Origin of the sequence: Pseudomonas sp. 5P_5.1_Bac1 (assembly GCF_025466015.1) — a bacterium.
GTDB lineage: Bacteria > Pseudomonadota > Gammaproteobacteria > Pseudomonadales > Pseudomonadaceae > Aquipseudomonas.
The window spans coordinates 1-57,029 of sequence record NZ_JANLNX010000050.1 but is presented as its reverse complement, the minus strand read 5'-3'; the positions used below and the strand labels follow the sequence as shown (position 1 = coordinate 57,029).

Annotated in this window: 54 protein-coding genes, 1 tRNA gene and 2 CRISPR repeat arrays (1 of these 57 running past the window's edge); of the genes, 16 read left to right on the top strand and 39 right to left on the bottom strand. The window is 62.2% G+C overall.

The features are described 5' to 3' along the window. Both NTD82_RS10000 and NTD82_RS09995 read right to left on the bottom strand, forming a co-directional pair. Positions 1–653: the 5' portion of a FecR family protein gene (locus NTD82_RS10000; RefSeq protein WP_410017039.1), read on the bottom strand. It extends 334 nt beyond the left edge of the window; only the first 653 of its 987 coding nucleotides appear in the window; it begins with the start codon at positions 651–653; its stop codon lies beyond the left edge, outside the window. Then, positions 650–1,138, bottom strand: a complete 489-nt coding sequence (locus tag NTD82_RS09995; RefSeq protein ID WP_095159558.1) for a sigma-70 family RNA polymerase sigma factor — start codon at positions 1,136–1,138, stop codon at positions 650–652. The genes NTD82_RS10000 and NTD82_RS09995 overlap by 4 nt, the downstream gene beginning before the upstream one ends. A 662-nt stretch (positions 1,139–1,800) precedes the next feature. Here NTD82_RS09995 and NTD82_RS09990 point away from each other — a divergent pair. Then, positions 1,801–2,964 carry a type III PLP-dependent enzyme gene (locus NTD82_RS09990; protein WP_095159557.1) on the top strand — a complete coding sequence of 388 codons (1,164 nt, stop codon included), beginning with the start codon at positions 1,801–1,803 and terminating at the stop codon, positions 2,962–2,964. Positions 2,965–3,012: 48 nt separating this feature from the next. Here NTD82_RS09990 and NTD82_RS09985 read toward each other — a convergent pair whose 3' ends face one another. Together NTD82_RS09985 and NTD82_RS09980 are read right to left on the bottom strand one after the other, a co-directional pair. After that, the gene (locus tag NTD82_RS09985; protein ID WP_262128650.1) at positions 3,013–3,762 is read right to left on the bottom strand and encodes a tetratricopeptide repeat protein; all 750 of its coding nucleotides are present in this window, start codon (positions 3,760–3,762) and stop codon (positions 3,013–3,015) included. Position 3,763: 1 nt separating this feature from the next. Next, a complete protein-coding gene (locus tag NTD82_RS09980) occupies positions 3,764–4,444 on the bottom strand; it encodes a Fe2+-dependent dioxygenase (RefSeq protein ID WP_262128649.1) in 681 nt (226 codons plus the stop codon). Between the two features lie 209 nt (positions 4,445–4,653). Here NTD82_RS09980 and NTD82_RS09975 point away from each other — a divergent pair, with 209 nt between their 5' ends. Continuing rightward, positions 4,654–6,963: a TonB-dependent receptor gene (locus NTD82_RS09975; RefSeq protein ID WP_262128648.1), complete on the top strand. Its 2,310-nt coding sequence runs from the start codon at positions 4,654–4,656 to the stop codon at positions 6,961–6,963. A 105-nt stretch (positions 6,964–7,068) separates the two neighbouring features. Continuing rightward, positions 7,069–9,636, top strand: coding sequence for a sulfite reductase flavoprotein subunit alpha (locus NTD82_RS09970; protein ID WP_262128647.1), 2,568 nt, complete (start codon positions 7,069–7,071; stop codon positions 9,634–9,636). A 36-nt stretch (positions 9,637–9,672) separates the two neighbouring features. On the opposite strand, the gene NTD82_RS09965 is transcribed toward NTD82_RS09970, so the two are convergent. The 21 genes from NTD82_RS09965 to trmJ all read right to left on the bottom strand — a co-directional run bounded on the left by NTD82_RS09965 (position 9,673) and on the right by trmJ (position 28,289). Then, entirely contained in the window at positions 9,673–10,464 is a 792-nt protein-coding gene (locus tag NTD82_RS09965; protein ID WP_262128646.1) for an amidohydrolase, read from the bottom strand. Further along, entirely contained in the window at positions 10,452–11,600 is a 1,149-nt protein-coding gene (locus NTD82_RS09960; protein WP_262128645.1) for a pyridoxal phosphate-dependent aminotransferase, read from the bottom strand. The genes NTD82_RS09965 and NTD82_RS09960 overlap by 13 nt, the downstream gene beginning before the upstream one ends. Positions 11,601–11,773: 173 nt before the next feature. After that, positions 11,774–13,240, bottom strand: coding sequence for a ribosome biogenesis GTPase Der (der, locus tag NTD82_RS09955; RefSeq protein ID WP_095159550.1), 1,467 nt, complete (start codon positions 13,238–13,240; stop codon positions 11,774–11,776). Positions 13,241–13,358: 118 nt separating this feature from the next. Then, a complete protein-coding gene (bamB, locus tag NTD82_RS09950) occupies positions 13,359–14,510 on the bottom strand; it encodes an outer membrane protein assembly factor BamB (RefSeq protein ID WP_095159549.1) in 1,152 nt (383 codons plus the stop codon). Continuing rightward, on the bottom strand, positions 14,503–15,144 hold the full coding sequence (locus NTD82_RS09945) for a YfgM family protein (RefSeq protein WP_095159548.1): 642 nt from the start codon (positions 15,142–15,144) through the stop codon (positions 14,503–14,505). Before NTD82_RS09945 ends, bamB begins: the two co-directional genes overlap by 8 nt. Before the next feature lie 38 nt (positions 15,145–15,182). Then, positions 15,183–16,472, bottom strand: a complete 1,290-nt coding sequence (gene hisS / locus NTD82_RS09940) for a histidine--tRNA ligase (protein ID WP_095159547.1) — start codon at positions 16,470–16,472, stop codon at positions 15,183–15,185. A 28-nt stretch (positions 16,473–16,500) separates the two neighbouring features. Then, positions 16,501–17,610, bottom strand: coding sequence for a flavodoxin-dependent (E)-4-hydroxy-3-methylbut-2-enyl-diphosphate synthase (ispG, locus tag NTD82_RS09935; protein ID WP_110968051.1), 1,110 nt, complete (start codon positions 17,608–17,610; stop codon positions 16,501–16,503). Positions 17,611–17,613: 3 nt separating this feature from the next. Continuing rightward, the gene (locus tag NTD82_RS09930; RefSeq protein ID WP_262128643.1) at positions 17,614–18,612 is read right to left on the bottom strand and encodes a helix-turn-helix domain-containing protein; all 999 of its coding nucleotides are present in this window, start codon (positions 18,610–18,612) and stop codon (positions 17,614–17,616) included. Next, positions 18,612–19,349 carry a type IV pilus biogenesis/stability protein PilW gene (pilW, locus tag NTD82_RS09925; protein WP_095159544.1) on the bottom strand — a complete coding sequence of 246 codons (738 nt, stop codon included), beginning with the start codon at positions 19,347–19,349 and terminating at the stop codon, positions 18,612–18,614. Before pilW ends, NTD82_RS09930 begins: the two co-directional genes overlap by 1 nt. 13 nt (positions 19,350–19,362) lie before the next feature. Beyond that, on the bottom strand, positions 19,363–20,505 hold the full coding sequence (rlmN, locus tag NTD82_RS09920; RefSeq protein ID WP_095159543.1) for a 23S rRNA (adenine(2503)-C(2))-methyltransferase RlmN: 1,143 nt from the start codon (positions 20,503–20,505) through the stop codon (positions 19,363–19,365). Between the two features lie 28 nt (positions 20,506–20,533). Further along, the gene (gene ndk, locus NTD82_RS09915) at positions 20,534–20,959 is read right to left on the bottom strand and encodes a nucleoside-diphosphate kinase (RefSeq protein ID WP_095159542.1); all 426 of its coding nucleotides are present in this window, start codon (positions 20,957–20,959) and stop codon (positions 20,534–20,536) included. 91 nt (positions 20,960–21,050) lie between these two features. Continuing rightward, the gene (gene iscX, locus NTD82_RS09910) at positions 21,051–21,251 is read right to left on the bottom strand and encodes a Fe-S cluster assembly protein IscX (protein WP_095159541.1); all 201 of its coding nucleotides are present in this window, start codon (positions 21,249–21,251) and stop codon (positions 21,051–21,053) included. A 13-nt stretch (positions 21,252–21,264) separates the two neighbouring features. Beyond that, on the bottom strand, positions 21,265–21,606 hold the full coding sequence (fdx, locus tag NTD82_RS09905) for an ISC system 2Fe-2S type ferredoxin (RefSeq protein ID WP_095159540.1): 342 nt from the start codon (positions 21,604–21,606) through the stop codon (positions 21,265–21,267). Next, a complete protein-coding gene (gene hscA, locus NTD82_RS09900; protein WP_110968047.1) occupies positions 21,606–23,471 on the bottom strand; it encodes a Fe-S protein assembly chaperone HscA in 1,866 nt (621 codons plus the stop codon). Before hscA ends, fdx begins: the two co-directional genes overlap by 1 nt. Before the next feature lie 42 nt (positions 23,472–23,513). Beyond that, a complete protein-coding gene (gene hscB, locus NTD82_RS09895) occupies positions 23,514–24,035 on the bottom strand; it encodes a co-chaperone HscB (RefSeq protein WP_095159538.1) in 522 nt (173 codons plus the stop codon). Positions 24,036–24,043: 8 nt separating this feature from the next. Beyond that, positions 24,044–24,367 (bottom strand): iron-sulfur cluster assembly protein IscA, encoded by a 324-nt coding sequence (gene iscA / locus NTD82_RS09890; protein ID WP_095159537.1) that lies wholly within the window; start codon positions 24,365–24,367, stop codon positions 24,044–24,046. Positions 24,368–24,396: 29 nt separating this feature from the next. Then, on the bottom strand, positions 24,397–24,783 hold the full coding sequence (gene iscU / locus NTD82_RS09885) for a Fe-S cluster assembly scaffold IscU (RefSeq protein WP_003248539.1): 387 nt from the start codon (positions 24,781–24,783) through the stop codon (positions 24,397–24,399). A gap of 46 nt (positions 24,784–24,829) precedes the next feature. Then, a complete protein-coding gene (locus tag NTD82_RS09880) occupies positions 24,830–26,044 on the bottom strand; it encodes an IscS subfamily cysteine desulfurase (RefSeq protein WP_095159536.1) in 1,215 nt (404 codons plus the stop codon). A 43-nt stretch (positions 26,045–26,087) separates the two neighbouring features. After that, positions 26,088–26,579: a Fe-S cluster assembly transcriptional regulator IscR gene (iscR, locus tag NTD82_RS09875; protein ID WP_095159535.1), complete on the bottom strand. Its 492-nt coding sequence runs from the start codon at positions 26,577–26,579 to the stop codon at positions 26,088–26,090. Positions 26,580–26,745: 166 nt separating this feature from the next. Next, positions 26,746–27,528, bottom strand: coding sequence for a serine O-acetyltransferase (gene cysE / locus NTD82_RS09870; RefSeq protein WP_095159534.1), 783 nt, complete (start codon positions 27,526–27,528; stop codon positions 26,746–26,748). Continuing rightward, positions 27,528–28,289 carry a tRNA (cytosine(32)/uridine(32)-2'-O)-methyltransferase TrmJ gene (gene trmJ / locus NTD82_RS09865; protein WP_095159533.1) on the bottom strand — a complete coding sequence of 254 codons (762 nt, stop codon included), beginning with the start codon at positions 28,287–28,289 and terminating at the stop codon, positions 27,528–27,530. Before trmJ ends, cysE begins: the two co-directional genes overlap by 1 nt. A gap of 145 nt (positions 28,290–28,434) precedes the next feature. Between trmJ and suhB the strand changes: the two genes are divergently transcribed. After that, positions 28,435–29,250, top strand: coding sequence for an inositol-phosphate phosphatase (suhB, locus tag NTD82_RS09860; protein ID WP_042120846.1), 816 nt, complete (start codon positions 28,435–28,437; stop codon positions 29,248–29,250). A 67-nt stretch (positions 29,251–29,317) separates the two neighbouring features. On the opposite strand, the gene NTD82_RS09855 is transcribed toward suhB, so the two are convergent. The 6 genes from NTD82_RS09855 to queA form a co-directional block, all read right to left on the bottom strand. After that, positions 29,318–29,866 (bottom strand): glycine zipper 2TM domain-containing protein, encoded by a 549-nt coding sequence (locus tag NTD82_RS09855; protein WP_095159532.1) that lies wholly within the window; start codon positions 29,864–29,866, stop codon positions 29,318–29,320. 119 nt (positions 29,867–29,985) lie between these two features. Beyond that, positions 29,986–30,897: a protein translocase subunit SecF gene (gene secF, locus NTD82_RS09850; protein WP_262128640.1), complete on the bottom strand. Its 912-nt coding sequence runs from the start codon at positions 30,895–30,897 to the stop codon at positions 29,986–29,988. Positions 30,898–30,906: 9 nt separating this feature from the next. Next, on the bottom strand, positions 30,907–32,772 hold the full coding sequence (secD, locus tag NTD82_RS09845) for a protein translocase subunit SecD (protein ID WP_095159530.1): 1,866 nt from the start codon (positions 32,770–32,772) through the stop codon (positions 30,907–30,909). A gap of 62 nt (positions 32,773–32,834) precedes the next feature. Beyond that, positions 32,835–33,173 carry a preprotein translocase subunit YajC gene (gene yajC / locus NTD82_RS09840; protein ID WP_095159529.1) on the bottom strand — a complete coding sequence of 113 codons (339 nt, stop codon included), beginning with the start codon at positions 33,171–33,173 and terminating at the stop codon, positions 32,835–32,837. 47 nt (positions 33,174–33,220) lie between these two features. Further along, a complete protein-coding gene (gene tgt / locus NTD82_RS09835; protein ID WP_175651912.1) occupies positions 33,221–34,336 on the bottom strand; it encodes a tRNA guanosine(34) transglycosylase Tgt in 1,116 nt (371 codons plus the stop codon). Positions 34,337–34,350: 14 nt separating this feature from the next. Then, positions 34,351–35,400, bottom strand: coding sequence for a tRNA preQ1(34) S-adenosylmethionine ribosyltransferase-isomerase QueA (queA, locus tag NTD82_RS09830; protein WP_262128639.1), 1,050 nt, complete (start codon positions 35,398–35,400; stop codon positions 34,351–34,353). A gap of 113 nt (positions 35,401–35,513) precedes the next feature. Here queA and NTD82_RS09825 point away from each other — a divergent pair. The 9 genes from NTD82_RS09825 (at position 35,514) to NTD82_RS09785 (ending at position 48,436) form a co-directional block, all read left to right on the top strand. Next, a tRNA-Leu gene (locus NTD82_RS09825) sits at positions 35,514–35,598 on the top strand. A 152-nt stretch (positions 35,599–35,750) separates the two neighbouring features. Continuing rightward, positions 35,751–36,860: a CRISPR direct-repeat array (repeat unit 28 nt; unit sequence TTTCTGAGCTGCCTACACGGCAGTGAAC). Positions 36,861–37,139: 279 nt separating this feature from the next. Next, positions 37,140–38,117, top strand: coding sequence for a type I-F CRISPR-associated endonuclease Cas1f (gene cas1f, locus NTD82_RS09820; RefSeq protein WP_262128638.1), 978 nt, complete (start codon positions 37,140–37,142; stop codon positions 38,115–38,117). Then, a complete protein-coding gene (cas3f, locus tag NTD82_RS09815) occupies positions 38,114–41,533 on the top strand; it encodes a type I-F CRISPR-associated helicase Cas3f (protein ID WP_262128637.1) in 3,420 nt (1,139 codons plus the stop codon). Before cas1f ends, cas3f begins: the two co-directional genes overlap by 4 nt. A 67-nt stretch (positions 41,534–41,600) precedes the next feature. After that, on the top strand, positions 41,601–42,941 hold the full coding sequence (gene csy1, locus NTD82_RS09810) for a type I-F CRISPR-associated protein Csy1 (RefSeq protein WP_262128635.1): 1,341 nt from the start codon (positions 41,601–41,603) through the stop codon (positions 42,939–42,941). Continuing rightward, positions 42,934–43,926: a type I-F CRISPR-associated protein Csy2 gene (gene csy2 / locus NTD82_RS09805; protein ID WP_262128634.1), complete on the top strand. Its 993-nt coding sequence runs from the start codon at positions 42,934–42,936 to the stop codon at positions 43,924–43,926. Before csy1 ends, csy2 begins: the two co-directional genes overlap by 8 nt. Before the next feature lie 32 nt (positions 43,927–43,958). Beyond that, positions 43,959–44,981 carry a type I-F CRISPR-associated protein Csy3 gene (gene csy3, locus NTD82_RS09800; RefSeq protein WP_262128633.1) on the top strand — a complete coding sequence of 341 codons (1,023 nt, stop codon included), beginning with the start codon at positions 43,959–43,961 and terminating at the stop codon, positions 44,979–44,981. Positions 44,982–44,985: 4 nt separating this feature from the next. Continuing rightward, entirely contained in the window at positions 44,986–45,549 is a 564-nt protein-coding gene (gene cas6f / locus NTD82_RS09795; RefSeq protein ID WP_262128632.1) for a type I-F CRISPR-associated endoribonuclease Cas6/Csy4, read from the top strand. 128 nt (positions 45,550–45,677) lie between these two features. Then, positions 45,678–47,085: a CRISPR direct-repeat array (repeat unit 28 nt; unit sequence GTTCACTGCCGTGTAGGCAGCTCAGAAA). Between the two features lie 442 nt (positions 47,086–47,527). After that, a complete protein-coding gene (locus tag NTD82_RS09790; RefSeq protein WP_262128631.1) occupies positions 47,528–47,770 on the top strand; it encodes a hypothetical protein in 243 nt (80 codons plus the stop codon). 282 nt (positions 47,771–48,052) lie between these two features. Beyond that, positions 48,053–48,436 carry an aegerolysin family protein gene (locus tag NTD82_RS09785; RefSeq protein WP_262128630.1) on the top strand — a complete coding sequence of 128 codons (384 nt, stop codon included), beginning with the start codon at positions 48,053–48,055 and terminating at the stop codon, positions 48,434–48,436. Positions 48,437–48,529: 93 nt separating this feature from the next. On the opposite strand, the gene NTD82_RS09780 is transcribed toward NTD82_RS09785, so the two are convergent. The 3 genes from NTD82_RS09780 to NTD82_RS09770 all read right to left on the bottom strand — a co-directional run bounded on the left by NTD82_RS09780 (position 48,530) and on the right by NTD82_RS09770 (position 52,461). Further along, complete coding sequence (locus NTD82_RS09780; protein WP_262128629.1) at positions 48,530–50,932, bottom strand: TonB-dependent siderophore receptor; 2,403 nt, start codon at positions 50,930–50,932, stop codon at positions 48,530–48,532. A 105-nt stretch (positions 50,933–51,037) separates the two neighbouring features. Continuing rightward, on the bottom strand, positions 51,038–51,949 hold the full coding sequence (locus tag NTD82_RS09775; RefSeq protein ID WP_262128628.1) for a FecR domain-containing protein: 912 nt from the start codon (positions 51,947–51,949) through the stop codon (positions 51,038–51,040). Further along, a complete protein-coding gene (locus NTD82_RS09770; protein WP_262128627.1) occupies positions 51,946–52,461 on the bottom strand; it encodes a sigma-70 family RNA polymerase sigma factor in 516 nt (171 codons plus the stop codon). The genes NTD82_RS09775 and NTD82_RS09770 overlap by 4 nt, the downstream gene beginning before the upstream one ends. A 212-nt stretch (positions 52,462–52,673) precedes the next feature. Between NTD82_RS09770 and NTD82_RS09765 the strand changes: the two genes are divergently transcribed. After that, the gene (locus NTD82_RS09765) at positions 52,674–53,393 is read left to right on the top strand and encodes an SDR family NAD(P)-dependent oxidoreductase (RefSeq protein WP_262128626.1); all 720 of its coding nucleotides are present in this window, start codon (positions 52,674–52,676) and stop codon (positions 53,391–53,393) included. On the opposite strand, the gene NTD82_RS09760 is transcribed toward NTD82_RS09765, so the two are convergent. Continuing rightward, positions 53,334–53,852, bottom strand: a complete 519-nt coding sequence (locus tag NTD82_RS09760; RefSeq protein ID WP_262128625.1) for a sterol desaturase family protein — start codon at positions 53,850–53,852, stop codon at positions 53,334–53,336. The genes NTD82_RS09765 and NTD82_RS09760 overlap by 60 nt on opposite strands. A gap of 125 nt (positions 53,853–53,977) precedes the next feature. Beyond that, complete coding sequence (locus tag NTD82_RS09755; protein ID WP_262128624.1) at positions 53,978–54,148, bottom strand: hypothetical protein; 171 nt, start codon at positions 54,146–54,148, stop codon at positions 53,978–53,980. Positions 54,149–54,309: 161 nt separating this feature from the next. On the opposite strand from NTD82_RS09755, the gene NTD82_RS09750 reads away from it, so the two are divergent. Further along, positions 54,310–54,714 carry a RidA family protein gene (locus NTD82_RS09750; protein WP_262128623.1) on the top strand — a complete coding sequence of 135 codons (405 nt, stop codon included), beginning with the start codon at positions 54,310–54,312 and terminating at the stop codon, positions 54,712–54,714. A gap of 81 nt (positions 54,715–54,795) precedes the next feature. On the opposite strand, the gene NTD82_RS09745 is transcribed toward NTD82_RS09750, so the two are convergent. Then, positions 54,796–55,167 (bottom strand): lysozyme inhibitor LprI family protein, encoded by a 372-nt coding sequence (locus tag NTD82_RS09745; RefSeq protein ID WP_262128622.1) that lies wholly within the window; start codon positions 55,165–55,167, stop codon positions 54,796–54,798. A gap of 37 nt (positions 55,168–55,204) precedes the next feature. Continuing rightward, positions 55,205–56,122 (bottom strand): LysR family transcriptional regulator, encoded by a 918-nt coding sequence (locus NTD82_RS09740; RefSeq protein WP_262128621.1) that lies wholly within the window; start codon positions 56,120–56,122, stop codon positions 55,205–55,207. 95 nt (positions 56,123–56,217) lie between these two features. Here NTD82_RS09740 and NTD82_RS09735 point away from each other — a divergent pair, with 95 nt between their 5' ends. Then, positions 56,218–56,697, top strand: coding sequence for a DMT family transporter (locus NTD82_RS09735; protein WP_262128620.1), 480 nt, complete (start codon positions 56,218–56,220; stop codon positions 56,695–56,697). Between the two features lie 121 nt (positions 56,698–56,818). Here NTD82_RS09735 and NTD82_RS09730 read toward each other — a convergent pair. Further along, positions 56,819–57,029, bottom strand: a 211-nt coding sequence (locus tag NTD82_RS09730) for an autotransporter outer membrane beta-barrel domain-containing protein (RefSeq protein WP_262128618.1), incomplete at its 5' end; no start/stop codon positions are given.

Sequence of the window (57,029 nt, the reverse complement as noted above, 5' to 3'; positions counted from 1 at the left end):
TGGCCCTGCACGCGCACCGAGCCCTGCTCTACCGCGACGCGGGTTTGCCCGGGATCGCGGCGCACATCGAAGCGGGTGCCGGTGACAGTCACCGTGCCATTGCCGGTATCGACCACGAAGGGGCGGCTGCTGTCGTGGACGACGCTGAACATCACCTCGCCCTGTTCCAGGCGGATGTCGCGCTGGCCGGCGCTGAAGCGCACGTCCAGGCGGGTGCGACCGTTTATCTCCAGGTGCGAGCCGTCCGGCAGTTCTACCTGGCGGCGCTCACCGAGACCGGTCTGCAAGTGTTCGTGGTAGTTGAGAGTGTGCTGCTGCCAACCGAACCAGCCGAGACCCACCGCCGCCGCCAGCACACTGGCGGCCAGCGCCTGCTGGACGAAACGCCGCCGCGGCAAGGTGCTGACCCGATCTTCGACACACAGCGCTTCGAGGCGCGCACGCGGCAACAGGTCAGCCGCCTGCCAGAGCTGGCCGAGTTGGTCGTATTCGTCGCGGTGAAGGGGATCCTGCGCCAGCCAGGCGTCGAAACAGGCCTGCTGCTCAGGAGGCAGCGGCGCGTCCTGGACGCGGGCGAACCATTCGGCCGCCTGCTCGCGGGCGGCCTCTTGTGGGCTGTGGCCCTGATTCATGAATACATTCGCCTGACTCATCTCTTCGACACATCCAAGTGCTCGCGCAGATGGCGAAGCGTGCGGATCATATACTTTTCGACCATGTTCTTGGTCAATCCCATGCGCTCGGCGATCTCCGCCTGGGTCAGCCCTTCGAGCTTCTGCCAGACGAAGACCTTGCGGCAGTTCAGCGGCAACTCCGCCAGGGCCCGCTCGACGCTGTCGGCCAGTTGCAGCGCATTCATATACGCCTCCGGGTCGTCCGTCAGCGGCGGGGTCAGGTCCAGAGCCTGCTGTTCGAGGGATTGGCGGCGGTCCTCGCGACGGTAACCGTCCACCGCGATATTGCGCGCCGTCTGGTGCAGATAGGCGCGCGGCTGCGCCACTGCATCCTGTTCGCTTTCCAGCACCCGCACAAATGCATCGTGCGCGAGGTCCTCGGCTTGCTGGCGACTGCGCAACTTGCGCGTCCAGGTGCCGATCAGCTCGTGGTAGTGGTCGAGGAAGCCTTTGTGTCGAGACACGATAGGAAGGTCGTCGTCAGGCAGTTGGAAAGGTGCGCGAATAGTAATGTTTCTTATTAAGCCCGGCAAATCCTGTGTAAGGGCTCCCGACCAAGCGTTTTTGGTCGCTGATTCAGGAATTTTTTTTGTCGTAAATACCCACGGTTCAGGTGGCCATAAATATGAACAGTGCGGCGCTGAATAAACACCATCGAAGCGACACGACAAACGGTCGTTTTTTCATTTAAAGGTGATTTCGAAGCGAAACTCGCCGATCGAAACGCCAGATGACGAAGTTACCGAGAAGTCAGCAAATCGCCACCTATTCCACAATTTTTTACGCAAGGACGATCCAGCGGAACATCTGGCTGTCACCTGAGTCGGTTATGAAGGAAACAAGTCGATAACGAGCGGCTGATCAGTACGAAAACGCGACATTTTTTGTTGATCTTGAACCCCTCAAGTCCTAAAGTTCGCGCCGAACGTCCATGCTGGAAACGATCCATCCGGCTCAAGTACTGACGACGAGACAGCAAGGTCACCCGCAGCAGCTTTCAATCGCGCGGATGACCTTTTTGCTTTCGGCGACATGCCTTGGGAAGTAGGCGAACCAAAGTGGGGATACGGAGGGCGTTCAGTTTGCAGCCACTTATTTTTTCAGTTTGCCCATGGAGTCCCCAAGCATGTCGATCCAAGTCGAAGACTACTTCGCGCGCGAAACCTTCCAGAAAATGAAGGCATTCGCCGACAAGCAAGAAACCCCGTTCGTACTCATCGACACCCAGATGATCAGCCAGGCCTACGACGACCTGCGCGCGGGCTTCGAGTTCGCCAAGGTCTACTACGCGGTCAAGGCCAACCCGGCGGTCGAAATCATCGACCTGCTGAAAGAGAAAGGTTCGAGTTTCGACATCGCCTCGATCTACGAACTGGACAAAGTGATGGACCGCGGCGTCAGCGCCGACCGTATCAGCTACGGCAACACCATCAAGAAATCCAAGGACATCCGCTACTTCTACGAGAAGGGCGTGCGTCTGTATGCCACCGACTCCGAAGCCGACCTGCGCAACATCGCCAAGGCCGCGCCGGGCTCGAAAGTCTACGTGCGTATCCTCACCGAAGGCTCCACCACCGCTGACTGGCCGCTGTCGCGCAAATTCGGCTGCCAGACCGACATGGCCATGGACCTGCTGATCCTCGCCCGTGACCTGGGCCTGGTGCCTTACGGCGTGTCGTTCCACGTCGGTTCGCAGCAGCGCGACATCAGCGTCTGGGACGCGGCGATCGCCAAGGTCAAAGTGATCTTCGAGCGCCTGAAAGAAGAAGACGGCATCGAACTGAAACTGATCAACATGGGTGGCGGCTTCCCGGCCAACTACATCACCCGGACCAACAGCCTGGAAACCTACGCCGAGGAAATCATCCGCTTCCTGAAGGAAGACTTCGGCGACGACCTGCCGGAAATCATCCTGGAGCCGGGCCGCTCGCTGATTGCCAACGCCGGCATCCTGGTCAGCGAAGTGGTGCTGGTCGCGCGTAAATCGCGTACCGCCGTCGAGCGTTGGGTTTACACCGACGTGGGCAAATTCTCCGGCCTGATCGAAACCATGGACGAGTCCATCAAGTTCCCGATCTGGACCGAGAAGAAAGGCGAGATGGAAGAAGTGGTCATCGCCGGCCCGACCTGCGACAGCGCCGACATCATGTACGAGCACTACAAGTACGGCCTGCCGCTGAACCTGGCGATCGGTGACCGTCTGTACTGGCTGTCGACCGGTGCCTACACCACCAGCTACAGCGCCGTCGAATTCAACGGCTTCCCGCCGCTGAAAGCGTTCTACCTGTAATGCAAAAAGGGGGCTGAGTGATCAGCCCCCTTTTTTATCTCAAAGCCCTTACACCAGCTCAGCCAAGCGCGCCTTGTAAGCCCCCGCCATCGCCCGAATCTCCGCCTGCGCCGCCTGCTCCAACGCCGGCCCCGCTACCCGCAGGAAATTGGCATTGCCGCCTTCCAGCGCCCGCTGCAACCAGCCCAGCGCTTCATCGAGCAAGCCCTGCCCGGCCAATATCGCCGCATGGCTGAACTGCCCGCGAAAATCCCCGCCCTCGGCCGAGCGCCGATACCACTCCCGCGCCGCCGACAGATCCGCCTGGCAATGCAGGCCCTCCTCCAGATAACGCCCCAACAGGTTCATCGACTTGGCGTGGCCCATGTCCGCCGCCCGGCGATAACAGGCCAGCGCCACGCCATGGTCCAGCGCCACACCGCGCCCGGTCGCAAGCAGGTTGGCCAGGTTGTAAAGCCCCCAGTCCAGCCCGCCATTGGCCGCCTCGCGGTAATGTCGCGCGGCTTGCGCAACGTCAACCTCACCACCCCAGCCGTGTTCCAGGCAGCGCCCGAGCATGTTGTGCGCCATCACACTGCCCTGCTGCGCGGCGATGCCGAACCAGCGCCGGGCCAGGACCGCGTCCTGCTCGATGCCGCGCCCGTCCAGCAGGATCTGCCCGAGCAACGCCTGGGCTTCGACCACGCCCTCTGCCGACGCCATCAACAAGGCCTGGGCCGCCTTGGCCGGGCTCTGTTCGAGCATCTGCCCGAACTCGTCAGTGCCGACCACTTCCTCACGGCGCAACTGGAACGCCATGTCAGACCTCGGCCCAGCGGCGCAGCAGGTTGTGGTAGGTGCCGGTGAGCTGGATCAGCGACGGGTGATCGGGCACGTCGGCGGTGAGCTGCTGGATGGCGTTGTCCATCTCGAACAGCAGGGTCCGCTGGCTGTCCTCGCGAATCATGCTCTGGGTCCAGAAGAACGCCGCGTAACGGGCGCCGCGGGTGACCGGGTTGACCTTGTGCAGGCTGGTGCCGGGATACAAGACCATGTCCCCGGCCGCCAGCTTGACCTGCTGCAGACCGTAAGTGTCCTGGATCTCCAGCTCGCCGCCGTCGTAGTCCTCGGGGTCGCTGAAGAACAGCGTCGAGGACAGGTCGGTGCGCACCCGCTCGATGCTGCCGCGGGGCTGGCGCACCGCGTTATCAATGTGGAAACCGAAATTGCCGCCTTCGCGGTAGCAGTTGACCAGCGGCGGAAACACCTTGTGCGGCAATGCGGCCGACATGAAACGCGGGTTTTTCCACAGGCGCTCGATCATCGCGGCGCCGATTTCCTTGGCCAGTGGATGGGACTCGGGCAACTGCAAATTGTGCTTGGCCTTGGCCGACTGATAGCCAGCGGTGATCTTGCCATCCGCCCAATCGGTGCTCTCCAGCGCCTCGCGAATACGCACGACTTCCTCACGGTTGAACAAGCCGGGAATGTGTAAAAGCATGGCGGTTGGCACCTGAGCGGAAAAAGTTGTCAATGGTATTGATTCTTATCTATCAGCCACAAGCCTCATCCGAGGGGCGGACATTGATCCTTGGCAAAATTTCGTGAAAAAGGTGTAAAGAATGTAAATGCCAACGTTTCTCAATTGTGAGTAGCAATCACTTGCTCTTATATTCCGCCCCCTCGAAACCTTGGGAGGGGGTCCACCTGATGTCGCGTCAATTCGTACCAACCGCTGTCAGCTCACCGCGCTTGCTCGCATCCGCCATTGGTGTAGCCATCACCGCAACGTCCGCCGCACATATGGCGTACGCCGACGAGCCGGCCCCTGCCCGCAAGGAAGGTTCGATCGCCCTGGATGCCACCAGCATCAACGCCGAAGGCAACCAGGCCAGCACCGACTACAAGGTGGAGAAAGCTTCTTCGCCGAAATACACCGCGCCGCTGATCGACACCCCGCGCTCGGTGACGGTGATTCCGCAACAAGTCCTCAAGGACACCAACGCCCTGACCATGCAGGACGCCCTGCGCACCGTTCCGGGGATTACCTTCGGCGCCGGTGAAGGCGGCAACCCGCAAGGCGACCGTCCGTTCATCCGCGGCTTCGACTCGCAGAGCGACACCTACCTCGACGGCGTGCGCGACACCGGCGCGCAGACCCGCGAAATCTTCGCCGTGGAATCCATCGAAGTCAGCAAGGGCCCGAACTCCGCCGTTGGCGGTCGTGGCGCGGCGGGCGGCAGCATCAACCTGGTGAGCAAAAAGGCGCACCTGGGCAATTCCTTCGACGGCGGCTTCACCTGGGGCTCCGACCAGACCCAGCGCTACACCCTCGACGGCAACTACCAGTTCAGCGACACCGTTGCCGGCCGCCTGAACCTGATGAGCCACGAAAGCAACGTCGCCGGCCGCGACAAAGTCGATTTCGACCGCTGGGGCATCGCCCCGTCCCTGGCCTTCGGCCTGGGCACCGACACCCGCGTCAACCTCGACTACTACCACATGGAAAGCAACGACCTGCCGGACTCGGGCGTTCCTTACACCTACAGCGGTGCCAACCGGACGTCGGCCAACCCGGACAAACCCTACGCCGGTGGTGACGACAGCAACTTCTACGGCCTGACCGACCGCGATTTCCGCAAAACCCGCACCGACATCGCGACCATCGCCGTCGAGCACGACCTGACCGAAGCGCTGACCATCAAGAACACCCTGCGCCACGGCAACTCGATGCAGGACTACATCCTGACCCAGCCGGACGACAGCAAGGGCAACGTCAACACCGGCAGCGTCTGGCGTCGTCCCAACAGCCGCGTGGGCAACACCGCCACCACCACCAACCAGACCGACCTGTTCGGCGACTTCTACGTGGCCGGCTTCAAGAACAGCTTCTCCACCGGTATCGAACTGAGCCGCGAAGAAAGCGACCGCACCAGCTACACCGTCAACAGCGACACCACCCCGGCGTCGCCGGGGGCGTCCAGCACCAACTGCACCCCCGCGATGATCGTCTCCAGCGGCTACAACTGCACCTCGCTGAGCAACCCGAACCCGGATGATCCGTGGAACGGTTCGATCACCCGCAACTACGCCGGCACCGACACCGAGAGCAAGACCCGCGCGATCTACGTGTTCGACACCCTTGAGCTGAGCCCGCAATGGCTGCTCAACATGGGCCTGCGCTACGACCACTTCGAGACCGACTACCGCACCTACAGCGCCGCGGGCGCCACCACCGCCAAGGGCAGCGACACCAGCGAATTCTTCACCGGCCAACTGGGCCTGGTGTGGAAGCCGGCCGAGAACGGCAGCGTCTACGTGTCCTACGCCACCTCGGCCACTCCACCGGGTGCGCAACTCGGCGAAGGTATGGAAGGCAACCCACTGCCGGGCTCGACCGACCGTAGCGGCAACCTGCTGACCAGCGACCTGGAACCTGAAGAAACCACCAACTACGAAATCGGCACCAAGTGGGACTTCCTCGACAGCCGCCTGTCGCTGACCGGTGCGATCTTCCGCACCGAGAAAGACAACGCCCGCGTCCAGGTCAACACCACCGCCTACGAAAACGTCGGCACCACCCGCGTCGACGGTATCGAGTTGGGCGCCAGCGGCAAGCTCACCGATAAATGGCAGGTCTTCGCCGGCTACACCTACATGGAAGGTCGCCAGATCGACGGCGGCCCGCTGGGCAAGGCCAACGACGGCAACCAGTTGCCGAACCTGCCGAACAACGCGGCCAGCCTGTGGACCACCTACCAGGTGACCCCGAAGCTGACCATCGGTGGCGGCGCGTTCTACACCGACGACGTCTTCGGCAGCGTGGCCAACACCACCATGGTCGACAGCTACGTGCGCTACGACGCCATGGCCGCCTACAAGCTGACCAAGAACGTCGACCTGCAACTGAACGTGCAGAACCTGACCAACGAGGTCTACTACGACAAGGCGTTCTCCACGCACTTCGCCAACCAGGCCGCCGGGCGTACCGCCCTGCTGAGCACCAGCGTCCACTTCTAAGGTCGCTGATTGGCAAAGCCCCGTTCATTTCGATGAACGGGGCTTTTGTGTATCAAGGCATAATGCGCGAGTAATTCGCATTCCCGGCAAGACAAGGTGGTTGATGTGCTGAAAAAGACGCTGTTCCAACTGCACTGGTTCTTCGGCATCACCGCCGGCCTGGTGCTCGCGCTGATGGGCATCACCGGCGCGACGTATTCGTTCCAGGATGAAATCCTCCGGGTAATCAACCCCCAGGTGCTCAAGGTGAAGGTCCGCGAAGAAGGCGTGCTGGCGCCGGCCGAGCTGGTTCGCCGGGTCGAAGCGACCGAGGGCAAGAAAGTCGCCATGCTCTGGGTCGAAACCCACAGCGATGCCGCCGCCCGGGTGTTCTTCACGCCGCCGCCGGGCGAGCGCCGTGGCCAGTTGCGCTACGTCGATCCCTACACCGGGGAGTTCCAGGGCGACGTGGTCGGCCAGGACTTCTTCAACCTGATGCTCAACCTGCACCGCTTCCTCGCCATCGGCGACACCGGCCGGCAGATCACCGGCGCCTGCACCCTGATGCTGGTGTTTTTCTGTCTGTCCGGGCTGTACCTGCGCTGGCCGCGCAAGGCGCTGAACTGGCGTGCCTGGCTGACGCTGGACTGGGCGAAGAAAGGTCGCGCGTTCAACTGGGACCTGCACGCGGTGGCCGGGACCTGGTGCCTGCTGTTCTATTTACTGTTTGCCCTGACCGGACTGTTCTGGTCCTACGAGTGGTACCGCGAAGGCCTGAACAAACTGCTGGCGGACCCGCCACCGGCCGGCCAGGAACAGAAACGCGGAGAAGGCCGCGGCAACCGCGGCGGTCATGGCGGGCCACAACAGCCTGATGCCAATGCCCCCGCGCTGGTGGTCGACTACGACGCCATCTGGGCCAGCCTGCAAAAAGCCGCCGGCCCAGGCCTTGCCGCGTATAACCTGCGCCTGCCGCCAGTGGGTGGCCAGCCGGCCACGCTGTTCTACCTGCTCGACGATGCCGCCCATGAGCGCGCCTTCAACACCCTGACCATCGACCCGGCCAGCGGCCAGGTTCGGCGCCAGGAGGTGTACACCGACAAATCGTTCAAGGCGCAACTGCTGACCAGCGTCTACGCGCTGCACGTCGGCAGCTACTTCGGCCTGACCGGGCGCATCCTGGCGATGATCGCCAGCCTGACCATGCCGCTGTTCTTCGTCACCGGCTGGCTGTTGTACCTCGACCGCCGACGCAAGAAACGCCAGGTCCGCGCCGCGCGTAGCGGCCTGACCCCGGGCGACGACCAGAAGAACGGCTGGCTGGTGGGCTTCGCCAGCCAGAGCGGCTTCGCCGAACAACTGGCCTGGCAGAGCGCCGGGCAATTGCAGGCTGCCGGCCTGCCGGTGCGGGTGCAGCCGCTGGCGAGCATCAGCGAAGACGACCTGCGCCAGGCTCAGCGTGCGCTGTTCGTGGTCAGCACCTTCGGTGACGGTGAAGCGCCAGACAGCGCCCGCGGTTTCGAACGCAAGGTGCTTGGCCAGCCGTGGTCCCTCGACGGCCTGAACTACGCCCTGCTCGCCCTCGGCGATCGCCAGTACCCGCACTTCTGCGGCTTTGCCCGGCGCCTGAATGCCTGGCTGGACGAGCGTGGTGCCAAGGCCCGCTTCGCCCCGGTGGAAGTCGACAGCGCCGACCCACTGGCGCTGCAACATTGGCAGCAGCAACTCGCGCAGATGAGCGGCAGCAGTACTGTTCCGGTCTGGCAGGCGCCGGAGTTCGCGCCTTGGACCCTGACTCAGCGCACGCTGCTCAATCCCGGCAGCCAGGGCTTGCCGGTATTCCTGCTGGGCCTGAACCCACCGGCACCCGCGCAATGGGACGCTGGCGACCTGGTGGAAATCCTCCCGCGCCTAGCCCCCGCCGCCATCGAGCGCTTCCTGCAAGGGCTCGGCCTGGACGCCAACACGCCGGTGCAGATCGACGGTTTGCAAGAGCCGCTGTCCGTGGCCCTCGCCAGCCGGCAACTGCCGGTGAGCCGCGAGCATCTGGTGGGCTTGCACGCGCAGGCACTGGTGGATGCGCTGATCCCCATCGACGCACGGGAATACTCCATCGCGTCCATTGCGAGCGACGGCGTGCTGGAACTGATCGTGCGCCAGGAGCGCCACGCGGACGGCAGCCTCGGTCTGGGTTCTGGCTGGCTGACCGAGCATATGGCCCTGGGCGACAGCGTCAGCCTGCGCCTGCGCCGCAACAGCGGCTTCCACCTGCCGGGCGCCCCGGCGCCGATGATCCTGATCGGCAACGGCACCGGCCTGGCCGGTTTGCGCAGCCTGCTCAAGGCGCGCATCGCCAGCGGCGAGCAACGCAACTGGCTGCTGTTTGGCGAACGCAACCGGGCGCACGACTTCCATTGCCGTGAAGAACTGCAGGGTTGGGTGGAAAGCGGCGACCTGACGCGACTTGACCTGGCCTTCTCCCGCGATCAGGCGGAGAAAGTCTACGTGCAGGACCTGTTACTGCAGCGCGGTGAAGAGCTGAAGCGCTGGCTGGATGACGGCGCGGCGATCTACATCTGCGGCAGCCTGAATGGCATGGCTGGCGGAGTGGATGCGGCGTTGAACGGGTTGCTGGGTGAGTCGGCGGTGGAAGAGTTGATCGAACTGGGGCGGTATCGCCGGGACGTTTATTGAGGATGATTCTGGGGCCGCTTTGCGGCCCCAGAATTTTCAATGAAGCTCGAAGGTATCGGCATCCAGGTTCGCCGGGAATCGTGTGCGGTACGCCGCCAAATCAGCCGCGCTCAACACCGCCGTAAACACCCCGTCCGCCTCGCCAGCGCTGAGCAGGCTCTCGCCCTGGAAGTCCAGCACCTGGCTGTCGCCGGTATAAGCGAAGCCCTTGCCATCCGTCCCCACCCGATTCACCGCGGCCACATAGCACAGGTTCTCGATCCCCCGCGCCGGCAGCAACCGGTTCCAGTGCAGGCGTCGCGCCGCCGGCCAATTGGCGGTGTACAGCAGCAGGTCCGTGTCCTGAGCATCGCGGCTCCACACCGGGAAGCGCAGGTCGTAACAGATCAGCGGACGCACCCGCCAGCCCTTGAGTTCGAACTGCACCTGACGCTCGCCGGGGGTGTAGTGCTTGTGCTCGCCGGCCATGCGGAACAGATGGCGCTTGTCGTAGTGCAGGATCTCGCCGTCCGGCCGCGCCCAGAGCAAGCGGTTGCGGTGGCTGCCGTCGGCGGCCTGGATGATCACGCTGCCGGTGATCACCGCATCGATACGTGCTGCCTGGGCCTTGAGCCACTTGTAGGTCGAGCCGTTTTCCGGCTCGGCCAGGCGCTCGGATTCCATGGAGAAGCCGGTGGTGAACATTTCCGGCAGGATCACCAGATCAGCGCCACGGGCCTGATCCAGCAAGGTTTCGAAATGGGCGTAGTTTCCCTGGCGGTCCTGCCACAGCAGGCTGGTCTGGATCAGGGCAACGGTCAGGTTGGGCAGGCTGCTCAGATCGCGCATAGTTTTTCCGCTGCCTCGCGCAGCGTCTCCTCGCGTTTGGCAAAACACAGGCGCACGAGGCGCTGCTGCGCAATGGGCTGCTGGTAGAACACCGACACCGGAATGGTCGCCACACCGTGTTCACGGGTCAGCCACAGGGCCATGTCGACATCGTTGAGGTCGGGGCGAATCTGCGAGTAATCCACCAACTGGAAGTAGGTGCCCGCAGCACGTCGGAAGCTGAACCGCGACGGCGTCAGCAGGTCGCAGAACAGGTCACGCTTGGCCTGGTAGAAGGCCGGCAGCTCGTCTACATGCTCCGGGTGCTCGGCCATGAAATCCGCCAGCGCCCACTGCAGCGGGGTCACGCCACAGAAATTGACGTACTGATGGACCTTGCGCAGTTCCGCGCTCAAGGCGGGAGGAGCGACCACATAGCCGGTCTTCCAGCCAGTAACGTGGTAGGTCTTGCCGAACGAGCTGACCACGAACGCGCGCTGATACAGCGCCTCATGGGCCAGCACGCTGGCGTGGGCGACACCGTCGAACACCAGATGCTCGTACACCTCGTCGCTGATCAGGTAGATGTCGCGGTCAGCGATCAACGCCGCCAACTGGTCCAGGTCCGCCCGGGTAATCAGCGCGCCACTGGGGTTGTGCGGCGAGTTGATGATGACCATGCGCGTGCGCGGGCTCAGGGCATCGCTGAATTTCTGCCAGTCGATGGAGAAGTCCGTGGCGTCCAGTTGCACGTGCACGCAGCGACCGCCGGCCAGTTCGACGGCGGGCTCGTAGCTGTCGTAGCTCGGGTCGAAGACGATGACTTCATCACCGGCGCGGATCACCGCATGAATGGCGCAGAAGATCCCTTCCGTGGCACCCGGGACGATCGTGATCTCATTGTCGGCATCGACATTGGCGCCGTAGTACCGCGCAACCTTGGCCGCCACCTGCTGGCGCAGCGCGGGCAGGCCGGTCATCGGCGAATACTGGTTGTGTCCGGCACTGACATGCCGCCCGACGGCGTCGAGCAAGGCCTGCGGGCCATTGAAATCGGGGAAACCCTGGGACAGGTTCAACGCGCCGGTCTGCACGGCGAGCTGGGACATGGTGGTGAAGATGGTCGTGCCGACATTCGGCAGCTTGCTGCTGATCATGGAGCCCTCTTTCCTGCGGACCCGCCCCCGGGAGGCGCGGACAGGCCCCGAGCATAGCGGATTGGATGGTCAGGAAAAAGGTTGAAACAAACTCCCGGCGCGAGGCGCTGATCCGGGTCAAAAACGCGTGCGGCGCGCCGCGGGCGAATAGCCCTCGGTGCGCCGCAACGGTTTTACTTGCGCTTGTCCTTGCGCTTCTTCTCGGCTTTCTTGTGGTGCGTCATCAGCCGGCGCTTCTTGTTGACCTGGCGGTCGGTGAGGGTGTTCTTGTTGCCCTCATAAGGGTTGTCGCTGCCCTTGTACTCGATGCGAATCGGCGTACCGACCAGCTTCAGCACGCGGCGATAGGTGTTTTCCAGGTAACGCGAGTACGAACGCGGGACCTTCTCCACCTGGTTGCCGTGGATCACGATGATCGGCGGGTTGGCGCCACCCAGGTGGGCATAACGCAGCTTGATCCGGCGGCTGTTGACCATCGGCGGCTGGTGCTCGCTGACCGCGTCTTCGAGGATCTGGGTCAGGCGGCTGGTCGGCCAGCGGGTGACCGCCGACTTGAACGAGTTCTGCACCGACTGGTACAGGTTGCCGACGCCAGTGCCATGCAGTGCCGAGATGAAGTGAATGTCGGCGAAGTCGACGAAGAACAGCCGGCGCTCCAGCTCGGTCTTCACGTAGTCGCGCTCGCCCGGCTGCATGCCATCCCACTTGTTCAGGGCGATGACGATGGCGCGGCCGGCTTCCAGGGCGAAGCCCAGCAGGTTCAGGTCATGGTCCACCACGCCTTCGCGGGCATCCATGACGAAGATCACCACGTTGGCGTCCTTGATCGCCTGCAGGGTCTTCACCACCGAGAACTTTTCAACTTCCTCGTGGATCTTGCCGCGCTTGCGCACACCGGCCGTGTCGATCAGGGTGTACTTCTCTTCGTTGCGCTCGAAGGGAATGTAGATACTGTCGCGGGTCGTGCCCGGCTCGTCGTAGACCACCACGCGCTCTTCGCCGAGCATGCGGTTGACCAGGGTCGACTTGCCGACGTTGGGACGACCGATGATGGCGATCTTGATGCCATCTTTCTCGCTCGGGCCGGGAATCCGTACGGCTTCCTGGCCTTCGGCGACGTCTTCAGCCAGTGCGTCTTCTTCTTCCTCGCGCGGCGTATCGCCCAGCACGAGTTCCATCAACGTATTGATGCCACGGCCCTGGGAGCCGGCGACCGGAATCGCGTTGCCCATGCCCATCGGCGCGAACTCGGCGACGGCGGTGTCAGGATCGATGTGGTCGATCTTGTTGGCCACCAGGTACGAGCGCTTGTTCCGCTTGCGCAGGTGCTCGGCGATCATCTGGTCGGCGGCGGTCATGCCGGCGCGGGCGTCGACCAGGAACAGCACGTGATCGGCTTCTTCGATGGCCATCAGCGATTGCTCGGCCATCTTTTCGTCCATGCCTGCTTCGTCGCCGGTGATACCACCGGTGTCGATCAGGATGTAGCTGCGTCCCTGCCAGCGCGCTTCGCCGTACTGGCGGTCGCGGGTCAGACCCGAGAGGTCGCCGACGATGGCGTCGCGGGTCTTGGTCAGGCGGTTGAACATGGTGGATTTGCCGACGTTCGGCCGACCTACCAGGGCGATTACGGGAACCATGCGGCTCTCCATTTGCGTAAATTCAAAAAATACAAAGGCCGCTGCGAGGCAGCGGCCGGAGTTTCGGGCAACGTCTCGCGACGTCGCGGCCCGGGGCACTCAGGCCCCAAGCATAGACTCAGCGTATGCTCAGCGCCTCAAGGGTGCCGCTGTTGCCATACACATAAATCGTGTCGCCCACCACCAGCGGACGGGCGCGCAGGCCGTCGCTGTCGATGCGCTCACGGCCGACGAAACGGCCGTCCACCTGGCTCAGCAGGTGCAGGTAACCTTCCAGGTCACCGACTGCCACGTAGCTGGAGAACACTTCCGGCGCCGACAGCTGGCGACGAGCCAGTTGGTCGTTGCTCCACAAGGCCGACGAAGAACGCTCGTCGATACCTTCGACAGTGCCCGACGCTTCGCTCACGTAAACGTTGCCGAAGCCCTGAGCCACACCGGTGTAGCTGGAAGCATCACGCTGCCAGAGCACACGGCCGGACTCCAGGTCCAGGCCCGCGACGCGGCCCTGATAGCTGGCGACGTACAGGGTGCCACCCGACAGCAGCAGGCCGCCGTCGATGTCCACCACGCGCTCCAGTTCCGAACGACCTTGCGGAACGGCGACCCGTTGTTCCCACACCGGCACGCCGTTGCGGGTATCCAGGGCAACAACCTTGCCACTGGACAGGCCGGCGACTGCCAGGCTGTTGGTAACGATCGGAGCACCGGTACCGCGCAGGGTCAGCACCGCTGGAGTACTTTCGTAGATCCAGCGACGATCACCCGTGTTGGCATCAAGGCCGATCACGCGGTCGTCCTGAGTCTGGACGACAACGATGTCACCGTTGTTCGCAGGCGGAGCCAGCACTTCGCTGGTCACCCGGGAACGCCACTTCTCTTCGCCGGTGCTGGAGTCCAGGGCAATCACTTCACCCTTGAGGGTACCGAGCGTGACCAGGCCATAACCAACGCCGACAGCGCCGGAGACCGGCAGGTCGAGGTCTTTCTTCCAGACCACGTCGCCGTTCAGACGGTCCAGGGCCATCACCACACCGGTGACGTCCGAGGCGTAGATGCGGTCGTTCTCGATCGCCGGCACCAGCATGTTGAAGCTGTCGCCCTGGCCATCGCCGATCGAACGGCTCCACTGCTTCTTGAGTACCACCTCTTCGGTGAACTTGGTCAGTTCGGCCGGAGGCAATTCCTTCTTGCTGTTGCTGCTGCAACCCGCGGCCAGAATGGCCAGGCTCAGCACTGCTGCATGTTTCCAACCAATCACGTCAGGCATCCCCTTTGGCCAGGTCGTCGAGCTTGAGTTGCAGACCACCTACCGCATCGTCGTCAGACAGTGCGGCCTTGGCCTTTTCGTATGCAGCATGTGCGTCATCGCTACGGCCCAGTTGCACCAGCAGGTCGCCCTTGAGCTCTTCGCGGGTGGCAACGAACGCCTTGTCGGTGTCGCCGTCGAGCAGTTTCAGTGCCTCATCGGCCTTGTTCTGTGCAGCCAGCACGCGGGCCAGACGCTGACGGGCGATTTCACCCAGGGTCGCGTCGGCAGGCTTGTCGGTAACGCTTTTCAGCTCGGCGGCGGCGTCGTCCAGCTTGCCGCTTTCCACCGCAACCTTGGCGACGAACAGGCTGGCGTACTGGGCGTAGGCCGAACCCGGGAACTCGTTTTTGAGTTTCCCGGAAAGCTCCGCGACCTTGGCCTTGTCCGGCTCACCGGTCGGCGTCAGCGTGGTTTCCAGCAGGGCCTGATAGAGGTTCGAGGCGCCTTGCGACTGGTTGTTCTGGTACTTGTGCCAGGCTTGCCAGCCGAACACCACAACCAGTGCGAGCAGACCGCCAGTTACCAGTGGCTTGCCGTTGCGCTCCCACCAGTCCTTGAATGCGGCCAGTTGTTCATCATCGGTACTCGACACCCCAATACTCCTTTTCACCAAATCCGCTGATGGGCGCTTCACGCCTGCGCGAGGGAAGCTTCCAGGTGCTCAGCCAGAGCATCCCAGGCAATGTTTTGTTGTTCGCCCTGACCACGCAGGGGTTTGAAACCTACCACTTGTTGGGCCAGTTCGTCGTCCCCGAGGATCAGCGCATACAGCGCCGCGCTCTTGTCGGCCTTCTTGAACTGGCTCTTGAAGCTGCCGCCACCAGCGTTGACCTGCAGGCGCAGGTTCGGCAGACGGTCACGCAGACGCTCGCTCAGTTGCAGGCCAGCCAGTTCGGCTTGCTCGCCGAAGGCGCAGAGGTAGACGTCGACCTGACGGGAAATCGACTCAGGCACCAGCTCCAGGGTTTCCAGCAGCAGGATCAGACGCTCGATGCCCATGGCGAAACCGACGCCCGGGGTCGGCTTGCCGCCCATTTGCTCGACCAGACCGTCGTAACGGCCGCCGGCACAGACGGTGCCCTGGGAACCGAGCTTGTCGGTGACCCACTCGAACACGGTCTTGCTGTAGTAGTCGAGACCACGCACCAGCTTGGTGTTGATCACATAAGGAATGCCGGCGGCATCCAGGCGCGACTTCAGGCCTTCGAAGTGAATCCGCGACTCTTCGTCCAGATACTCTTCCAGCTTCGGTGCGCCGACCAGGGCCGCCTGGGTATTGGCGTCCTTGCTGTCGAGAATGCGCAGCGGGTTGGTCTTCAGGCGGCGCTGGCTGTCTTCGTCCAGTTGCTCGAGGCGGGCGGACAGGAATTCCACCAGCGCATCACGGTAGCGGGCACGCGCTTCGCTGGTGCCCAGGCTGTTGAGCTCCAGTTTCACCGCATCGCGCAGACCCAGCAGGCCCCACAGGCGCCAGGTCAGGACAATAAGCTCGGCGTCGATGTCCGGGCCGTCGAGGTTGAAGACCTCGATACCGATCTGGTTGAACTGGCGATAACGGCCTTTCTGCGGACGCTCGTGACGGAACATCTGGCCGATGTACCAGAGCTTCTGCACCTGGCCGCCGCCGCTGATGCCGTGCTCCAGCACCGCACGCACGCAGGACGCGGTGCCTTCGGGGCGCAGGGTCAGGGAGTCACCGTTGCGGTCGTTGAAGGTGTACATCTCTTTTTCGACGATGTCGGTCACTTCACCGATGGAGCGCTTGAACAGCTCGGTGAACTCGACGATCGGCATGCGGATCTGGCGATAGCCGTAGGTATCCAGCAGACCTGCAACGGTGCTCTCGAAGTAGCGCCACAGCGGCGTCTGCTCGGGCAGGATGTCGTTCATGCCACGGATGGCTTGCAGCGATTTGCTCACGGAAAATCCTTAACGAAATCTGTAGCGGTCAACCGCGGGCAATCACTGCCGCGTCGGCCTCGGCCTTCTCGGCCGCTTTCTGGCGAATGAGCTTTTCAAGCTCCTCGACCAGGTTGTCATTGGTCAGCTTCTGCGCCGGCTTACCGTCGATGTAGATCAGGTTCGGCGTGCCACCGGTCAGCCCGACATGGGCTTCCTTGGCTTCGCCGGGTCCGTTGACCACACAACCGATCACCGCGACGTCCATCGGCACCAGCAGGTCTTCCAGACGGCCTTCAAGCTCGTTCATGGTCTTGACCACATCGAAGTTCTGCCGCGAGCAACTCGGGCAGGCGATGAAGTTGATGCCACGGGAACGCAGGTGCAGCGATTTGAGGATGTCGTAGCCGACTTTCACTTCTTCGACCGGGTCGGCCGCAAGCGAAATGCGAATAGTATCGCCAATCCCGTCGGCGAGCAGCATACCGAGGCCGACCGCCGATTTCACCGTGCCCGAACGCAGGCCACCGGCTTCGGTGATGCCCAGGTGCAGTGGCTGGACGATCTGCTTGGCCAGCAGACGGTAGGCTTCAACGGCCATGAACACGTCGGAAGCCTTCACGCTGACCTTGAAGTCCTGAAAATTCAGGCGATCGAGGTGCTCGACATGGCGCAACGCCGACTCGACCAGCGCGGCCGGGGTCGGTTCGCCGTACTTCTTCTGCAGGTCCTTTTCCAGGGAACCTGCGTTGACGCCGATGCGGATCGGGATGCCCCGGTCGCGAGCGGCATCGACCACGGCACGCACACGGTCTTCGCGACCGATGTTGCCCGGGTTGATGCGCAGGCAGTCAACGCCCAGCTCGGCGACGCGCAGGGCAATGCGGTAATCGAAATGGATATCGGCGACCAGCGGCACGCTGACCAGTTGCTTGATGCGACCGAAGGCTTCGGCAGCATCCATGTCCGGGACGGAAACCCGGACGATGTCGACGCCGGCGTCTACCAGACGGTTGATCTGCGCCACGGTGGCAGCAACGTCGTTGGTGTCGGTGTTGGTCATGCTCTGGACAGCGATGGGAGCATCGCCGCCAACAGGCACGTTACCGACCCAGATCTTTCTGGATTCGCGACGTTTGATAGGAGATTCGCCGTGCATGACTTATTGCCCCAACTTCAGGCGAGCGGTTTCGCCACTGGTGAACGGAGCGACATCGACAGCCTGACCGTTGTAGGTGATCTGCGCGCCGCGGGCAAAGCCCAGGCGTACCGAGAAAGGTGGTTTGCCGGTCAATTCCAGGGTATCGCCCTTGCGCTTGACCGCGCTGAACAGCACCTTGCCGTTACCGTCGGTCACCGAGGTCCAGCAATCGGCAACGAACAGCATGTGCACTTGGCCACTGCCCGCGGAGACCGCGGCGGGCGCTGGCGTCGCGGCCGCGACAGCCGGGGCGCTGGCCACTGGTGCTGCGGGCACTGCCGGTGCAGGTGCAGCGGCAGCCGGAGCAGCCGGAGTCACTGGCGCAGCAGGATGTGTTGCCGCAGCAGCGGGAGCCTGGACCGGGGCCGGCGCTTCGGCGGTAGCCGCAGGGGCCTGCTCGGTGGCGGGCGGGGTGGCTTCCGGTTCCTGGCCAGCGGTCACGGCCTGATCTTCAGGTTCGTCCAGTTGATGAATCTGCGTGGTGCCGTCGGCGCTTTCGACTTCGACATGTTCCAGGGCAATGTTTGCCTGGTCCTTGCCGCGCAGGCTGCTCTGGTCTTGCCACCAGACGAAGCCGCCACCGACCACCAGGACCAGCAGCAGCAGGCTGACGATGCGCATGATGTTGTGCGAAAGACGAACCGGCTCTTCGATACGACCCAGCGCGTGTACGTCACTGCCCTGGGCATGCGTACCGGTGTAATGGTCGAAGGCCTGGACCAGTGCGGCCTGGTCCATCTCGAACAGCTTGGCGTAGGCGCGGATATAGCCGCGGGCGAAGGTGTGCCCCGGCAGCTTGTCGAACGCGCCGGATTCGAGGTTGTTCAGGGAACTCACGGTCAGGTTGAGCTTGCGGGCCACGTCGGCCTGCGACCAGTCCCGGCTCTCACGAGCCTGACGCAGAATCTCACCGGGATTTTCGCGAGTCGCTGGTGCTACTTCGGGATGCGCCGCTTTCATCATTGCTCCGACAGGTATTGCTGATATTCCGGCGTACCGGGATAAAGTCGTTGTAATTGCAGGCCCAGTTCGGCGGCCGCGGTCCGTTCTTCGAAGACGGTCGCCAGGCGGTTGCCCAGCAACAGGCTGCGTGCACTCGGTTCACTCAAGCGGCTGTGCCGGTCGTAGAACGCGCGAGCTGGCACATAATGCCTGTCTTCGTAAGACATCTCAGCCATTTCCAGCAAGGCCCGAGGCTGCTGCTGGTTAAGACGCAAAGCTTTTTCCAGGTATTCCCGCGCCTGGTCGCGCTGACCCAGCCTGATGGCCGTCAATCCGAGGTTCTCGAACACCCGGGACCGCTCAGGATACAGGGTATCGGCCGACGCTTGGCGAAACATCTGCTGCGCCTCGGCATATTGCCCCTGGCTGTAGAGAAAACCACCGTAGTTGTTGCGAATGCGTGGGTCATGGGGCTGGGCAGACAAGGCCTTCTGGAAGTGCATCCGGGCCAGTGCCGGCTCGTCCTCGCGCTGGAAAACCAGTGCCAGCGCCGCGTTGACCTCGGCATCATCGGCGCCGAGCGCCAGGGCCTTCTTCAAGGGAATCTTCGCCCTTTCGCTCTGGCCTTGTTGCAGATACCCCAGACCCAATTGCACATAAGCCTTGCGGGACTCGTCGCGCGCCTTGCCACCGGGCGTGGCGCAGCCGTAAAGCAGCGTCAGCAGGAGAAGCGGCAGCGCGACGCGCAAGGTCATGGCGGTCCTCGTCTCAGTTGCCCGCCGCGCCGCTGGAATCGGCGTCGGCGTTCAATTGCCGCACAGCGATATAGCGCTCACTGCGACGGGTACGGTCCATGACCTGGCCGACCAGTTGCCCGCACGCGGCATCGATGTCTTCACCACGCGTGGTGCGCACGGTCACGTTGTAACCGGCGTGGTGCAGGCAGTCCTGGAAACGGCGGATCGCGTTGTTGCTCGGACGCTCGTAGCCGGAGTGCGGGAACGGGTTGAACGGGATCAGATTGATCTTGCACGGCACGTTCTTCAGCAGCTCGGCCATTTCCTGGGCGTGTTCGAGCTTGTCGTTGACGTCCTTGAGCAGGGTGTACTCGATGGTCAGTACGCGCTTCTCGCCCAGTTCGGACATGTAGCGCATGCAAGACTCGAGCAGAACCTTGAGCGGGTACTTCTTGTTGATCGGCACCAGTTCGTTGCGCAGCGCGTCGTTCGGCGCGTGCAGCGACAGGGCCAGGGAGACGTCGATGTGCTTGGCCAGCTCATCGATCATCGGCACCACGCCGGAGGTGGACAGGGTCACCCGGCGCTTGGAAATGCCATAGCCGAGGTCGTCCATCATCAGGTGCATGGCGGCGACCACGTTGTCGAAGTTCAGCAGTGGCTCACCCATGCCCATCATCACCACGTTGGTGATGGCGCGGTCGATGGTGGCCGGCACGCTGCCGAACGACTTGTTGGCAATCCACACCTGGCCGATGACTTCGGCGGCGGTGAGGTTGCTGTTGAATCCTTGCTTGCCGGTGGAGCAGAAACTGCAGTCCAGAGCACAACCGGCCTGGGACGATACGCACAACGTACCGCGCTTGCCCTGGGGGATGTAGACGGTTTCGACGCAACTGCCAGAGGCCACGCGCACCACCCATTTACGGGTGCCGTCGCTGGAGATGTCCTCGCTGACCACTTCCGGGCCGCGAATCTCGGCGCACGATTTGAGCTTTTCGCGCAGCGCCTTGCCGACGTTGGTCATGGCGTCGAAATCATCGACGCCAAAGTGGTGAATCCATTTCATTACCTGACCGGCACGGAAGCGCTTCTCCCCTATCGAGTCGAAGAATTTTTCCATTTCCGGCTGGGTAAGTCCCAACAGGTTAGTTTTGCCAGTCGATGTAGTCATGGATTCACCCTCACTCGAAAGCCGTGGCTTAGCGAGTGGTTACCTCGGTAGCTGCGAAGAAGTAAGCGATTTCGCGAGCGGCAGCGGCTTCGGAGTCCGAACCGTGAACGGCGTTGGCGTCGATGGACTCGGCGAAGTCAGCACGGATGGTGCCGGCAGCAGCTTCTTTAGGGTTGGTAGCGCCCATCAGCTCACGGTTGCGAGCGATGGCGTTTTCGCCTTCCAGAACCTGAACGACAACTGGACCGGAGGTCATGAAGGCAACCAGGTCACCGAAGAAACCGCGCTCTGCGTGCTCGGCGTAGAAGCCTTCGGCTTCGGCCTTGGACAGTTGCTTGATTTTCGAAGCAACGATTTTCAGGCCGGCGTCTTCGAAACGGGTGGTGATTTTGCCGATGACGTTCTTGGCAACGGCGTCAGGCTTGATGATGGAGAAAGTACGTTGAACAGCCATGGTGTAACTCCAGAAACAGTAAGTGATGCGAAAAATTAAACCCGCGAATTATACGCGGGTTCCGGGGGATTGCCTAACCTGCCGAGTGCGCTCAGTCGGCTTCTTCGATCCAGGCGCCCTGAATGGCTTCCAGGACCTTCTCGCCGCCGCGGGCCGGATCGTCGCTGAAGTCTGGCAATGCCAGCACCCAGCGATGCAGATCGACGAAATTCACGTAGCGAGGATCGACTTCCGGCTTGCTTTCGGCAAGCTGGATAGCAATTTCAAGTACATCAACCCATTTCAGGCTCATGTCGGCTCCAGGATCAATGCGGCGCTTCGGCGGCGTGGTTGAGCGAGTACTTCGGAATCTCGATGGTCAGGTCTTCTTCACCAACGACCACCTGGCACGCCAGACGAGACTGCGCTTCCAGGCCCCAGGCCTTGTCCAGCATGTCTTCTTCCAGCTCGTCCGCTTCCTCGACCGAGTCGAAACCCTGGCGGACGATGCAGTGACACGTGGTGCAAGCACACACGCCGCCACAGGCGCTTTCGATCTCGATGTGATGGTCATGGGCCAGTTCGAGAATGGAAGTCCCCGGTGCTGCCTCGACGGTCAAGCCGTCCGGACAGAACTTCTCGTGGGGCAGAAATGTAACCTGCGGCATCAGTTGTCCTCGATCTCATTCAGGTTGCGCCCGGCCAGTGCGGCTTTGACCGTCGAATCAAGGCGTCGGGCAGCAAAGGCATCGGTCACCTGCGACAGACGCTTGGTCTGCTGCTCGATGGCCGAGCCATCGGTGCCGCTCATCAAATCACGCAAATCTTGCATCTGTTGCTCGATCGCCAGGCGCTCTTCGGCGTCCAGCAGACGCTCGCCGTCGGCATCCAGCGCGCCCTGCACTGCTTCAAGCAGGCGCTCGGCGTCGACCTGGTGTTCGCGCAACTGGCGCGCCGCCTTGTCATTGCCGGCGTGCTCGAAGGAGTCCTTGAGCATGCGGGCGATTTCGCCGTCGGTCAGGCCGTAGGACGGCTTGACCTGAATGCTCGATTCGACGCCCGAACCCAGCTCCCGCGCGGAAACGCTGAGCAGGCCGTCAGCATCGACCTGGAAGGTCACGCGGATCTTCGCGGCACCGGCCACCATGGCGGGAATGCCACGCAGCTCGAAACGGGCGAGGGAACGGCAATCGCTGATCAACTCGCGCTCACCCTGGAGCACGTGGATCATCATGGCCGTCTGGCCATCCTTGTAGGTGGTGAACTCCTGGGCTCGGGCGACCGGAATGGTAGTGTTGCGCGGAATCACCTTCTCCATCAGCCCGCCCATCGTCTCCAGCCCCAGGGACAGCGGAATCACGTCAAGCAGCAGCAATTCGCCACCTTCGCGGCGGTTGCCGGCCAGGGTATCGGCCTGGATCGCAGCACCAATGGCCACCACCTGATCCGGGTCGATATCGGTCAACGGCTGACGCCCGAACAACTCGCCCACGGCACTGCGCACGCGAGGAACACGGGTCGAGCCGCCGACCATGACCACCGCCTCGACTTCTTCCAGCTCGATACCGCTGTCACGCACGGCGCGACGGCAGGCTTTCAGGCTGCGGGCGATCATCGGTTCGATCAGCGCGTCGAAGGCGTCACGGGTCAGCTCGGCTTGCCAGCCGTCGTAGCGCACGGCCACGGAATCGGCGTCGGTCAGGGCTTCCTTGGCGGCGCAGGCGGTTTCCAGCAGGCGACGCTGCGCACCGGGATCGAGGTCGGAAGACAAGCCGGCGGACTGTACGATCCAACTGGCAATGGCGTGGTCGAAATCATCGCCGCCCAGGGCGGTATCGCCACCGGTGGCCAGCACTTCGAAGACACCGCCGGTCAGGCGCAGGATGGAAATATCGAAGGTACCGCCGCCCAGGTCGTAGATAGCCACGACGCCTTCGGCGTTCTGGTCCAGGCCGTAGGCGACAGCCGCCGCGGTCGGCTCGTTGAGCAGGCGCAGCACGTTGAGGCCGGCCAGACGCGCGGCGTCCTTGGTGGCCTGGCGCTGAGCATCGTCGAAATAGGCCGGCACGGTGATCACCGCGCCAACCAGCTCGCCACCGAGGGTTTCTTCAGCGCGCTGGCGCAGCACCTTGAGGATATCGGCGGAAACTTCCACCGGACTCTTCGGCCCCTGGATCGTCTCGATGAACGGCATGTGCGACTCGCCGCCGACGAAGCGGTAAGGCAGTTGCTCCCCCAGTTGCTTGACGTCCGCGAGGCCACGCCCCATCAGGCGCTTGACCGAGAGGATGGTGTTCAGCGGATCGGCAGAGGCCGACTCGCGCGCAACGTGACCGACATCGACGTGGTCAGCGTGGTAGCGCACCGCGGACGGCAGGATGACCCGGCCTTCGGCATCGGGCAACGGAGCGGAAAGACCACTGCGCAGGGCAGCGACCAGCGAATTGGTAGTACCCAGGTCGATACCCACGGCCAGTCGGCGCTGGTGGGGTTGAGGAGTCTGACCGGGTTCGGCGATCTGCAGTAGGGCCATGCTTATCTGAATACCAGGGGTGTCGCCAGGGGCGGCACCGGGTTAATCGTCGAGGCGCTCTTCCAGCTGGCGCACTTCGTAGGCGAGCTTGTCGAGGAACTGCATGCGGCGCATCAGGCGTTCGGCCTGTTCACGCTGCGCGGCGTCGTTCCAGCAAGCGGCGAACTCCTCGTTGAGGGCTTCGGAGGCGGCTTTCAGGCGGCGCTTGAACGCGGCCACGCCATCGAGGTCGGCACTGTCCTGAAGGTCTTCGAGCTCTTCGCGCCACTGCATCTGCTGGAAGAGAAACTCGGGATCGTGGACGGTGACTTCCTGCGGCACTTCATGGCCGCCGAGCGCCAACAGGTAACGCGCCCGACGGGGCGCGCTCTTGAGGGTCTGATAGGCATCGTTGAGACCAGCGGACCGTTCCAGCGCCAGGCGCTGTTCGCGCTCGGACGCATCGGCGAACCGGTCTGGATGCACGGCACGGGCCAGCTCGCGGTAGCGGGCGGCCAATTGCTCGAGGTCCAGACGGAAGTCCGGCTGCAGTTCAAACAGGGCGAAATGACAAGGAGTACCCACGCGCAGCCTCAGACGTTGAAGCTTTCGCCGCAGCCACACTCACCGCGCACGTTGGGGTTGTTGAACTTGAAGCCTTCGTTCAACCCTTCCTTGACGAAGTCCAGCTCGGTACCGTCGAGGTACACCAGACTTTTCGGGTCGATGATCACTTTCACACCGTGACTTTCGAACACTTCGTCTTCGCCGTTCGGCTCGTCAACGAACTCCAGCACGTAGGCCAGACCGGAGCAGCCGGTAGTACGGACACCCAGGCGAACACCGTCACCCTTGCCGCGTCCTTCGAGGGAGCGCCGCACGTGGTTGGCGGCGGCTTCTGTCATGCTGATAGCCATCGAGACTCCTTAAACCTGCTGAAGGTGGTTCAGATCAGACCTTTCTTCTGCTTGTAGTCGCGAACGGCCGCCTTGATGGCGTCTTCGGCGAGTACCGAGCAGTGGATCTTGACCGGCGGCAGGGCCAGTTCTTCGGCCAGCTGCGTGTTCTTGATGGTCTCGGCTTCGTCCAGGGTCTTGCCCTTCATCCACTCTGTGGCGAGGGAGCTGGAAGCGATGGCCGAACCACAGCCGTAGGTCTTGAACTTGGCGTCTTCGATGACGCCCTGCTCGTTGACCTTGATCTGCAGGCGCATCACGTCGCCGCACGCCGGAGCGCCGACCATGCCGGTGCCAACATCCGGGTCTTCGGCATTCATCTTGCCGACGTTGCGCGGGTTTTCGTAGTGGTCGATGACCTTTTCACTGTATGCCATGGTGCAATTCCTTCCTCATCAGAGAGCCGCTCTTGCCGGCGACTACTTAGTGCGCAGCCCACTCGATCTTGGAGATGTCGACGCCGTCTTTGTACATATCCCACAGCGGCGACAATTCGCGCAGCTTGGTAACGGCCTCGCAGACCTTCTGCGCGGCGTAGTCGATTTCTTCTTCGGTGGTGAAGCGGCCGAAGGTGAAGCGGATCGAGCTGTGCGCCAGTTCGTCGTTGCGGCCCAGGGCGCGCAGGACATAGGACGGCTCGAGGGATGCCGAAGTGCATGCAGAACCGGACGATACGGCCAGGTCCTTGAGCGCCATGATCAGCGACTCGCCTTCGACGTAGTTGAAGCTCAGGTTCAGGTTGTGCGGAATGCGCGCGGTCAGGCTGCCGTTGACGTACAGCTCTTCCAGGCCTTCGACCTGCTTGAAGAAGCGGTCGCTCAGGGCCTTGATGCGCACGTTCTCGCTGGCCATCAGCTCTTTGGCGACGGCGAAGGCTTCGCCCATGCCGACGATCTGGTGGGTCGCCAGGGTGCCCGAACGCATGCCGCGTTCATGACCACCGCCGTGCATGGCAGCTTCCAGGCGAACCCGCGGCTTGCGGCTGACATACAGCGCGCCAATGCCTTTCGGGCCGTAGGTTTTGTGAGCGGAGAAGGACATCAGGTCGACTTTCAGCTTCTGCAGGTCGATCTCGACCTTGCCAGTGGACTGAGCCGCATCGACGTGGAACATCACACCGCGGGAGCGGGTCAGTTCACCGATGGCGGCGATGTCGTTGATGGTGCCGATCTCGTTGTTCACATGCATGATCGACACGAGGATGGTGTCGTCGCGCAGGGCCGCTTCGATCATGGCCGGAGTGATCAGGCCGTCGCTGCCAGGCTCGAGGTAGGTGACTTCGAAGCCTTCGCGCTCGAGTTGGCGAGTGCTGTCCAGGACCGCTTTGTGCTCGATCTTGGAGGTGATGATGTGCTTGCCCTTGGTGCTGTAGAAGTGCGCGACACCTTTCAACGCCAGGTTGTCGGACTCGGTGGCACCGCTGGTCCAGACGATTTCGCGTGGGTCGGCATTGACCAGGTCAGCGACCTGGCGGCGGGCGTTTTCGACCGACTCTTCAGCTTTCCAGCCGAAGACGTGGGAGCGCGACGCCGGGTTACCGAAGTTCCCGTCGACCAGCAGGCATTCGCTCATCTTCTGGGCGACACGTGGGTCGACCGGAGTGGTCGCGGAGTAATCGAGGTAGATCGGCAACTTCATTGAATCTCTCCTATCAGGCAGGCGCGTCGCTCGTTCGAAACGGTCATTCGACGGCGGACGTTTCAATCTTGTCCAGATGCGGGGCTCGGCCAGCAATGCGGCGAAGGTCCTGGCGCTGGGCCACTTCCTGGACCTCTCGGCGGGTCACTAGGTCGGCCAGGCTGATTCCGCTGAGGAATTCGTGGATTCGTGCACTGAGGTCGCACCACAGGTGGTGGGTCAGGCAGGTGTCACCGGCATGGCAATCGCCGAGACCTTGGCAACGGGTTGCGTCGACCGATTCATTGACCGCATCGATAACCTGGGCCACCTGGATGCTTTCCATGACTCGCGAGAGCTGATAGCCACCGCCTGGACCACGCACACTGGAAACCAGGTTGGCGCGGCGCAGTTTGGCGAACAACTGCTCCAGATAAGAGAGGGAAATGCCTTGGCGCTCAGAGATGTCGGCCAGGGACACCGGCCCATTTTGCGCGTGCAGTGCCAGGTCGAGCATGGCAGTCACGGCGTATCGGCCTTTAGTAGTCAGTCGCATGGCTATTTGATACCACGGGAGTTACAGGATGTGTGCGAGTATGCGATTCCCGAGCATTTAAGTCAACTATAAGACCTACTGCTTTAGTCGGGATTGCGCCTGAACGGCGGGCGCGATGATAGCAAGATCAGGGCGTGAGCACACGCCCCTTGTAACGAACGGCCTGTCAATGCGTCGGCGCGTCGCTGCGAACCTCGCCTTTGACGCAGGCGAAATCTTCTTCATGCAAGGCCGGAAGCTCCTTGGCGCAGTAGTCGCTGCCGAGGTTTTTCAGCGCACCGCACATGTCTTCCAAGCGCCCGTCCACCGCTTGCAGGTGATCGAGCAACTGACCAATGGCGCGGGCCACCGGGTCGGGCATGTCTTCGCTGACGCCGTAGGCATCAAAGCCGATCTTCTCGGCCATGGCCTTGCGCCGGGCTTCCTGCTCGACATCGGACTTGACGATGATCCGCCCCGGAATTCCCACCGCCGTGGCGCCGGCCGGCACGGCCTTGGTGACCACTGCGTTGGAGCCGATCTTGGCACCGGCACCCACCGTGAACGGACCGAGCACCTTGGCCCCGGCGCCGACCACCACGCCGTCTTCCAGGGTCGGATGGCGCTTGCCCTTGTTCCAGCTGGTGCCGCCGAGGGTCACGCCCTGGTACAAGGTGACATCGTCGCCGATCTCCGCGGTCTCACCGATCACGATGCCCATGCCATGGTCGATGAAGAAGCGCCGGCCAACCTTGGCACCCGGGTGGATCTCGATCCCGGTCATCCAGCGGCCGAAGTTCGACACCAGCCGGGCCAGCCACTTCCAGTCCTTCTTCCACAGACAATGCGCCGCGCGGTGCAGCCAGATCGCGTGCATGCCCGGATAGCAGGTCAGCACCTCAAAGGCATTGCGTGCCGCCGGGTCACGGTGGAATACGCTTTGGATATCTTCACGCAGACGCTCGAACATTATTGATCCTTCCGCTTGTGTGCATCGCCCCGGGCCGCTTTCTGGGTTTCGGTGAGGATGCCGCGCAAAATACTCATTTCCGAACGATTCACCGCGCTGCGCCCGAACAGGCGACGCAAACGCGGCATCAGGTGCTTGGGCCGGGACGGATCGAGGAAACCGATCTGCACCAGCGTGTCTTCCAGGTGCCCGTAGAACCGCTCCATTTCGTCCATGGTGGCCAGTTCTTCGACCGGCTCATCCTTTTCCGTTTTTTCAGGCTGCGACGCCTGCGCCAGCCAGGCCGTGCGGACCTCGTAGCTCAGCACCTGCACCGCCGCCGCCAGGTTCAGCGAGCTGAAATCCGGATTGGACGGGATGTGCACGTGGTAATGGCAGCGCTGCAGCTCTTCATTGGTCAGGCCGGCGTGCTCACGACCAAAGACCAGGGCGACCTGCTCGCCCTGCGCCGCTCGTCCGGTAACTTCGGTGCCGCACTCGCGCGGCTCGAGCATCGGCCAGGGCAGGCTGCGACTGCGCGCGCTGGTGCCGATCACCAGAGTGCAGCCGACCAGCGCGTCTTCAAGGGTGGAAACCACCTGGGCACCCGCCAGCACATCGTCGGCGCCGGAAGCGCGCGCGCTGGCCTCTGGAGACGGGAAATCCGCAGGACTCACCAGCACCAGCCGCGACAGGCCCATGTTCTTCATGGCACGCGCAGCGCCTCCGATATTGCCGGGGTGGCTGGTACAAACCAGAACGACACGTATATTTTCCAGCACGGCAGGCGCTCTCAGACACTAAAAAGAGGGGAGCAAATCTTACAGAAGCGACCGCCATTAAGCTACGTAAGCAAATGTTGCCCTTCTGCCCGGAAAGTTTTCTGATAGAATGTGCGGCTTTCTTTAACACTCAGGTGAAACGTCCATGCAGCCCATGCTGAATATCGCGCTGCGCGCCGCCCGCAGCGCCAGCGAACTGATTTTCCGCTCAATCGAGCGCCTGGATACCATCAAGGTTGATGAGAAGGACGCCAAGGATTACGTGTCCGAAGTTGATCGCGCCGCCGAGAAAGTCATCATCGACGCGCTGCGCAAAGCCTACCCGACCCACGCCATCCAAGGCGAAGAGACCGGCCTGCACGCCGGCAGCGGTGAAGGCGAAGACTACCTGTGGATCATCGATCCGCTGGATGGCACTACCAACTTCCTGCGTGGCGTTCCTCACTTTGCTGTCAGCATCGCCTGCAAATACCGCGGCCGCCTCGAGCACGCCGTCGTACTGGACCCGGTTCGCCAAGAAGAATTCACCGCTAGCCGTGGCCGTGGCGCCCAGCTGAACGGCCGTCGCCTGCGCGTCAGCTCGCGCACCAGCCTGGAAGGCGCCCTGCTCGGCACCGGCTTTCCGTTCCGCGACAACCAGATGGAATACCTGGACAACTACCTGGGCATGTTCCGCGCCCTGGTCGGCCAGACCGCCGGCATCCGCCGCGCCGGTTCCGCCAGCCTGGACCTGGCCTACGTTGCCGCTGGTCGTTTCGACGCCTTCTGGGAGTCGGGCCTGTCCGAATGGGACATGGCTGCGGGCGCGCTGCTGATCCAGGAAGCGGGCGGCCTGGTGAGCGACTTCACCGGTGGTCACGACTTCCTTGAGAAAGGCCACGTCGTTGCCGGCAACATCAAGTGCTTCAAGGCTGTGCTGACGGCTATCCAGCCGCACCTGCCGCCTTCGGTAAAGCGCTGAGTTTTTAGCCGGGCATGAAAAAAGCACCTTTCGAGGTGCTTTTTTTTGGTCGAATCTCAGGGCCTCATTACTGAGCCGGCTGCGCCTGCCCCAAAACCAGATTGCCCTGCTTATCCAGCGGAATCTGCGACCCAGGATCACGGTCCATGCGCACCTGACCGACCTTCTCGCCGACCGAATACTTCACGTCATAGCCAATCACCTTCTCGCTTACGTCATTGACCGTGTTGCAACGGGTCTGTGTCGTGGAGTAGGTGTCGTTGTTCTGCATGTTTTCCTGAACCTTGTTGCCGGCATAACCGCCGCCGACCGCACCGGCCACCGTGGCGATCTTCTTGCCGGTGCCGCCACCGATCTGATTGCCGAGCAGCCCACCCGCCACCGCACCGAGCACGGTACCGGCGATCTGGTGCTGATCCTGCACGGGCTTCTGCCGCGTAACGGTCACATCCTTACAGACTTCCCGTGGCGTCTTCACAGTCTGCTTGACCGGCTGCACACCCAGCACCTGGGCGTATTCCGGCCCGCTGTTGACCAGGCTGTAGGTCGCGACAGCACCTCCGGCAGTCACACCGACAGCACCCAGTACCGCACCCACCAGCATCGACTTATTCACGTGAACCTCCTGATTTACCTGCGGGTTTGACCCGCGCTTCTCCCAGCCTTGGAGCAAAAAAAAAGGCGCGAGTTCAATACTCGCGCCTTCCTCTTCCGCCTGAGGCGTAGGAAAAAGCCTTATGGACGCTCGTCCACACCTTCGGTTTTAACCGGAGGAATCAGGTCTTCGCTGTTCAGGTTCAGCCAGATCAGCACCACGTTGGCGATGTAGATCGACGAGTAGGTACCCGCCAGAACACCCACCAGCAGCGCCAGGGAGAAGCCGTACAGGTTGTCGCCGCCGAAGAACAGCAGCGCGGCGATGGCCAGCAAGGTCGACACCGAGGTCGCCACGGTACGCAGCAGGGTCTGGGTGGTCGAGATGTTGATGTTCTCGATCAGCGACGCCTTGCGCAGCACGCGGAAGTTCTCGCGAACCCGGTCGAACACGACGATGGTGTCGTTGAGCGAGTAACCGATGATCGCCAGTACCGCCGCCAGCACCGTCAGGTCGAAGGTGATCTGGAAGAACGACAGGATACCCATGGTCACGACCACGTCGTGGATCAGCGAAATGATCGCGCCGACCGCGAACTTCCACTGAAAGCGGAAGGCCAGGTAGATCATGATCCCGCCCAGCGCCAGGAGCATGCCGAGGCCGCCCTGGTCACGCAGTTCTTCGCCGACCTGCGGACCGACGAACTCGACGCGCTTGACGGTCGCCGGGTTGTCGCCGCCCGCCTTCTGCAGCGCCTCGGAAACGCGGTTGCCCAGCAGCGGATCATCGCCCGGCATACGCACCAGCAGGTCGGTGGTCGCACCGAAGCTCTGCACCACGGCGTCGTGGAAGCCGGACTTGACCAGCTCTTCGCGGACCTGGGTCAGATCAGCCGGACGCTCGTAGGTCAGCTCGATGAGCGTACCGCCGGTGAAGTCCAGGCCGAAGTTCAGCCCTTTGTGGAACCAGCTGAACAACGCCAGAACGGTAAGGAGCATGGTGACGGCGAACGCAACATTGCGCACGCCCATGAAGTTGATCGTACGTAGCATGGCAGCCCCTTAAATCCACAGCTTCTTGAAGTCACGCCCGCCATAGATCCCGTTGACGATCGCACGGGTAACCATGATGGCAGTGAACATCGAGGTGAAGATACCCAGCGACATGGTGACCGCGAAGCCCTTGACCGGGCCGGTGCCCATTGCGAAAAGGATGCCGCCGACCAGCAGGGTCGTGAGGTTGGCGTCGAGAATCGCCGTGTAGGCACGGTCGAAACCTTCGTTGATGGCGCGCTGCACGGACATCCCGTTGGCCAGCTCCTCGCGGATACGCGAGAAGATCAGCACGTTGGCGTCCACCGCCATACCCATGGTCAACACGATACCGGCGATACCCGGCAGGGTCAGGGTCGCGCCAAGCACCGACATCAGTGCCAGCAGCAGGACCATGTTGCCCGCCAGGGCGACAGTGGCGATCAGACCGAAGAAACGGTAGATGGCCATGATGAACAGCGAGACGAACAGCATGCCCCACAGCGACGCATCGATACCCTTGGTGATGTTGTCGGCACCCAGGCTCGGACCGATGGTGCGTTCTTCAGCGAAGTACATCGGCGCGGCCAGGCCACCGGCACGCAGCAGCAGGGCCAGCTCGGACGACTCACCCTGGCCGTTCAGGCCGGTGATGCGGAACTGACTGCCGAGCGGCGACTGGATGGTCGCCAGGCTGATGATCTTCTTCTCTTCCTTGAAGGTCTGGATCGCCACGTCTTTCTCGACGCCGTCGACCACCTGCTTCTCGTAGCGGGTCATCGGACGCTGCTCGATGAAGATCACCGCCATGCTGCGACCGACGTTGCTGCGGGTCGCGCGGCTCATCAGCTCGCCGCCATGGCCATCGAGACGGATGTTCACCTGCGGACGGCCGTGCTCGTCATAGCTGGCCTGGGCATCGGTAACCTGGTCACCGGTGATGATCAGACCACGCTCGACCGGCGCGGAACGACCGCCTTCACGGAACTCGAAGACCTCGGTCGTGGCTTTGGACGCACCAGGCTCGGCGCCCAGGCGGAATTCCAGGTTGGCGGTCTTGCCGAGAATACGCTTGGCTTCGGCGGTGTCCTGCACGCCCGGCAGCTCGACCACGATGCGGTTGGCACCCTGGCGCTGAACCAGCGGCTCGGCGACGCCCAGTTCGTTGACGCGGTTACGTACCGTAGTCAGGTTCTGCTTGATCGAGTATTCACGGATTTCCGTGACCTTCGCCGGCGTGATCGCCAGGCGCAGCACGAACAGGTCGTTACGCTCGTTGGTGGTCAGGTCGAAATCGTTGAAATTCTTGCGGATCAGGCTGCGAGCCTGTTCGCGGGAGGCATCGTCGGAGAAGCCCAACTGGATGCCACCATCCTGTTGCGGCAGGCTGCGGTAGCGCACACGCTCCTTGCGCAGCAGGCTCTTCACTTCACCTTCGTAGACTTTCAGGCGCGCTTGCATGGCCTTTTCCATGTCCACTTCGAGAAGGAAGTGCACACCACCGGAAAGGTCCAGGCCCAGCTTCATCGGATGAGCACCGACGCTGCGCAGCCATTTTGGCGTGGTCGGGGCCAAGTTCAGAGCCACCACGTAATCATCGCCCAGTGCCTTGCGCACGACATCCTTGGCGGGAAGTTGGTCTTCCTGTTTGGTCAGACGCAGCAGTGCGCCACGGCCACTTTCACCCAAACTTGCGCCCTTGACCGCGATCCCGGCATCGACCAGCGCCTTGCTGACACGGTCCAGATCGGCCTGATTGACCTGCAGCGCAGTGCTGGCGCCGCTGACCTGGATAGCCGGATCGTCAGGGTAGAGATTGGGAGCGGAATAAATAAAACCGATCACCAGTACCACCAGGATCAGTGCGCATTTCCATAGAGGAGTTTTGTTCAGCATCACGCCGCCCGTTCAAGACGCGGGGCGCCTTGCGCGCCCCGTCGATTGGTAAAAAACTTAACTTAGATCGCTTTGAGCGTACCCTTCGGCAGGGTGGCCGCTACAGCGCCTTTCTGGAACTTCAGTTCAACCGTGTCGGAGACTTCCAGAACGATGAAGTCATCGCTGACTTTGACGATCTTGCCGGCGATACCGCCGTTGGTGACAACTTCATCACCCTTTTGCAGATTGCCCAGCAGGTTCTTCTGCTCTTTTGCACGTTTGGCCTGTGGACGCCAGATCATCAGATAGAAGATGACCAGGAAACCCACCAGGAAAATCCATTCGAAACCGGTACCGGCCGGGCCGGCGACAGCAGGGGCTGCGGCGTCCGCGTAAGCGGCAGGAATCAGAAAGCTCATGAGGCACTCCAAGTTGCAAAATTGTATTTGTCAGGATCGACGGAACATCAGTCCAAGGGCGGCACAGGCAGCCCGCGCTTGGCGTAAAAGGCATCGACAAAGGCGGCCAATGTACCTTGTTGAATAGCCTCGCGCAAACCAGCCATCAGGCGCTGGTAATGACGCAAGTTATGGATCGTATTCAACATGCTGCCCAACATTTCGCCGCATTTATCCAAGTGATGCAGATAAGCGCGGGAGAAGTTCTGGCAGGTATAGCAATCGCAGGTCGGGTCCAGCGGCGAATCATCATGACGATGGAACGCGTTGCGGATTTTCAGGACGCCGGTATCGATGAACAGATGACCATTTCGCGCATTGCGAGTGGGCATCACGCAATCGAACATGTCGACACCGCGGCGCACACCCTCAACAAGATCTTCCGGCTTGCCAACCCCCATAAGGTAACGAGGTTTGTCAGCGGGCATCAGGCCCGGCAGATAGTCCAGCACCTTGATCATTTCGTGCTTCGGCTCGCCCACCGACAGGCCGCCGATGGCCAGGCCGTCGAAGCCGATCTTGTCCAGGCCTTCCAGCGAGCGCATGCGCAGGTTCTGGTGCATGCCGCCCTGGACGATGCCGAACAGCGCCGCGGTGTTGTCGCCGTGGGCGTTCTTCGAGCGCTGGGCCCAGCGCAGCGACAGCTCCATCGACACCCGCGCCACGTCTTCGTCGGCCGGGTACGGCGTGCATTCGTCGAAAATCATCACCACGTCCGAGCCCAGGTCGCGCTGGACCTGCATCGACTCTTCCGGGCCCATGAACACCTTGGAGCCGTCCACCGGCGAGGCGAAGGTCACGCCCTCCTCCTTGATCTTGCGCATCGCGCCCAGGCTGAACACCTGGAAACCACCGGAGTCGGTGAGGATCGGGCCTTTCCACTGCATGAAGTCGTGCAGGTCGCCGTGGGCCTTGATCACCTCGGTGCCCGGGCGCAGCCACAGGTGGAAGGTGTTGCCGAGGATCATCTCGGCGCCGATGGCCTCGATGTCCCGCGGCAGCATGCCCTTGACCGTGCCATAGGTGCCCACCGGCATGAACGCCGGGGTTTCCACTGTGCCACGGGGGAAAGTCAGGCGGCCGCGACGGGCCTTGCCGTCGGTGGCCAGCAACTCGAAGGACATACGACAGGTGCGACTCATGCTTGATCCTCGGGCCCGCGTGGCGCCGGATTGCGGGTGATGAACATGGCATCACCGTAACTGAAGAAGCGGTAGCCGTTTTCCACCGCCGCCGCGTAGGCCGCCATGGTTTCCGGGTAACCGGCGAAGGCCGAAACCAGCATCAGCAGCGTGGACTCGGGCAAATGGAAGTTGGTGACCAGGGCATCGACCACGTGGAACGGCCGGCCCGGGAAGATAAAGATATCGGTGTCGCCACTGAACGGCTTGAGCACACCATCGCGCGCCGCGCTTTCCAGCGACCGCACGCTGGTGGTGCCAACCGCCACCACCCGACCACCGCGCGCGCGGCAGGCGGTCACGGCATCGACCACATCCTGGCCGACTTCCAGCCACTCTTTATGCATGTGGTGGTCTTCGATGCGCTCGACCCGCACCGGCTGGAAGGTGCCAGCGCCGACGTGCAGGGTGACGAAGGCCGTGTCGATGCCCTTCTCGGCGATTTTCGCCAGCAACTCCTCATCGAAATGCAGGCCCGCAGTCGGCGCGGCCACCGCACCGGCGCGTTCGGCGTAGACCGTCTGATAGCGCTCACGGTCGGCGCCCTCGTCGGGGCGGTCTATATAAGGAGGCAACGGCATGTGCCCGACCCGGTCGAGCAGCGGCAGCACCTCCTCGGCGAAACGCAGTTCGAACAGCGTATCGTGGCGCGCCACCATCTCGGCTTCGCCGCCGCCGTCCACCAGAATCCGCGTGCCCGGCTTGGGCGACTTGCTCGACCGCACGTGGGCCAGCACGCGGTGGCTGTCCAGCACCCGCTCCACCAGAATCTCCAGCTTGCCGCCGGACGCCTTCTGCCCGAACAGCCGCGCCGGGATCACCCGAGTGTTGTTGAACACCATCAGGTCGCCGGGGCGCAAATAATCGAGCAGATCGGTGAACTGCTTGTGCGCCAGCGCGCCGCTCGGCCCATCGAGGACCAGCAGCCGGCTACCGCGCCGTTCGGCCAAGGGATGGCGGGCGATCAGGGAATCGGGGAGTTCGAAGGAAAAATCGGCAACGCGCATGGCAGTGGGGGTACGGGATCGACAGGGCCGGGAAGTTTAGCCGAAAGCGGAAAAATTGACCATGAAACGTGATTGACCAACGGTAGGCCCATCTCTATACTTCGCCGCCACAAGCCCTGATGGCGGAATTGGTAGACGCGGCGGATTCAAAATCCGTTTTCGAAAGGAGTGGGAGTTCGAGTCTCCCTCGGGGCACCAAAATCCAGAAAAAACCGACTTTTTAGTCGGTTTTTTTGTGCCTGGAAGAAAAGGATCGCGCCGCGCTTTCTGTAGGAGCTGGCTTGCCTGCGATGGAGCGCGGAGCGGTCCCGGCGTTTGAACTCGAATGCTTTATGTATAACCGCCTACGCTTTCTGGGCTGCCTACACGGCAGTGAACCAGTTATCCGGCGGACGAGGGTCGTGGTCGGATTTCTGAGCTGCCTACACGGCAGTGAACCAGGTCCGCCAGCTTGTTGAAGCGGCGAGTCATTTCTGAGCTGCCTACACGGCAGTGAACCCCACGTTTGACGGCGGGGCTTGGAGCACCTTTTTCTGAGCTGCCTACACGGCAGTGAACCGACGTTCTCACGCCGGTCCAGGACCAGCAGTTTTCTGAGCTGCCTACACGGCAGTGAACTCGAAGTTGCGCATGCGCGTCACGGTTGGCCATTTCTGAGCTGCCTACACGGCAGTGAACGCGACGAACCAGCAGACGACCGCGTCGCGCCTTTTCTGAGCTGCCTACACGGCAGTGAACAGAGCTTCCCGATAGCATTCTGATTCCTGGTATTTCTGAGCTGCCTACACGGCAGTGAACATCATCCCGCGCCGGATCTCGGTGCGGATCGGTTTTCTGAGCTGCCTACACGGCAGTGAACACGTGGCCACGGGTGACGCGGCGAAACTCATCTTTCTGAGCTGCCTACACGGCAGTGAACTGCGGATCGCGACGCAGCCGCAGGTTGATGACTTTCTGAGCTGCCTACACGGCAGTGAACAGCAAGTCAGCCAAGCAGTCGTCGACCTCGATTTTCTGAGCTGCCTACACGGCAGTGAACAACTGGAGGAAGGCGACGAACTCTACTACGACTTTCTGAGCTGCCTACACGGCAGTGAACGAGCGTCCAGGCGTTGAAGCGATCCGGGTTGCTTTTCTGAGCTGCCTACACGGCAGTGAACCACGGCCGAGGAGGACGCGGCACTGCGCTTGTTTTCTGAGCTGCCTACACGGCAGTGAACGCAATCGCCGCGAAAGTCGTCCAGGCTACCGATTTCTGAGCTGCCTACACGGCAGTGAACGGCTGCGAGCAATCCACCTTCAGGCCGTCGCGTTTCTGAGCTGCCTACACGGCAGTGAACCTTGTGAGTTTGCGCAGTCGCTCAACCTTGCTTTTCTGAGCTGCCTACACGGCAGTGAACAACAAGTGTTGTACCGAAGGTCGAGAACTCAGTTTCTGAGCTGCCTACACGGCAGTGAACTAGAAAGAAAACCACCCAGCCTCATGATCCAAAACACAAAAGACTCCAAAAACCCCTTCTGACCCTATTTCCCACGCCTTTTGTAACCCCTTGATTTACAAGCACCTCAAACCAACGTCAAAAAAAGGGTCGCCTTCAGCCTCTCAAGGCAGCCGAAGTTTGCTCCTTCCCCGCCCCCACAGCCACCCAAACATACCGCAACAAAAATACCGGCATTTAGCCATCCACTGGGCTATAACTGCGCTTTGCCAATGAGCCGATGAGGAAACCGGTTTCACCATGGAAGGCATCAATTCATCCGACCTCAAGACCATCCTGCACTCCAAGCGAGCCAACCTCTATTACCTCCAGCACTGCCGCGTGCTGGTCAACGGCGGTAGGGTCGAGTACGTCACTGACGCAGGCAAGCAGTCGCTGTACTGGAATATTCCCATCGCCAACACCACCACCATCCTGCTTGGTACCGGAACCTCGGTTACCCAGGCGGCCATGCGTGAACTGGCGAGGGCCGGAGTGCTGGTAGGGTTTTGCGGTGGTGGCGGGACGCCGTTGTTCAGTGCCAATGAAGTGGATATCGATATCGCCTGGTTCTCCCCGCAAAGTGAATACCGCCCTACCGAATATCTACAACGCTGGGTGTCTTTCTGGTTCGACGAAGGACAACGCCTCGCGGCCGCCAAAGCCGTCCAGCGATTGCGCCTGGCGCATATACGCCAACAATGGCTGAAAAGGGCATCGCTTGAGAAAGGCAAGTTCCAGATCGACAGTTCGACCCTGAACGATGTCCTTGAGCAATCGCTTTCCAACCTGGAACATGCCCCCAATCATGAGCATCTGCTGACCGAAGAAGCCCGCCTCACCAAGCGCTTGTTCAAACTGGCCTCCACCGCAACCGGTTACGGAGATTTCGGCAGAGCAAAGCGCGGCAGCGGCGGCGATCCAGCCAACCGCTTTCTCGACCACGGTAATTACCTCGCCTACGGTCTCGCGGCCACGGCAACCTGGGTGCTCGGCTTGCCTCACGGGCTGGCGGTCCTCCACGGCAAGACCCGCCGTGGCGGGCTGGTATTCGATGTCGCTGATCTGGTCAAGGATGGCCTTATCTTGCCGCAAGCCTTTATCTCGGCCATGCGCGGCGATGACGAGCAAGCGTTTCGTCAGGCCTGCATCGAGAACCTGACGCGAAGCGAAGCACTGGATTTCATGATCGACAGCCTCAAGGACATCGCGGAGCAACTGGGGACTTCGATCACTTGAACATCCTGTTGATTTGCCAGTGCGACAAACGCGCACTGGTGGAAACCCGTCGTATCCTCGACCAGTTCGCCGAACGACGCGGTGAACGCACCTGGCAAACGCCAATCACCCAGGCAGGCCTGGACACTCTGCGCCGCCTGCTGAAAAAGACCGCGCGACGCAACACCGCCGTCGCTTGTCATTGGATCAGGGGCCTGGACCACAGTGAGCTGCTGTGGATCGTTGGCGATGCCAGCCGCTTCAATCAACAAGGCGCAGTGCCGACCAACAGTAGCCGACGCGACGTCTTGCGCAAAAACGATGAAAACGACTGGCATACCGCTGAAGACATTCGCCTATTGACACAAATGGCTGCACTGCTCCATGACCTGGGCAAAGCCAGCGTGGCCTTTCAAGCCCGACTGAAACCGGGCCCGGTTGAACGAAATCTCTACCGCCACGAATGGGTGTCGCTGCGTTTATTCCTGGCGTTCGTCGGGCAGGACGATGATGCGGGCTGGCTACATCGCCTGGCCGCGGCAAGCGCGCAACACGACGCGCTCTGGCTGGCGGCCGAACGCTTCAAGCGAGACGGTCTGGATAGCGATGTTCCGCCCCCCTTCAAACAACTTCCGCCACTGGCAGCGGCCATCGCCTGGCTGGTGGTCAGCCATCACCGCTTACCAACGCTCCCCGCCGAAGACGGGGGCCGGTCAGGCGGCAAGCTCAGGTTCGGGCAACGCTCGAAGACCTTCAATCCGGGCATGCTGGTCAATATTCTGGAAGGCATCACCCACCAGTGGAACGAACTCGACAACACCGCGACGAGTGCGGAGATCACGCCTTACTGGCAATTCGATCAGCCACTGCCGGTGATACTGCCCAAGTGGCGCACCCAGGCGGCCAAAATTGCTGAGCGCCTGCTAGAGCTTCAGCGCAAACCGGGAAAAGGCGAGTGGCTGGCCAATCCTTATGTCATGCATCTGTCGCGGCTCAGCCTGATGCTCGCAGACCATCACTATTCGAGCCTCGGCCCGGGCGATGGTCGTCGGATAAAAGGCGACCTGGGATACTCGGTCTTTGCCAACACTCACTCCGACGGTGCCCTCAAACAGCCGCTGGATGAGCACCTGCTGGGCGTGGCGCGAATGAGCGCCAGCATTGTCCACGGCCTGCCAGGGTTCGAACGCCACCTGCCCCGCCTCGTGGGTCATCGGGGCCTGCGCAAACGTAGCGAGGACACGCGCTTTCGCTGGCAGGACAAAGCCGCGGATGCAGCAGCCAGCTTGCGCGGAAACTCCGCCGAACAGGGCACCTTCATCATCAACATGGCTTCGACCGGTTGCGGCAAAACACTCGCCAACGCCCGCATCATGAACGCCTTGGCCGAGCCGGAACTGGGACTGCGCTGCACCTTCGCACTCGGTCTGCGCACCCTGACCCGACAGACCGGGGAAAGCTACCGCAAGGACCTGCACCTGAATGAGGACGATCTGGCACTTCAGGTCGGCGGCTCCGCCAGTCAGGAGCTGTTCAACTTCTATCAGGCTCAGGCGGAAGCCACCGGCTCAGCCTCTACCCAAGCCCTGCTGGAGGAAGACGGTCATGTGCTGTACGAAGGCAACACCAGCCAGCACGGATTGCTGGGCAAAGCGATGGATAACCCGGAGATTCGCCGACTGCTGAGCGCCCCCCTGCTGGTGTGCACCCTCGATCACCTGATGCCCGCCACCGAGGCACAGCGCGCCGGGCGCCAGATTGCGCCGATGCTGCGCCTGATGAGCAGCGACCTGGTGCTGGATGAACTGGATGATTTCGACCTGCCGGACTTACCCGCGCTCACCCGGCTGGTGCACTGGAGCGGCCTGCTGGGAACCCGCGTGCTGATCTCGTCGGCCACTCTCCCGCCAGCGCTTGTGGATGGCATGTTCCAGGCATATCGCGCCGGACGACAACACTACCGGCGCAATCGAGGCAAACCGTTCGGCACCGACGCCGTCGTGGACCCCATTCCCTGCCTGTGGCTGGACGAGTTCGGCACGCATCAAGTCGATTGCGCTGACGCTACGGATCTCATCGAGCAGCACAACCGCTTCGTCGACAAACGCGTGACTGCGCTGAAAGCCACTCCGCCACGGCGACGCGGTGAGATCCTCCCGCTGAACCTGTCGTCCAAGCGCAAAGACCAGCTTCCCGGCGAGTTCGCCGCACAGGTTCGCGAAGCGATGCAACGGGCCCACGCCAGGCATGCGAGCCGGTGTCCGTATAGCGGCAAGCGCGTCAGTTTCGGCTTGGTGCGCATGGCCAATATCGAGCCCTTGTTCGACGTTGCACTTGCCCTGTTCCAGTTGGGTGCGGCGGAGAACCAGCGTATCCACCTGTGCGTTTATCACTCGCGTTTTCCACAACTGCTGCGTTCGGCCATCGAGGCACGGCTCGACCGCACCCTCAACCGCCGACGCGAAAACGCGATCTTTGCCCAACCGGAAGTCCGTGACGCACTGGCAGCTCATCCCGAGCAAGACCACCTGTTTGTAGTGCTTGGTTCACCGGTCACCGAGGTGGGCCGCGATCATGATTACGACTGGGCCGTTGTCGAACCGTCTTCGATGCGCTCGCTCATCCAACTCGCAGGTCGGGTGCGGCGGCATCGTGACGAGCCCTGCGAAACGCCGAATGTTCTGGTCTTTGATACCAACCTGCGGCATTTCAGCAACCGGCTCGAGAATGGCCGACAGGGCAATCCGGCCTTTATCAAACCGGGGTTCGAGCATCCGAGTTCGGACAAAGGACATCCGTTTCGGCTGACCACCCATTTCCTCAACAAACTGCTGGAAGACGATGACATTGACGTCATCAGTGCTCGCGCACGTATCCAGGCGCCTTCTCGAACGGAGTGGAAACCCAAGGAACGCCTGGCGGACCTGGAACACGCGCGGCTGGCCGACCTGATGCTGCCGAAGGACCGTGTCCCCTGCGCGCCGCTGTCGCGCCGATCACCGCTGCGCCTCGATCTCGATGCCGCCTGCGCCTGGCAATTTCCTCAGGCCGCTCTGACCTGGGCGTTGCCCCAACAGCAGCCTTTTCGTGAGAGCGGCGCGCCGGAAGAAGATTTGCTGTTTCTTCCGGATGAATACCAAGACCGGCTCGTGCTGCACCGCATTCATGAGCCCAATCGGCACCATCGGGACAAGGCCTACCTGGCGTGTCCGGAAAAACTCGATGAGGTTGATCTGGAAAGGAACCTGGGACCACGAATCGCACCATGGGGAAAACAGCAGAACATGATGGGGTTGCTGGAAGAACTGGCCGACGAATTGGAGTTGCCGCTGGATACCTGTGCTGAGCGGTTTACTTCGGTGCGGGTTTACGAGAACGCGCTCGGATGGCGGTATCACCCGGTACTGGGATTCGCAAAGAAAGGAAACACTGCCTGAGTAAATGTCATCACTGAAAGCACGTCGTTAATACGACGCTTCGCAGCTACTTAAATGGACTGATGAGATGAAAGAAGGACCCGAATCAATACCCCGCACTACCCTCTTCCGCACCACCATCGCCAGCTTCATCACGGAACGTAAGGAAGCCAAGCTCAAGGGTGCGGAAACCGACGACGCCCCCCCCGCCGCCGCCAAATATGACTACGTCACCTGGCTCGCGGATGCCGCGCGACGGGTTTCGCAGATCCAGGCGGTCACTCATGCCCTCAAAGCCACTCACCCCGACGCCCGCGGCACCAGTTTGCATGTCGAACCCTCATCGCTGGTTCAGCATGAAGAGGTCGGCAGCCACGAACTGGGCAACCACTACGCGACCGACATCGTCGGCAACGCCGCCGCGCTGGACGTCTACAAGTTTCTCAAGGTCGAAGTGGAAGGCCGGCAATTGCTGGAGTGGTTCCGCGAAAACGACCCCGACCTGCTTACGGCCCTGCACGAGAATGCCGAGACCGCCAACGAATGGGCCGACGCCTTCAAAAATCTGATCCGGCCCGGCGAGCGCATCAGCACCCATGAGATGGCCAAGCAGGTGTACTGGAGTGTCTCCGGCGACCCGGCTGACGACGCCGGTTTTCATCTTTTGCAGCCGCTGTTCCCTAGCAGCCTGATGCACGCGGTGCATCTGGATATAAACGATGCACGCTTCGGTGAACGCAACAAAATCGCACGCCAGGCCTGGCGCGATAAAGCTCACCACTCAGACACCTACCGCGACTACCGCGAACTGGTCGCGCGCAAACTCGGCGGCACCAAACCGCAGAACATCAGCCAGCTCAACAGTGATCGCGGCGGCGTCAACTATCTGCTGGGCTCCTTGCCACCGACCTGGGGAAATGGCTCACGCAATCCGCTACTGACGGTCGACTCGGCCTTCAGAGTCTTCCGCCGCTTCGATGGCGTAAGCACTCAGCTAAAAGCGCTCTGCACGCATCTGGAAAGCAACCCGGAACCCACCCAGGAAACCCGCCTCAAGCGTGAACGTATCGAACGAGCGCTGGGCCGTTCGCTGGCGGCGTTCGGCCAAGGTATTCGCAATCAGTTCACTGCTGGCTGGACGGCCGACAGCACTTGCGAATTGCCACTTTGCCAACAGCTTTGGCTCGATCCTCAACGCGGGCAACTCGCACCCCGACAAGGCTGCGAAGAAGAAGACCAGGCCTTCGCCCACTCGACGGATCGCGGCGACTGGACGAGCGAGGTAGCCAAACAATTTGGCCTCTGGCTGAACGACATTCTGAGAAAGCGCGGCCTGCCCGTCAGCCATACCGAGCACACGCATTGGGCCGGTTTGGCAGCAACCTACCTCACCCCGCTCGCCCGGGACCTGGAGGCACAACATGGATGATTTTCCCGGTTTCGATCACCTGCTGATCGTTCCGCGACTGCGTGTACAAAACGCCAATGCCATTTCCAGCCCTCTGACTCATGGCTTCCCGGCGATCACTGCCTTTCTGGGGCTGATGTGGGCGCTGGAGCGCAAGGCAAGGGAGGCCGACATCGACCTGCAATTCAACGCCGTCGCGGTGGTGGCTCATGATCACCAGGAGCAGGTGACTGACAGCACGTTCGTCAAAGCCTTCCGGCTGACGCGCAACCCGAACAACAAAGACGGCAAACCCGCCGCCATCGTCGAAGAAGGGCGCATCCATCTGGACATCAGCCTGATCTTTGCGGTGCAAGGTCCCGCACTTTCGGCGGACCCCGATCACAACGCCGGGTTGGCCCGGCAAGTTCATGACCTGCTGCTGCAAATGCGCATCGCCGGTGGCAGCGTTATTACGCCCATCGCGAACGGTGCGAGGCACATGCCCTACCTGCTCGCCCTCACCGGCAACGACGAAGACCGCCAGGCACTCTTCGCCTCCAGCATGTGGCGCCTGCTTCCGGGCTTCGTACTGGTTGAACGTACCGACCTGCTGCAACAGCGTCACACCGAGCTGTTGGCCCTCGACCCGGAAGCCTCTCGCCTCGACGCCTGGCTATCGCTCTCGCGTATCAACTGGCGCGCGCCGCAATCCGACGAAGACGATAAGCCCATAGAGAAACAGCCCTGGCTCAATGACCGCCAGGACCTCGGCTGGATTGCGCCGATCCCCATCGGCTACGGCGCCTTGAGCGAACTCCAGGCACCGGGGTCCGTCACCAATGCCCGCGACGGCAGTACACCGTTCCGGCTTGTGGAAAGCCTCTACAGCATCGGTCAATGGATCAGCCCGCATCGGCTGCGCGCGGTGGAAGACCTGCTGTGGTACGCCGAATCCGATACCGAACGCGGGCTGTACCGCTGTCGCAACCGCTACCAACCCGAAACCGACTACAGCTTCGACTGACCTGCCAGACACTTCATAAAAAGGATTTGCATATGAGTAACGACAGTCTGAAAACCGCATCCGTCCTGGCCTTCGAGCGCAAGCTCGATCCATCCGACGCGGTGTTCCATGCCGGTGACTGGCAAACCCGCGATGCCTGGACCGCCATCGCCATTCGCGAAAAATCGGTACGCGGCACCATCTCCAACCGCCTGAAAACCAAGGACCTCGACCCGGCCAAACTCGACGCCGCCATCGAGAATCCCAACCTGCAAACCGTTGACGTCGCCACCCTGCCTCACGACGCCGATACCCTTCGGGTCAGCTTCACCCTCCGCGTACTGGGCGGCACCGGACAACCGTCGGCCTGCAACGACGCCGACTACCGACGCAAGCTCCTCGCCACCGTGAAGAGCTATGTGGAAACCAACGGGTTCAACGAACTGGCGCGCCGCTATGCCTACAACCTCGCCAACGGCCGCTTCCTCTGGCGCAACCGTATCGGCGCCGAGCAGGTCGAGGTGCAGGTCGAGCACCTGACCAATGGGCAAGCCGCCAAGTCGTGGACTTTCGACGGGTTCGCCCTTTCTCTGCGCAACTTTGACAACGCCGGCAACCAGACCACCGCGCTGGACGACCTGGGTCAACTGATCGCCAACGGACTGGTGGGCGAACAGCATGTGCTGCTGCGGGTGACCGCCTATGTCCGGTTGGGTGCCGGGCAGGAAGTATTCCCGTCGCAGGAGCTGATTCTGGACCGCGGCCGGGGCGACAAGAGCAAGACGCTGTACGACATCAACGGCATCGCCGGCATCCACGCGCAGAAAATCGGCAACGCCATTCGCAGCATCGACACCTGGTACTCGGAAGCCGAGGTCAACGGCCCCATCGCCGTCGAACCCTATGGCTCGGTCACGACCCAGGGCAAAGCCTACCGGCAGCCACGCCAGACCAAGGACGACTTCTACACACTGCTCGACGGCTGGGTGCTCAAGGACAAGGTTCCGGAAATCGGCCAACAACACTTCGTGATCGCCACCCTCATTCGCGGCGGTGTATTCGGTGAGGCGGGCTAACGCCATGGACCGTTATCTCGACCTCAAATTGCGGCCTGATCCCGAGTTCCCGGCAACCCTGCTGATGAATGCGCTGCTAGCCAAGCTGCACCGGGCGCTGCACGACCTGCGTCGCGACGATATCGGCATCAGCTTTCCCGCTATCGCCCACACGCCCCGTAACCTTGGCGTGCATTTGCGCATTCACGGCAGCGAGCAGGCGCTGTCCAGTTTGCTGGCGCTCAACTGGCTGACCGGCATGCGCGACCACGTCGACCTTAGCGAAACACAAGCGGTGCCGGACACCGCCAGGCACCGCACGGTCAGCCGCGTACAAGTGGACAGCAACCCGGAACGTGCTCGCCGCCGCCTGATCAAGCGTCACGGCATCAGTGCAGAAGAAGCCAGACAGCGCATTCCCGACAGTGCCGGAAAACGTACCAACCTGCCCTTTGCCCAGTTGCGCAGCAACGGCGGCGGGCAGGCGTTTCTCCTGTTCATTCAGCACGGGCCGCTGCTCGATGTGCCGCAGCGGGGCACGTTCAGCGGGTATGGCTTGAGCAGTACGTCGACGGTGCCCTGGTTCTGACCCTTTTTTCAGGAGGTTTGAGAGCCTTCGTAAAATCAATGAGTTACGTAAGGCTCTCAAAAAAGGGTTTTGGCTGGATTTTGGGTGGTTCTTGTTTGAGGACAAGGGGTTATGGGGGAGTTGCTCTAGTTCACTGCCGTGTAGGCAGCTCAGAAATACACAAACAACCCGATGCCTACTTCGGTAGCGTTCACTGCCGTGTAGGCAGCTCAGAAATGCTGAAACTGCCGGACTTCGGTCCAGTCAGCGTTCACTGCCGTGTAGGCAGCTCAGAAAATCCGCGCGTTATGGGCTATTGAAGCGCTGATGTTCACTGCCGTGTAGGCAGCTCAGAAAAACGGGTGCCAGCAGGCAGCTCGACTCGGTGCGTTCACTGCCGTGTAGGCAGCTCAGAAAAGGCAGAACCGTGAGCTGGGTTCATCCAGGCCGTTCACTGCCGTGTAGGCAGCTCAGAAAAGGCAGAACCGTGAGCTGGGTTCATCCAGGCCGTTCACTGCCGTGTAGGCAGCTCAGAAATCAAGCTCAACGATAGCGCTTTCAGTATGCGCGTTCACTGCCGTGTAGGCAGCTCAGAAAGATCCGAGTCGGTGGCGATGGCTTCACGCCAAGTTCACTGCCGTGTAGGCAGCTCAGAAAATCAGTTGTTCCCCGCAGAACATCCAGCGCATGTTCACTGCCGTGTAGGCAGCTCAGAAACTAATGCCGCGATACGGCAGCAGGCCGTTAGCGTTCACTGCCGTGTAGGCAGCTCAGAAAGGAAGCATCTCCAGCAGTTGCCGTTGAAACTGGTTCACTGCCGTGTAGGCAGCTCAGAAAGAGCAGGAAGCGAGTCAGGTCGACGCAGTCGCGTTCACTGCCGTGTAGGCAGCTCAGAAAAATGCCCAAGCCACGACACAAAAAGCCCCAAGGTTCACTGCCGTGTAGGCAGCTCAGAAATTGCGCGCCTGGCGACTCAAGCCCAGACCGATGTTCACTGCCGTGTAGGCAGCTCAGAAACGAGCGCGCTGACTTCACGACTTGCCGGAACAGTTCACTGCCGTGTAGGCAGCTCAGAAAAGATGGAACACCGGTAACCCTCGTCGCAGCAGGTTCACTGCCGTGTAGGCAGCTCAGAAAGTGTTGGAGTACATCAAAAAGAACAACCTGTTGTTCACTGCCGTGTAGGCAGCTCAGAAACATCCCGATTCCGGCACCGGCGCTTCGCTGAAGTTCACTGCCGTGTAGGCAGCTCAGAAAATCGGATTACCCCAAGGTGTCGCTAGAGTTGTGTTCACTGCCGTGTAAGCAGCTCAGAAAAGCACGCCGACGACCTTGGCGGGTTACGGGATGTTCACTGCCGTGTAGGCAGCTCAGAAAAAGGCGGCTGGCGGCACCACCTGGGCCGTAGCGTTCACTGCCGTGTAGGCAGCTCAGAAAAGTGCTGGGCCCGGTAACCGGAGCACCGATCCGTTCACTGCCGTGTAGGCAGCTCAGAAATGGGAGAGGTGCTGTAAATGTTCACTAACCGCGTTCACTGCCGTGTAGGCAGCTAAGAAAATGTCGCCGTCCTCCCAATCATAGAAATCCAAACTCACTGCCGGACAGGTAGTTTCAAACGCTTACTCCTAGATAGTTAGCGACCTGATCGAATTCGCATGACAGACACCGAACAATCAGCAGAAAACCGTCGAATAAAGCTACGAAACTTCCCCAATATCCGACTTTCTTGTAGGCAACTTCCCAAGCATACTCCCCGGCCCCGCCAGCTTGTTGCGCTCTGTGGAATCGGTGCCTAGTCTCCTCGGGTCGTTGCAAAATCAACGACCGGATTAGCAGTCCGAACACATAAGCGACCCGACAGCCCGTTATGGCGGCTGTGCGTGTGGGCACCTTCGGGTGCGCCGGGTTTCCTATGTCTCGGTCTGCTAACCCACGTACAGTCGCCACCCTTCGTTTAGCAGCGAATGTCGGTGACTCCCGTTCACATAGGAGTTCCACCATGAAAAAAATCGTCCCCGATCCCCCGCCCATTGTCTCCATCCGCCCCGGTGTCACCCATGAAGAGGCGGTCCGCCAGGCGGCGGAGTTCGTTCACAACGCTCACAAAAAAACCTCTCTCCTGCCCCGGCAACTCATCCCCGAACATCAGACGCTCCTGAGCGCGTCGATCCTGGAGATGGAGATTTGCCGCGCGTACCTGAAGATCGCGATGGCCGGGTCGGTGACCAGCATGCCCATCTGAACAGCCGCCGCAGGGGCATCGCCCCTGCGGTGTGGCCCAGTCTTGACTTTCTAAAAACGCTGCAATAGCCTCGAACTGATAGCCAAGAGCCATCACTCGCGCTCTGGCTTCACCTCCTGATGGATCAAGGAGGTTCACATGCCTGCTCAAGCCAAGGACCTGGCTGCATCTTCCCCTCCCCTGGCTAAAGCATCCCGAACCTTCCCATCAGGCGGCATCCAAAACGCGCGTTAACGTTGATAACCCCTTCCAACACCGTGTTGATAAAAAGGACTTACGCCAATGGCCGCAAGAAGCGTTGAAGTGTTTTTTGAAAACTATCTCGATTCCAACCTGAACCTGGTGCCGGACTCCCAGATCCTCGATCACGGGATTTGGATTACACCCCCGCCATTCAAAATCCCGAAGGCGCAATCAGGCGTACCGGGCAAGGGATCCTGGATCAGCGAGTCCGACGGCTTCGCCACCGGCACTGAAGGCTATTGCACCTACGCGTTCTACGACTCGGCCAGCGAAGAGGTCTTCTACATCAAGATCCACTGGAACAACCCTTTCGCCGGCAGCAACGGTTACGACATCGTTAGCAACAACGAGACGATCAATGTCTCTTACAGCGGCGGTGCGGGTGATAACGCGACGGTGACGTTCAAGGCCGTCAAACAGTAATACGGCGACTGCGCCGAGCCGTCAGAAAATAGCCGCGAACCATCGTTGCGCGGCTATTTTTTTCAGGGTGCCAAGCCCGTTCGAAGCGCTCGATCAGAACGAATACTTCACCCCCATCACCACATTCCTCGGCTCGCCATACACGCCGTTCTCGGTGATCGAGGCGTAGTACGAACGGTCGAAGAGGTTGTTCACGTGCAGGGTGGTTTCGATCTGCGGGGTGAGTTGGTAGCGGGCCATGGCGCTGGCGATCACGACGCTTTCCTGCACCGGGTAGCCCTCGCCTTCATAGCCGTAACGGCTCTTCCAGTTGAAGCCACCGCCCACCGTCAGTTTGTCCAGCGCGCCGGTCAGGCGATAGGTGGTGAAGGCTTTGACGTTGTGCCGCGGAACCCGGCTCATGGCGCGCTGGCCGTCGGCGTCTTCGCTGAGGCTGTAGGCGTAGCCGCCGGCGATGTTCCAGCCGTCGACGAGTTCGCCGTTGAGTTCCAGTTCCAGACCGCGGGTGGTGATGCCTTGCAACTGGCGATAGGCGCTGATGGTGCCGTCGTATTCGGCGACGTTGTCTTGTTCGACACGGAACAGTGCCAGCGACGCGATCAGCCGGCCGTCACGCAGGCCCGCCTTGATCCCCGCCTCGTAGGCCGAGCCCTCTTCCGGGTCCAGTGACTGGTTGTTGATGTCGCGCACCGAGCCGTTCTGCGGGTTGAAGATCTGGGTGTAGCTGCCGTACAGCGACCAGATGTCGTTGAGGTCGTAGACGAGCCCGCCGAACGGCACCACTACGCCGCTCTCCTTCTGGCTTTGCTTGCTGCGCCCGCCCGCGCTGGTGGTGGTCACGACATCGCTTTTCCAGTCCACCACCCGCGAGCCGAGGATCAGGTGCGTGGCGTCGGTGAGGTTGAAGCGCGAGGTGAGGTAGGCGCTGTACTGCTTCACGTCGGTGAAGGTTTTGCCGGAGCGTTTGAAGTCCGGGCGGTTGGCGCCGCTGCCGTCCCAGTCCCAGACATTGCCCAGGGTGCCGTCGTAGTTGCTGTTCCAGCTCCACAGCCAGCCGTAGTTGTCGGCGTGGCTGTGCAGGCTGGACCAGGCCCCGCCGACGACCAGTTCATGCTCGCGGCCGAACAGTGAGAACGGCCCGCTGAGGTAAGCGTCGAGGCTGTCCTGGCGGTCGGTCTGCACCCATTTGGCCGGGGCGATGGCGCTGCCCAGGCCCGTGGCGGGGTCGATGCCGCCGTACTGGTAATAGGAAATGGCGTCCTGGTCGTACAGCGCGTGGCTGATTTCCAGCTTGCCGGTCCAGCCGTTGTCGAACTGCTGATCGAGGCCGGCGAAGACGCTGGTTTCGCGGGTGTCGTAGAAGGTCCAGTCCGGCGCGTTGTTGTAGGAACGCGGCAGGTTGATGCGCTGGCCGTTGACGAAGTTGTCCCGGTAGTACAACGGCACGCCGCTGCGCAGGGGCTGTTCGTTGTCGTTGCGCTGGTGGGTGAAGCCGACGCTCAGCAGGGTCTGCTCGCTGAGGTCGAATTCGGTGACGTTATAGACCAGCGCCGAACGGCTCTGGTAGCGGTCGAGCCAACTGTTCTGGTCATCGACTTCGAGCACCAGCCGGCTGCGAATGTTGCCGGCATCGTTCAGCGGGCCGGACAGGTCGGCGCCGAGGCCGTAATGATCCCAGCTCCCCGCTTCGGCGCTGAGGCTGGCCTGCGGTGTGGCGGTCGGGCGCTTGCGCACCAGGTTGATGGCGGCGCCGGGGCTGCCCATTCCGCTCATCAGGCCGGTAGCGCCACGGATCACTTCAACGCGGTCGTACATCGCGGTCGAGGCGTTGAGGCTGTACAGCTTCGAGGCCGAGCGCGGCAGGCCGTCGACCTGGTAATTGGAGATCAGGAAGCCGCGGGAATACGGCTGGTCGAGGTCGGTGCCGATGCCCTGGTTGAAGCTGCTTACGCCGACGGTGGCTTCGAGCACTTCGTTGAGGCTGCCGAGTTTCTGGTCGTCCATGCGCTGGCGGGTGATGACGGTGATCGACTGTGGTGTTTCCTGCACGCTCAGGCCGAGTTTGGTGGCGGTGCGGGTGGGCTGGTTTGCCAGGTAGGTGCCGGTGGTTTCGCTGTCGCTGGCAAGGCCGCGGCCCTGGATGGTGGTGGCGCCCAGTTCGACGGCGTCGCCCTCGGCGGCCTTGACCAGCACATAGCGTTTTTCACCGACCTGGCGTACCTGCAAACCGGCCCCGGCGAGCAGGCGGGCGAAGCCTTGTTCCACCGAGAAATCACCCTGCAGGCCCGGCGAGCTGAGGCCGCCGGTATCGCCCGCGCTGAAGCTGATCATCACACCACTGGCAGCGGCAAACTGGCTGAGGGCGGTGCCCAGGTCGCCGGCCGCGATGGCGTAGTTCTGCGCCCAGGCGAAGGCCGGGGCCAGTGAGCCGGCCAGGCCCAGGGCGAGAACGGCACGGCGGACGCTGCGGGCGAGACGGTGGTGCTGAGGTGACATGAAGGGCTCCTGTTGGATGGCGGCGCGGACGTCGTATGCGTCCGTCCGGGATGGAGCCGGATCAGCGGCGGAGATCTGTTACCCCCCGGGGCGAAGTTTTTTCGATCAGGCCGCTTCGACCTTGACCCAGTAGCGGCTGAACTGGCGCAGCCGCACCGGCAGCGACAAGGTGAGGTTGGACAACACCGCCTCGGTGTCATCCAGGGTGAAGGCGCCGGACAGACGCAAACCCGCCACGTCCGGCGCGCAGCCAAGATAGCCGGGACGGTAGCGGCCGAGTTCGCCGAGAAAATCATCCAGGCGCCAGTTCACTGCGACCAGCATGCCGCGGGTCCAGGCCGACGCCGTGGGCGGCGAATCCTGCGGCTGGCCGAGGTGATCGGCGCTGAACAGCAGCGACTGTCCGGCCTCGACGCGGATCGTTTCGGACAGCAGCCGAGGTCGCACTTGCACCGCGTGGGCTTCGACGTTGACGCGGGTCTGGTGCTCGTCCAGGCGCACGCTGAAACGGGTGCCGAGCGCCTCGACGCTGCCATCGGAGGTCCAGACCCGCAGCGGGCGTGGGTCCTTGCCGGTTTCCAGGCAGATTTCTCCGCGACGCAGGCTGATCGCCCGGTGTTCGCTGTCGAAATGCACGTCCACCTGGGTGTCGGTGTTGAGATCGAGACGGGTGCCGTCGGCCAAGGTGACCTGACGGCGCTCGCCGACGCGGGTGGCGTAGTCGGCGCTCAGCGGCGAATGACGGTAGCCCTGCCAGCTCACCGCGCCCGCCCCCAGCAGCAACGCCAGCAGTTTCACCGCGCGGCGGCGCTGCTCGCGGGCCGATTCGAGGGTGCGGCCCATGCCGGCCGGCACCCGGCCGAGCTGGCTCTGCAATTGCTCGACCCGCGCCCACGCCTGCGCATGCAGTGGGTCCGCCGCGAGCCACGCCTGCCAACCGGCCTGGGTGGCGGGGTTGGCACTGCTGTCGTTGAGCTTGACGTACCAGTCCACCGCCTGGATGAGCACCGCTTTCATGCCGGCTCCAGCAGCAGGCAATGCAGCATCGCCTTGGCCAGGTGCTTGCGCACCGTACTGACCGAGACGCCCACCCGCTCGGCGGTCTTTTCGTAGCTCAAGCCATCGATCTGGACGGCGAGAAAGACCGCCCGGGTCCTTGCGCCGAGGCCGTCGAGCAGGCGGTCCACCGCCAGCAGGCACTCGATCACCATGGCCCGGGTTTCCGCCGAGGGGGCGTATTGCTCGGGCTGCGCGGCCAGGGTCTGCAACCACGCCTGCTCCAGCGAGCGACGGCGATAGAGGTCGATCAACATGCCGCGGGCGACGGTGGCGAGGTAGTGACGCGGCTCGCGCAGCGACTCGGCACTGCGCGCCAGCATCACCCGGATGAACGTGTCATGGGCCAGGTCGGCGGCGTCGGCCTGGTTGTTCAGGCGCTGCCGCAACCAGCCTCGCAGCCAGCCGTGATGCTCCCGGTACAAGGTCTCCACACCCGGGTGCGTCGGCGGTCCACCGGCCAGCGTTGACATAGGCTCTCCAAGAAAAAGCGAATAGGAATTCTTCTCAATTCTAATAGGAAGAATTCCGCTTGGGAATCCGCCTGTTTCAAGGTCAGGGCATAACTCATTGCCGGCGAGGGTGTGGACCGGGTCCTCGAATGGAACACATTCAGAAACACCCAGCCCTTTGCTATCACCTCGCCGGTCTGCTTGCATGCCCCGGCCAACACAGGAGTGATGCGATGAAAACCATGGTAGTAGGCGCCAGCAAGGGCCTGGGCAAGGCGTTGATGGACGGACTGGGCGAGCACGGCGATACCCTGATCGGTGTGTCGCGTAGTCGCCCTTCGGCACTGGAACCGCGCGACGGCGTGGACGTGCAGTGGATCGAAGCGGACCTGGGTGATCCGCTCACTGCGGTCGGTAAGATCGCGCAACAGGCGGCTGAAACCGGGCTGGACACGCTGATCTACAACCTCGGCATCTGGGAGGACCGCGCCTTTGACGACAGCTACGACTTCCTCACCGACGACGATGACCAGTTGCAGGCCATCGTCAGTTGCAATGTCACCGCGCCGATCCTGTTGATCAAGCGCCTGTTGCCGGTGCTGCTGCGCAGCGACAGGCCGCGGATCATCCTCACCGGCTCGACCTCGGGCCTGACCCAGAGCGGTCGTCCGGAAGTGACCTTCGGCGCCAGCAAGTTCGCCTTGCGTGGCATGGCCGACGAGCTGCGCGAGGGGTATCGCGATCAGCGCCTCGGGGTGACGTGCCTGAACCTCGGTTACCTCAACACCGCCGACCCGCTGAGCACCCCGCGCGAGCAGGCCGCGCAACGCGGCGGCGGCGAGCAGATCCCGGTGCATGACGTGGTGCAGGTGGTGCGGATGGCGCTGAGCCTGTCAGCCGCGAGCTTCGTCAAGGAAATCACCTTGCCGGCCATCCTCGACCCGCGCTTCTGAGTCGCGCATCTCACGCAACTGGCGCTTGAGCTCATGCACCGGCGGCGCGTAGAGAAAGCCGAACGACACGCTGTTGCGCCGCCCTTTCACCGCGTGGTGCATCAGGTGCGCCTGGTACAGCCGCCGCAAGTACGGGTGGCGCGGCTTCGGTCTTGCCGGCCAGTGGCGGTGGACAACACCGTCGTGAATCACCACATACAGAACGCCGAATGCCGCCACTCCGGCGCCGATCCACTGCAACGGGTCGTGGCCGGCATTGCCCAGCACGATCAGGGTGATCGCCACCAGCGCGAGGACCAGCAGGTAGACGTCGTTGGTTTCCACCACGCCCAGGTGCGGCTCATGGTGCGAACGGTGCAGAAACCAGCCCCAGCCGTGCATCACGTATTTGTGGGCGAGGAAGCCGACACCCTCCATGGCGATCAGGGTGCAGAGGAAGATGGCGAAGTGGACGATCATGAAGAGCCGACGTCGGGGAAAAAGATGGGCGCCAGATTAGGGGAAGTGGCGGTGGGAATCCATGGTGGAGTGGTCGGACTGACGGACGTTGAAGTGCGGAGATGAACCAGCAGAGGTTGGTTCAATCACTCCGGTCGATCTGTCTCCGAACGAGGCGCCATGGGCCAGCTGTCTGGGATACGCCACTCAAAATTGCTGAAGAACTCTTTATCCAATTGAGGAATGTCGCTGGTGTCGATGTCCTCATCGCCCATGTTTTTCACGCGTTCCCAGTCAGTTTCCGAAGTGGTTGTCATGGTGCTCGTCTTCTCTCTTGGCGAATGTGCATAAACCGTAGCCGCGTCGGAGCAGCCCCGCCCGGGACAATTGGCATCGAAATGTTTCCCCCACTCCCTGCTTGACCTCCACCTAAGTCGAGGTTTGATACTCGCCCGCACTTTTCCCAAGGAGTGTCGCCATGACTGGTGTTTTCCAGCTTTCCAACCCCGAAGGCCTGTACGACCCGAGCGCCAATGCCTATTCCCATGTGGCGGAGGTTCAGGGCGGTTCGCGGTTGTTGTTCCTTGCCGGACAAGGCGGTGAGGATGCGAGCGGAACGTTGTCGCCGTTCTTCGCCGAGCAGGCGCGGCAGGCGCTGGAGAATGTGAAGACGGCGCTGGCGTCGAAGGGCGCGGGGATCGAGAACGTGTTCAAGCTGACGCTGTTGATTGTCGATCACTCTGAGCAGCGGTTGCAGGAGTGGGTGGCGGAGGCGGACCGGGCGTGGGGCGGGCATATGAAGCCGACGTGTACGCTGATTCCGGTGCCGAGGTTGGCGTTGGAAGGGATGTTGGTGGAGGTTGAGGCGGTGGCTGCGGTTTAGTCGGTTGCCTGGGGCCGCTCACGATCCTGTAGGAGCGGCCTTTAGCCGCGCCTACAGGTTCTGCGCCAAACCGCTCTCCCCTCACGTCTGCGGCAATTTCTCCAACTCATCCGCCCGCTGCCGGGTCATGTCGAGTTCGCAACCCGCACCATTGAGCAGGTCGATGGTGCCGCCGGTGAGGGTGTAGTACACACCGCAGTTGGCGTCGCGGTATTTCACCCATTGGCGCTGGGCGTCGCGCAGTTTTTCTTGCTGGGGTTGTTCAAGGCTGGCCATGGCCGCTTTGTAGGCGGCGTTCAGGCGGGTGTCCTGGCGTTTGTATTCGGCGCCGCTGCAGTCATTCATGTCGGCCGTGGTGTTGGCGGTTTTCATGCACTGGCTGTAGGTGTCGGCCTGGGCCATCTGGCTGCCCATCAGCAGGGCCAGGGCGGCAAGGTGGATTCTCGGGTTCATCGGCAAACTCCATGTCGTGGTGAACGGGCTGGCTATCTTACGCGGTGTCGGGCTCCAGCAGGCACGCTTGCATCACGCGGCCCCGAAGCCAGCGGTGCGCGGCGTCGCCTTCGCGGCGTTCGTGCCAGGCCTGCTGGAAGTTGAAGGCGCGAATCGGCAGCGGCGGTTCGAAGCAACGCAGCCCGCTCAGTGACAGGCGCCCCGCCAGGCTGCGGCGGGCGACGGTGAGCAGCAGGTCAGTGCCGGCGATGACTTCGGTCGCTGCGGTCCAGTGGGGCAAGGCCAGGGCGACGCGGCGCTGTTCGCCAAGGGCGGCCAGGGCCAGGTCGATTTCGTTGTCGGCTCCGGGCCGCACCGCCACCAGCACATGGGGCCGCGCCAGCCATTGCGGCAAGGTCAGCCCGCCACGGGGCGGAAGGCTGTCGCGGTCGGCCAGGCAGGCGAAGCGCTCTTCGAACAGGGTTTCGGCCCGCAATGGCGCGGCCAGCGTGGGGAATACCCCCAACGCCAGGTCGATCTCGCCGTCGAACAGTTGACTGAGCATCGCCTCGCGGCTGCCTTGGGTCACCACCAGATCGACCTCCGGCGCGTCCTCGCGCAGGCCACGCATCAGCCGCGGCAACACCACCCGCGCGCCGTAATCCGACATCGCCAGACGAAAGCTGCGCCGCGCCCGCGTCGGGTCGAAGCCGGGACTGCTGAGCAGGCCATCGAGTTGTTGCAGCGCGTCTTGCAGCGGCTGGGTTAACTCCAGCGCGCGGGCGGTGGGTTGCAGGCGGCCGCCACGGCGCACCAGCAGCGGGTCGGCGAAAATCTCCCGCAGCTGCGCCAGCGCATGGCTCACCGCCGGCTGGCTGCGGTGCAGGCGCAAGGCGGCGCGGGAGACGTGCTGTTCAGCCAGCAAGGCGTGCAGGGTCAGCAGCAGGTTGAGGTCGATACGGCGCAGATCATCCATCAGGCGAATAGCCCCTGTGCGGAATTCGAATTTCCATCCAGTGAATGGATAACCAAGACTGCCTTATGCCTACCGCGTGAATCAAGGAGTCCGCCATGAACCCGAGTTTTTCTCCCGCCGTCGTTCTGTTGCCGTTGATCGCCCTGCTGGCGGGTGCCGCCGTGCCGTTTCAGGCCGGCAGTAATGCCGCGCTGGGCCGCCTGTTGGGGCATCCGTTGTGGGCGACGCTGGTGTCGTTGTCGGTGAGTGTGCTGATGGTGCTGCCGGCGTTGTGGCTGATGCGCGCCCCCGCGCCGCAAGTCGCCGCGCTGGCACAGGCACCGTGGTGGGCGTGGTTCGGCGGCGTGGCCGGGATGGCCTATATCACCGCGGCGCTGATCCTGACGCCACGCCTGGGTGCGGCGGGATTCATCGTGTGCGTGGTGGCCGGCCAGGTGCTGTCGTCGCTGGCGATCGATCAGTGGGGGTTGATGGGGCTGCCGGAGCGCCCGGTGAACCTGCTGCGCTTGCTCGGGGTGGGGTTGATCGTGGCGGGAATGTTGGTGGTGCAGTGGGGGACGGCGTCGAGCCGGTAGGCTCGAGCGCCGGGTTTTGTGGTGTTGCTGCTGACCTCATCGCCGGCAAGACCGGCTCCCACAGTGTGGGCATGCGCCGTACCTGTGGGAGTTGGCTTGCCAGCGATTGGGGCCGGCTGGGTCAGAAGCCCATGCTGAAGCTCACAGTCACCGCATGGTCCCGGTTATCGCTGGACAATTGTCCCGAATAACCAACACCCAGCTTGCCCGCTGCGCCAACACTCACATCCAGCCCCGCCTCGACCACCGCCGCATCCTTGGCGATCGGTACGCCTTGGGTGCTGAACGCGGCGCCGCCGTCGACAAAGCGCAGATCAGCATCCGGCGTGGTA

Coding starts and splice junctions, on each gene's coding strand:
- NTD82_RS09740 (WP_262128621.1), bottom strand. CDS start 56,122: ATGGATGATCTGCGCCGTATCGACCTCAACCTGCTGCTGACCCTGCAC.
- csy2 (WP_262128634.1), top strand. CDS start 42,934: ATGGATGATTTTCCCGGTTTCGATCACCTGCTGATCGTTCCGCGACTG.
- tgt (WP_175651912.1), bottom strand. CDS start 34,336: ATGTCCTTCGAGTTGCTGGCCACCGACGGCAAGGCCCGTCGCGGCCGC.
- NTD82_RS09765 (WP_262128626.1), top strand. CDS start 52,674: ATGAAAACCATGGTAGTAGGCGCCAGCAAGGGCCTGGGCAAGGCGTTG.
- NTD82_RS09985 (WP_262128650.1), bottom strand. CDS start 3,762: ATGGCGTTCCAGTTGCGCCGTGAGGAAGTGGTCGGCACTGACGAGTTC.
- bamB (WP_095159549.1), bottom strand. CDS start 14,510: ATGCCTGACGTGATTGGTTGGAAACATGCAGCAGTGCTGAGCCTGGCC.
- NTD82_RS09990 (WP_095159557.1), top strand. CDS start 1,801: ATGTCGATCCAAGTCGAAGACTACTTCGCGCGCGAAACCTTCCAGAAA.
- NTD82_RS09770 (WP_262128627.1), bottom strand. CDS start 52,461: ATGTCAACGCTGGCCGGTGGACCGCCGACGCACCCGGGTGTGGAGACC.
- NTD82_RS09750 (WP_262128623.1), top strand. CDS start 54,310: ATGACTGGTGTTTTCCAGCTTTCCAACCCCGAAGGCCTGTACGACCCG.
- cas1f (WP_262128638.1), top strand. CDS start 37,140: ATGGAAGGCATCAATTCATCCGACCTCAAGACCATCCTGCACTCCAAG.
- NTD82_RS09980 (WP_262128649.1), bottom strand. CDS start 4,444: ATGCTTTTACACATTCCCGGCTTGTTCAACCGTGAGGAAGTCGTGCGT.
- ndk (WP_095159542.1), bottom strand. CDS start 20,959: ATGGCTGTTCAACGTACTTTCTCCATCATCAAGCCTGACGCCGTTGCC.
- hscA (WP_110968047.1), bottom strand. CDS start 23,471: ATGGCCCTACTGCAGATCGCCGAACCCGGTCAGACTCCTCAACCCCAC.
- fdx (WP_095159540.1), bottom strand. CDS start 21,606: ATGCCGCAGGTTACATTTCTGCCCCACGAGAAGTTCTGTCCGGACGGC.
- NTD82_RS09975 (WP_262128648.1), top strand. CDS start 4,654: ATGTCGCGTCAATTCGTACCAACCGCTGTCAGCTCACCGCGCTTGCTC.
- NTD82_RS09755 (WP_262128624.1), bottom strand. CDS start 54,148: ATGACAACCACTTCGGAAACTGACTGGGAACGCGTGAAAAACATGGGC.
- csy3 (WP_262128633.1), top strand. CDS start 43,959: ATGAGTAACGACAGTCTGAAAACCGCATCCGTCCTGGCCTTCGAGCGC.
- secD (WP_095159530.1), bottom strand. CDS start 32,772: ATGCTGAACAAAACTCCTCTATGGAAATGCGCACTGATCCTGGTGGTA.
- iscA (WP_095159537.1), bottom strand. CDS start 24,367: ATGGCTATCAGCATGACAGAAGCCGCCGCCAACCACGTGCGGCGCTCC.
- NTD82_RS09960 (WP_262128645.1), bottom strand. CDS start 11,600: ATGATCAGCAGCAAGCTGCCGAATGTCGGCACGACCATCTTCACCACC.
- NTD82_RS09760 (WP_262128625.1), bottom strand. CDS start 53,852: ATGATCGTCCACTTCGCCATCTTCCTCTGCACCCTGATCGCCATGGAG.
- NTD82_RS09780 (WP_262128629.1), bottom strand. CDS start 50,932: ATGTCACCTCAGCACCACCGTCTCGCCCGCAGCGTCCGCCGTGCCGTT.
- der (WP_095159550.1), bottom strand. CDS start 13,240: ATGGTTCCCGTAATCGCCCTGGTAGGTCGGCCGAACGTCGGCAAATCC.
- cysE (WP_095159534.1), bottom strand. CDS start 27,528: ATGTTCGAGCGTCTGCGTGAAGATATCCAAAGCGTATTCCACCGTGAC.
- ispG (WP_110968051.1), bottom strand. CDS start 17,610: ATGCACGGCGAATCTCCTATCAAACGTCGCGAATCCAGAAAGATCTGG.
- iscU (WP_003248539.1), bottom strand. CDS start 24,783: ATGGCATACAGTGAAAAGGTCATCGACCACTACGAAAACCCGCGCAAC.
- NTD82_RS09745 (WP_262128622.1), bottom strand. CDS start 55,167: ATGAACCCGAGAATCCACCTTGCCGCCCTGGCCCTGCTGATGGGCAGC.
- iscR (WP_095159535.1), bottom strand. CDS start 26,579: ATGCGACTGACTACTAAAGGCCGATACGCCGTGACTGCCATGCTCGAC.
- NTD82_RS09965 (WP_262128646.1), bottom strand. CDS start 10,464: ATGCGCGATCTGAGCAGCCTGCCCAACCTGACCGTTGCCCTGATCCAG.
- NTD82_RS09790 (WP_262128631.1), top strand. CDS start 47,528: ATGAAAAAAATCGTCCCCGATCCCCCGCCCATTGTCTCCATCCGCCCC.
- queA (WP_262128639.1), bottom strand. CDS start 35,400: ATGCGCGTTGCCGATTTTTCCTTCGAACTCCCCGATTCCCTGATCGCC.
- suhB (WP_042120846.1), top strand. CDS start 28,435: ATGCAGCCCATGCTGAATATCGCGCTGCGCGCCGCCCGCAGCGCCAGC.
- NTD82_RS09930 (WP_262128643.1), bottom strand. CDS start 18,612: ATGAAAGCGGCGCATCCCGAAGTAGCACCAGCGACTCGCGAAAATCCC.
- csy1 (WP_262128635.1), top strand. CDS start 41,601: ATGAAAGAAGGACCCGAATCAATACCCCGCACTACCCTCTTCCGCACC.
- yajC (WP_095159529.1), bottom strand. CDS start 33,173: ATGAGCTTTCTGATTCCTGCCGCTTACGCGGACGCCGCAGCCCCTGCT.
- secF (WP_262128640.1), bottom strand. CDS start 30,897: ATGCTACGTACGATCAACTTCATGGGCGTGCGCAATGTTGCGTTCGCC.
- iscX (WP_095159541.1), bottom strand. CDS start 21,251: ATGAGCCTGAAATGGGTTGATGTACTTGAAATTGCTATCCAGCTTGCC.
- cas6f (WP_262128632.1), top strand. CDS start 44,986: ATGGACCGTTATCTCGACCTCAAATTGCGGCCTGATCCCGAGTTCCCG.
- pilW (WP_095159544.1), bottom strand. CDS start 19,349: ATGACCTTGCGCGTCGCGCTGCCGCTTCTCCTGCTGACGCTGCTTTAC.
- rlmN (WP_095159543.1), bottom strand. CDS start 20,505: ATGACTACATCGACTGGCAAAACTAACCTGTTGGGACTTACCCAGCCG.
- NTD82_RS09785 (WP_262128630.1), top strand. CDS start 48,053: ATGGCCGCAAGAAGCGTTGAAGTGTTTTTTGAAAACTATCTCGATTCC.
- NTD82_RS09880 (WP_095159536.1), bottom strand. CDS start 26,044: ATGAAGTTGCCGATCTACCTCGATTACTCCGCGACCACTCCGGTCGAC.
- NTD82_RS09775 (WP_262128628.1), bottom strand. CDS start 51,949: ATGAAAGCGGTGCTCATCCAGGCGGTGGACTGGTACGTCAAGCTCAAC.
- NTD82_RS09735 (WP_262128620.1), top strand. CDS start 56,218: ATGAACCCGAGTTTTTCTCCCGCCGTCGTTCTGTTGCCGTTGATCGCC.